Source organism: Pseudomonas sp. ANT_J12, from assembly GCF_008370045.1.
Classification (GTDB): domain Bacteria; phylum Pseudomonadota; class Gammaproteobacteria; order Pseudomonadales; family Pseudomonadaceae; genus Aquipseudomonas.
In genome coordinates this window covers 1-47,926 of sequence record NZ_VOBN01000034.1, presented here as the reverse complement: position 1 = coordinate 47,926, position 47,926 = coordinate 1, and the positions used below count along the sequence as shown (strand labels likewise).

Here is a 47,926-nt window from a genome sequence, read left to right as displayed (position 1 = left end):
CGTCGTGTCATTCAACAACGATGTCGACTGACACGACGCCTTCGCGGGCAAGCCTCGCTCCTACGCAAGTGTGCGGGTCAGGGGTGTTTGATGCCGTTGAGCTTCATGCCGCCGGCCAGCGGCAAGTCGCCTTCCAGCTCCGCCAGGCCGGCGGTTTTCACCGCTTCCGGGTCTTGCACATGACCGTGCTGCAGGTAGCCCAGCAAGTTGCCCACCAACGGGTTATGGCTGACCAGCAACGCGTGATCGACCGACACCAACTGCTCGGCCACCGCTTGCGGGCGGTTGTCCGGGGTCAGCCACTCGACGGTGCGGATCTCGGGGGCGAACCCCAGCGCTTCACGGACCAGTTGCGCGGTCTCCTGCGCACGCAGGTAAGGACTGGCGTAAATGGCCGTAATCGGCCGGCCGATCAACTCGGCAGCCGTGCGCAGCACTTCTTCACGACCGTGGGCGGTCAATGCCCGTTCGGAGTCTGGACGCGTGCCGTGTGGCTCGGCTTCACCATGACGCAATACCCAGAGTTTCATAGCTTAGGCTCCTCATCTCGGGCCGGATGCGGTGCAGGCGCTACAACGTGCGGCGCTTCACCTTCCGGGGTACGCGGCGTCGGCCAATCGGCGAACGGCCAAGGCTTCTGGTCGCTGTGAAACGTGCCGAAACGACCGATCTGCGCCAGGAACTGGCTCAGGCTGTCGCCGAAGTTCATCAGGCTGGCGCTCGGGGCGCCATAGATCAAACGATAGATCAACTGCACCAGCACTACCGCGCCGAGGATAAATTGCGCCACTTGCCAGACCAGCAAGAAGACGATCATCCACAACACTCGCAGCAGAATGGATTCGTACTTGGCTTCTGTTTTCGGATCGTTCATGTGCCGCTCCCTGCCCGTAGATAAAGCAATCAGTTGAAACCGCTGGTGGAGATAAAGTCGACGTCGGTCTTCGGCTCGGCCCGCATTAACAGTTCGATCACCTGCTCAAGCGTGCGCCCTTCAAACAAAATCGCGTGCAGCCCGGCGACCAGCGGCATGTACACGCCCGCTTCCTGGGACTTGGCCTTGAGCACTTTGAGGGTGTTCACGCCTTCGGCGACTTCGCCCAGGCGCGTCACTGCGTCTTCCAGGCTCAGGCCCTGGCCGAGGGCGAACCCGACCTGATAGTTGCGGCTTTTCGGCGACGAGCACGTGACGATCAAGTCACCAACGCCCGCCAGACCGAGGAAGGTCATCGGGTTAGCCCCCTGATTCACCGCGAAGCGGGTCATTTCCGCCAAGGCACGGGTAATCAGCATGCTCTTGGTGTTTTCGCCCATGCCCAGCGCCACGGCCATGCCGGCGATGATGGCGTAGACGTTTTTCAACGCCCCGCCCAGTTCCACGCCGAAGCGGTCGGCGCTGGCGTAGACGCGGAAGGTGCGCCCGTGCAGGGCTTCCTGGACACGCGCGCAGAGTTCTTCGTCTTCGCTGGCGACCACCGTGGCGGTCAAGGCGTGTTCGGCGATTTCACGGGCCAGGTTCGGCCCGGACAGCACACCGATGCGCGCTTGCGGGGCGATCTCTTCGAGAATCTCGCTCATCAGCTTGAACGTGTGGGCTTCGATGCCCTTGGTCAGGCTGACCAGCAATTTGCCGCTCAAGCGTTCGGCATACGGCACCAGCACCGCGCGCAACGCGCTGGACGGCAGCGCGACGAAGCACAGGTCGCAGGCGTCGAGAGTGGCAGGCAGGTCGGTGACTGCCGTAACACCCGGCAGGATCTTGATGCCTTTGAGGTAACGCGGGTTCTCGCGATTGACCCGGATGGCCTCGGCCTGTTCGGGGTCACGCATCCACTGCAGGACCTGATGGCCGTTCTCGGCCAGCAGGTTTGCCACGGCGGTACCAAAACTTCCGCCTCCCAGGACCGCAATTGGGCGCTGTTCAGTCATATGTAATCCGTTAATCCATACCAGTGGCGATGCCGGCATTATACGGAGCGGCCCAGTGGCGGCCAGCCCCCGCGTCAATTACCGACACGTGTAGGAAGAAGACCAACAAATCCGAGGAAAATGCCCATAACGTGACTGGAAAAGTGACCGTGCTCGGTTAACATGCGCGCCACTTAATCGCTACCAAGGCTGTGTCGTGTCTTTTGGCCCCTCCTCACCTCGCTCGTCGCTGCTGCTGGCGCTGTTCTTCAGCCCGGTTTTGCTGGCCGACGACCTGTTCCTCGACAGCGATCCGTTGCCGCAAGTACTGACGGCGACGCGACTCAAGCAGTCGCCGGCCGCCGTGCCGGGGAGCATGACGGTGATCGACAGCGAACTCATCAACGCCAGCGGCGCCCGGGACATCAGCGAATTGCTGCGCCTGGTGCCGGGGATGATGGTCGGCAACATCAATGGCAACCAGGCGGCAGTGAACTACCACGGCACCAATGCCAGCGAAGCCCGGCGCATGCAGGTGTTGATCGATGGCCGTTCGGTGTACCGCGCCGGCCTGGCCACCGTGGACTGGAGCGATATTCCGGTGGCGATGGAAGACATCGAGCGCATCGAAGTCTTTCGCGGCCCCAACACCGTCAGCTACGGCGCCAACGCGCTGATGGCGGTGGTCAACATCATCACCCGCAACCCGGCGGACAGCCACGGCACGCGCCTGAAAGTCACCCGGGGCCAGCGCGGCATCAACGATTTCTACGCCAGCCAGGGCACCGGTTGGGACGGCGGCGATCTGCGCCTGTCGCTCTCCGGCCAGCAAGACGACGGCTTCGACTCGGACCGCACCGGCGCCGATTACCGCGACAGTCGGCGCTTGAACCGCTTCAACCTCGCGGTCAGCCAATCGCTCAATGAAAGCCAAAGCATCGACTGGCAATTGAATGCCAAGGACGGCAGCAACCAGCGACCGTATACCTACCGCCCGGTGTTCTCGGGGATTACCGCCGCCGGGAACAATTCCGACGTAATCGCCAAGGATTACGCCGGCTCCCTGCGCTGGAACCTGGACATCAATCCCGATCACAGCCTGTATATCCAGGGCTCGGCGCAACATTGGGATCGCCAGCAGACCTGGCGCGCCTGTGATGCCGAAGTGTCGTTCAGCCCCGAGCTGACCGACCTGTGGCAACTCAACCCGAACTACGCCGAACGCCTGGCGCGCAACATGGAGCGTTACACCGGCCCCGGCGCCCCGGCAGGTACTGCGGCGGAACAAGCGTTGGGCAATCAGGTGCTGGCGCAATGGAAGAACGGCGCCAAGCGAACCTTGTGTGGCGACATCGACCAGAGCGCCCGGGAATCGCGCTACGACCTCGAACTGCAAGACACCCTGAGCCTGTCCGATAGTCTGCGGCTGGTCAGCGGCATGAACTATCGTTACGACCGGGCAGATTCCGAGACCTACTTCAATGGCACCCTCGACGACACCACCTGGCGCACGTTCGGCCAACTTGAGTGGCGCGCCAGCGAGCACTGGTTGCTACAGGGCGGCGCGATGTTCGAAGACACGCAACTGACCGGCAGCTCCTTGACCCCACGGGTGGCGGTCAATTACCTGATCAATCCGCGCCACGGCTTGCGCGCGGTGTATTCCGAAGCCATCCGCTCGCCGGACATGTTCGAGAACAACGTGAACTGGAGCTATCAGGTGACCAATCTGCGGCCCAGCGCCTATGGCCAGTCCAGCGCCCGCTATTTTGTGAAAACCCGCGGCCCCGGCGACCTCGACAAGGAACGCATGCGTTCCCGGGAACTGGGCTACAACGGTTTCTTCGCCGAGCTGGGCCTGGCGGTGGATGTGAAGCTGTTCTACGACGAAATCACCGGCATGATCAGTGAGCCGTTGCGCAACAACCAGTACATCGCCAGCAACGCCAACAACTCACGCTTCACCGGCACTGAAACCCAGCTCGACTGGCATGTCAGCCGTGCCGATCGCCTGCGCCTGACCTATGCCTACGTCGATGCCAAGGCCAGCAACCCGCTGGACCAACAGCAGACGGCACGCAACAGCGGTTCCGCCGGTTGGCTGCGCAACTGGGGCCAAGGCTGGAACAGCGCGCTCTTCTACTATGGGGACGACGCCCTCAACGGTTACCGCTTCGAACGGCTCGACACGCGCATCGCCAAACGCATCGGCCTGGGCAAGGCCAACCTGGAACTGGCCGGCGTGCTGCAACAGCGCCTCGATAACCAGCCCACCACCTTCATCGACAACAATTACGACGAGCGCCGGGTGCTCTACTTCAGCGCGGAGCTGGCGTTTTAGATGCAACCTCAGTCACGGAAGACGCCAAGCCTTGGCCATTTGTTGGCCGTGGTGTGGCTGGCGTTCGGCGGGCTGCTTTGCAGTCTGTCGGCCAGTGCCATGGAGATTCTGCTGACCGGCGCCGAAGACAGTCCCGGCGTGCAATCTTTCACCCAGGCCCTGAATGAGCTGCGCCCCACCGACAGCGTGCGTTTCCAGCCGCTGGCCAGCCTGCCGGCACCGAGTCAATTGCCCGGCGGTACGCGCTTGATTTTACTTGACCTGCCGAGCCTCGACTGGCGCCTGCAAGACAGCCAGGGCCCGGCAACATTGGTGCTGCGCATCAGCCGCCTGCAAGCGCGGCAACGCCTGAATAATCTGCTGCCCCCCCACCTCAGCCTCTTGTGGAGCGATCCGCCTCTGGACCGGCAATTGCGCCTGACCCGATTGGTGTTGCCCCAGGTGCGCCGGGTCGGCGTGCTCTATGACCGGCACAGCGAATTCCTCTTGAAAGAACTGCGCCAGGCCGCCCTGCCCCTGGGCCTGGAGATCGTCGCCGAACGCTGGGACAACACCAACGACAGTCGCCCGTTGCTGACACTGCTGAAAAACAGCGATGTACTGCTCGGGCTCGATGACCCCGATTTGTACAACCCGAAAACCGCGAAAAACCTGCTGCTCAGCAGCTATGCACGACAGATGGCGCTGATCGGCCCCAATGCCGGTTTCGTCAAGGCTGGCAGCCTGGCCAGCACCTACAGCGACCAAAGCGACTGGCTGGCGATTCTCGACGAGTTGCTCGACCGGCCACCGGCCACCTGGCCGCGTACGCTCTACCCCAGGCACTTCAAAGTCTTAAGCAATCCACAAGTGGCTCGTTCATTAGGTATTGAACAGATGAATGAAGCATCTGTTGCCGCACAGTTGGCTGAAGGAGAAAGCCGCCCATGACCTTCCGACGCCGTTGGGACATCAACACCCGAACCCAGATCATCAGCCTCGGCCCTGCCCTGCTGCTGACTTTGCTGCTGATCAGTTTCTTCACCTTCGTGCGCATCCAGGACTTGCGCCAGGAGCTCAACCACACCGGTCAACTGATCGCCAACCAGTTGGCACCGGCTACCGAATACGGTGTGATCTCCGGCAACAACGACGTGTTGGAAAGCCTGCTCAAGGCCACGCTGGCCACGCCCAATGTGCGCTTTCTGGAAGTGCAGGACAGCGCCAACCGGATTCTGGTGTACGTCGAGCAACCGTCGGAATCCCACAACCGCTCGCAACAGGTCGAAGTGTTCCAGGCGCCGGTGCGGTTGCAACGGATCGCGCTGAACAATGACTTCTTCCAGAACACCAAGACCTCGGTCAGTGCGCCGAGCGAGGACTATCTGGGGCGGGTGATCGTCGGCCTGTCCAACGACGCCTTCAGCCAGCGCCAGCAGGAGATCCTGTTCAAGGCCGGGATCCTCGCGCTGTTCGCCTTGCTGTTCACCTTTCTGTTGGCCCGGCGCCTGGCGGGCAGTCTATCGCAACCGATCCGCGACATCGGTAACGCGGTCAAGGCGATCCAGAAAGGCGACTACAGCACGCCGCTACCGATCGTCGACGACACCGAGCTGGGGGCCTTGTCGCAACACATCAACAACCTCGCCGAAGGTCTGGAAAAGGCCAGCCGCGAACAGCAGCAAGCGATGTCGCAGTTGATCCAGACCCGCGAGGAAGCGGAAAAGGCCAACAACGCCAAATCCGACTTCCTGGCGATGATGAGCCACGAACTGCGCACCCCGATGAATGGCGTGCTGGGCATGCTGCAATTGCTCGAAACCACCGACATGACCGAGGAGCAGGTCGAATACGCGGCGCTGGCGTCGGAGTCCACCGAACACTTGCTCAAGGTGATCAACGACATCCTCGACTTCTCGCGCATCGAGCGTTCGGAACTGGAGCTGGAGCACATTCCCTTCAACCTCGCCGACCTGATCGGCAGTTGCGCCCAGTCGTTCCAGCACAGCGCGGTGCAACGCAAGCTCGACCTTGAGCTGCTGATTCCCGACGACATGCGTGCGTTGCAGGTTCAGGGCGATCCGACGCGGATCCGGCAGATCCTGGTCAACCTGATCGGCAACGCTCTGAAGTTCACCGAACAGGGCCGCGTGACCATCGAGCCGCAGTGGCAATCCCTGGATCACGAATTGCTGTGGTTCACCTGCACCGTGCGCGACAGTGGCATCGGGATTTCCCCCGAAAGCCTGGAATTGATGTTCAACGCGTTCCAGCAGGCCGACAGTTCCATTTCAAGACGTTACGGCGGCACCGGGCTCGGTTTGCCGATTGCCCGCACCCTCGCCGAACGCATGGGCGGTACGTTGCGGGCCCAGAGCGAGGAGGGTCGCGGGTCGGTGTTCACCCTGGAAATCCCCCTCGCGCTTTATAAGCAGGCTTTGCCGGAACTGCCGGCGCCACGGGTGCCGACCGGCAATGGCAACGGTGAAGGACGCAATGTGTTGCTGGTGGAGGACAATCCGGTCAACCAGACGGTTATCGAAGCCATGTTGCGCAGCCTGGGCTTTACGGTCAGCGTCGCCACCGACGGCGCCCAGGCGGTACGCAGTGCCGAGAGTCTGATTTTCGAGGCGATCCTGATGGACTGCCGGTTGCCGATCATCGACGGCTATGAAGCGACCCGCCAGATTCGCCAATTGCCCGGTTGCCTGGACTTGCCGATCATCGCGCTGACGGCCAACGCCTTGCAGGGTGACCGCGAAGCGTGCCTGGCGGCGGGCATGAACGATTACCTGGCCAAGCCCTTCAAACGCACTGATCTGCAGCAAATTCTGCAGCGTTGGGTGCAGTAGTGCTGTCCTTTCGGCTATCTGCGACTGGCGTGAAAGGCGAAAGTGCGGCAGTCTTAGGCACCCGAACAGGCCCGAAAAGGGGCTTGAATAATAATTTCAGTGCACAAGTGTACATTCATGTCCTTGGTGCTGTGACTTTCACCACAACGCAATAGTCTATGAGTAGGCTGTCGACTCGAGGCATGAACGCTTCGATCGGCCGGGAAGATTTGCCCCACCCTGCCGCACGGGACTATTGAGGAGCTCGCATGACCAAACAAAACGCCTTTACTCGGGAAGACCTGCTGCGCTGCAGTCGCGGTGAGCTGTTCGGCCCAGGTAACGCGCAACTGCCCGCCCCGAACATGCTGATGGTGGATCGCATCACCCATATCAGCGAAGAAGGTGGCAAGTACGGCAAAGGTGAATTGGTCGCCGAGCTGGATATCACTCCAGACCTGTGGTTCTTCGCCTGCCACTTCGAAGGTGATCCGGTGATGCCGGGCTGCCTGGGCCTCGACGCCATGTGGCAACTGGTCGGCTTCTTCCTGGGCTGGCAAGGCCTGCCGGGCCGCGGTCGTGCACTGGGTTCGGGCGAAGTGAAGTTCTTTGGTCAGGTCCTGCCGACTGCCAAGAAAGTTACGTATAACATTCAGATCAAGCGCGTCCTCAAAGGCAAGCTGAACCTCGCTATCGCCGATGGTTCGGTCAGTGTCGACGGCCGCGAAATCTACACCGCCGAAGGCCTCCGGGTCGGCGTGTTCACCTCCACTGAAAACTTCTAAGGGTTATCCGCATGCGCCGCGTCGTTATCACTGGTCTGGGCATCGTTTCGTGCCTGGGCAATGACAAAGAGACCGTCTCCGCTAACCTGCGTGCAAGTCGCCCGGGCATCCGGTTCAACCCGGAATATGCCGAAATGGGTCTGCGTAGCCAGGTTTCCGGCTCCATTGACCTGCCGCTTAAAGAGCTGATTGATCGCAAGACCTTTCGCTTCGTCGGTGACGCAGCGGCTTACGCTTATGTAGCGATGAAAAGCGCCATCGAAGACTCGGGCCTGACCGAAGAGCAGGTATCCAACCCGCGTACCGGCCTGATCGCCGGTTCCGGCGGTGCTTCCACGCTGAACCAGATGGAAGCGCTGGACACCCTGCGTGAAAAAGGCATCAAGAAGGTTCTGCCGTACTACGTCACGCGGACCATGAGCAGCACCGTTTCCGCTTGCCTGGCCACACCGTTCAAGATCAAGGGCCTGAACTACTCCATCGCATCTGCCTGCGCCACCAGTGCTCACTGCATCGGTACCGCCATGGAACAGATCCAGATGGGCAAGCAGGACATCGTGTTCGCCGGCGGCGGTGAAGAAGAGCATTGGAGCCAATCGTTCCTGTTCGACGCCATGGGCGCACTGTCCAGCAAGCGCAACGACACGCCGGAAAAAGCCTCCCGCGCCTACGACGCTGACCGTGACGGTTTCGTCATCGCCGGCGGTGGCGGCATGGTCGTGGTCGAAGAGCTGGAACACGCTCTGGCCCGTGGCGCGAAGATCTACGCGGAAGTCGTTGGCTACGGCGCGACCTCCGACGGCTATGACATGGTCGCACCAAGCGGCGAAGGCGCCATCCGCTGCATGCAGATGGCCATGTCCACCGTCGACACCCCGATCGACTACCTGAACACCCACGGCACCTCGACTCCGGTCGGCGACCTCGCGGAAATGAAAGGTGTGCGTGCGGTGTTCGGCGACAAGGCACCGGCCATCAGCTCCACCAAGAGCCTGTCGGGTCACTCCCTGGGCGCCGCCGGCGTTCACGAAGCGATCTACTGCATGCTGATGATGGAAGGCAACTTCATGGCGGGTTCCGCCAACATCGACGAACTGGACCCGGAAGTGGCTGACATGCCGATCCTGACCAAGACGCGCGAAGACGCCACCATCAACACCGTGATGAGCAACAGCTTCGGCTTCGGTGGCACTAACGCTACGCTGGTACTGAAGCGCTGGGCCGGCAAGTAATACCCCGCCGCCTCGCCGCACAGAAAAACGCCCCGACTGGTTCGGGGCGTTTTTTTTGCACTTGGAAAAAGCCATCGCAATGCTTTTGCAGGAGCCAGGCTTGCCGGCCAAGGCGCCCTTGAGTGCCCCTTCGCCGGCAAGCCAGGCTCCTACAGGTACGGCGTTCAAGCAGCGGATTTGTTCATCGCGAACATGAAACTTTTGTCATCTAACTCAGCCACCTGCGACCGAATGTCGCGTGTTTAGCGGGCTGCGGGACTTTTGCAGTTTTCGCAATTATTCGTTGCCGAACGAAAGCGTTTACTTAGGAAGCTAACAAAACATATAACAGAGGCCTGCACACGCCTTGGTGCAGGTAACTGAGATTGGAGCTAGCAGATGACTGTAAAAGTAACTGAACGCGACGATTCACATAAATCCCATGAAGGCATCGCCGCCGGTATCCGTATCTGGGATGTACATCAACAAGACATGCTGGTCGGCATGTTCCATTCCGAGACCGATGCGCATAACTACAAGTCTGAACTGGAAACACTGGAGCAGCAGCGCGAACTGCGATCCGCCCAGGCGTGAAGCAACTACAGCATTGAAAACGACAAACCCCGCCATGAGCGGGGTTTGTCGTTGTAGCGGGCCCTAAAGGCTTACCACATCAGATCATCAGGAATCTGATAGGCCGCGTACGGATCGTCCTCGGCCGCGACTTCTTCTTTCTTGACGTTGAGCTGCACGATCCGCTGCGGATCGCGCTCCTGGATCTTCAGGGCCGCCTCACGGGGGATCACCTCGTAACCGCCGGCGTGATGCACGATCGCCAGGAAGCCGTTGCTGAGCTGGTTGCGCATCAGCGGGTTGACCGAGAGGCGCTTGACCTTCTTGTCATCGACGAAGTTGTAGTAGTCCTCGGTGGTCAGCTTCGGCAGGCGCGAGACTTCGATCAATTGCTTGACCTGGGCGGCGCGGGCCTTGGCCTCGGCCTTCTCCTGCTGCTGGCGATTCAGTTCCTGGTCGCGCTTGACCTTCTCGGCCAGCGCTTCCTTGGCCAGGCGTTGCTGGGTGTCATCCTGTTCGACCTGGCCTTTATGGACCAGGCGTTGCTGCTTCTGCTTCTCTTTGCCGACCTGTTTGGCCTGCTTTTGGTTGACCAGCCCTGCTTTGAGCAACTGGTCGCGAAGGGAAATGCTCATGGTGCTTATTTCTCACTTAGGCAACTGCTCAACCGCAGCTGGGCAAATTCTTTTCCTGACGTTTGGCTTCGCCCCACAGGGCGTCCAACTCTTCGAGGGTGCAATCTTCTATGGGACGGTGGGTGTCGCGCAATGCCTGTTCGATAAATCGGAAGCGTCTTTCGAATTTGCTGTTGGCGCCACGCAGGGCCGTTTCCGGGTCGACCTTCAGATGTCGCGCCAGATTGACCACCGAAAACAGCAGGTCACCGACTTCATCGGCAATCGCGGCCGAGTCGTTATCGGCCATGGCTTCGAGCACTTCATCGAGTTCTTCGCGGACCTTGTCCAGCACCGGCAGCGCATCCGGCCAGTCGAAACCGACCTGCCCGGCACGCTTCTGCAACTTGGCCGAGCGGGACAGCGCGGGCAGTGCCGCAGGCACATCATCGAGCAAGGACAGCTGTTCAGGCGCGCACGATTTCTCGGCGCGTTCCTCGGCCTTGATCTCTTCCCAGCGCAGTTTGACCTGTTCCTCATTCAGACGCGGGACGTCCAGCGGCGCGTACAGATCGCCGGTGGGGAACACGTGGGGATGACGACGAATCAATTTGCGGGTGATGCCGTCGATGACCCCGGCGAATTCGAAACGCCCTTCTTCCCGGGCCAGTTGGCTGTAATAAACCACCTGGAACAGCAGATCGCCCAACTCGCCCTGCAAGTGATCGAAGTCACCGCGCTCGATCGCGTCGGCGACTTCGTAGGCTTCTTCCAGGGTGTGCGGAACGATCGTGGCGTAGGTTTGCTTGATGTCCCACGGACAACCGAACTGCGGGTCGCGCAGGCGGTTCATCAGGTGCAATAAGTCTTCAAGTGAATACATCTTTTTTAATCTCTACATCGTCAACGCGATGTGTCGGCCAACCGGGAACCTGTAGGAGCGAGGCATGCCCGCGAAGGCGTCGTGTCAGTCGACATCTTTATTGGCTGACACGACGCCTTCGCGGGCAAGCCTCGCTCCTACAGGGGGACCGCTTCACGGTGTACGGTTACGCCGGGTTTCGATGATGTTCGGCAATTGGGAAATTCTTCCCAGCAACCGCCCCAATGCATCCAGCCCCGGAATCTCGATGGTCAGGGACATCAACGCGGTGTTGTCCTCTTTGTTCGAGCGGGTGTTGACCGCCAGCACGTTGATCCGCTCGTTGAGCAGTACTTGCGACACGTCACGCAGCAGACCGGAACGGTCGTAGGCACGGATGATGATGTCCACCGGATAGGTGAGCACCGGCACCGGGCCCCAGCTGACCTGGATGATCCGCTCCGGCTCGCGCCCGCCCAGCTGCAGCACCGAGGCGCAGTCCTGGCGGTGAATGCTCACACCGCGGCCCTGGGTGATGTAACCGACGATCGCATCCCCCGGCAGCGGCTGGCAGCAGCCGGCCATTTGGGTCATCAGGTTGCCGACGCCCTGGATCTGGATATCGCCGCGTTTGCCAGGCTTGTAACCGGTGGCTTTGCGCGGGATCAGTTCCAGCTGTTCGTTGCCACATTCCGGCTCGACCAGTTGCTGCGCCAGATTCACCAACTGCGCCAGGCGCAGATCGCCGGCGCCGAGGGCGGCGAACATGTCCTCGGCAGTTTTCATGTTGGCCTTTTCGGCCAACTTGTCGAAATCCACTGCCGGCAAGCCGAGGCGTGTGAGTTCACGTTCGAGCAAGGTTTTACCGGCCGCGACGTTCTGATCACGGGCCTGCAATTTGAACCAGTGGACGATCTTCGCCCGCGCCCGGGAGGTGGTGACGTAACCCAGGTTCGAGTTCAGCCAGTCACGACTTGGAGTGCCGTGTTTGCTGGTGATGATCTCGACCTGCTCACCGGTTTGCAGGCTGTAGTTGAGCGGTACGATGCGCCCGTTGATCTTGGCGCCACGGCAGTTGTGGCCGATCTCGGTGTGCACACGGTAGGCGAAGTCCAGCGGCGTCGAGCCTTTCGGCAAGTCGATGGCGTGACCGTCCGGGGTGAAGATGTAGACCCGGTCCGGCTCGATATCGACCCGCAACTGATCCGCCAGGCCGCCGATGTCGCCGAGTTCTTCGTGCCACTCAAGCACCTGCCGCAGCCAGGAGATTTTCTCTTCGTACTGGTTGGAACCCGCCTTGACGTCGGTGCCCTTGTAGCGCCAGTGCGCGCAAACCCCGAGCTCGGCTTCTTCGTGCATGGCATGAGTGCGGATCTGCACTTCCAGCACCTTGCCTTCGGGGCCGATCACTGCGGTGTGCAGCGAGCGGTAGCCGTTCTCTTTCGGGTTGGCGATGTAGTCGTCGAATTCTTTCGGGATGTGTCGCCACAGGGTGTGGACGATGCCAAGCGCGGTGTAGCAGTCGCGCATTTCCGGCACCAGCACGCGAACGGCGCGCACGTCGTAGATCTGGCTGAACTCCAGACCCTTGCGCTGCATTTTGCGCCAGATCGAATAGATGTGTTTGGCCCGGCCGCTGATGTCGGCATCGACGCCCGTGGCGGTCAGCTCATTCTTCAGCTGGTTCATCACGTCGGCGATGAAACGCTCGCGATCCAGGCGTCGCTCATGCAGCAACTTGGCGATCTGTTTGTATTGGTCGGGCTCAAGGTAACGGAAGGACAAGTCCTCCAGCTCCCACTTGATATGACCGATCCCCAGGCGATGGGCGAGCGGCGCGTAGATGTCGAAGACTTCACGGGCGACGCGATTGCGCTTCTCGTCGTCGGCGGTTTTCACCGCACGGATCGCGCAGGTGCGTTCGGCCAGTTTGATCAGCGCGACGCGCACGTCGTCGACCATGGCCACCAGCATCTTGCGCAGGTTTTCCACCTGGCCCTGAGTGCCCAGCACCAGGGATTGACGGGGGCTCAGGCTGGCGCTGATTGCCGCCATGCGCAACACGCCGTCGATGAGTTTGGCGACCACCGGACCGAAGCGCTGGCTGACCGCCGGCAGTTCAATCTGGCCTTCGCGCACGCCGCGATACAGGATCGCGGCAACCAACGAATCCTGATCAAGTTTGAGGTCGGCGAGAATCTCGGCGATCTCAAGGCCCGTGCGGAAACTCGAGGTCCCTTCGGACCAGAGGTTTTTCGCCGCATTGGCTTGCTGTTCAGACGCACGAGCGAACTCGCACGCTTCTTTCAAGGCTTCGCGATCCAGTGCCTGATCGACAGTGACCGCGTGATCGAGCCAAGCCTCGAGATTGATACTGCCGTCGGTGTTGATCGGCTGGTGTGCTCTCACCTGTACCATCTTGCTTTACCTTCCCTACGACGCAGATTCAATGCGTCAAATCGCTGACCTTCATTGCCCGTTAGCCCGCGCCGGGCGAGTGCGCGGCGGCTGCACGGGCGGCCAGTCGGACCAGACGAGCCATCCTAGCTCGCTTCAAATAACGCCATGGCCTCGACATGTGCCGTCTGAGGAAACATATCGAGAATCCCGGCACGTTTTAACCGGTAGCCCTGCTTGATCAATTCGACCGTATCGCGCGCCAGCGTTGCCGGGTTGCACGACACATACACCAACCGTTCGGCGCCCAGGGACTTGAGCTTGCGCACCACCTCAAAAGCACCGTCACGCGGTGGGTCCAAGAGTACCGCACAAAAGCCTTCCCGCGCCCATTCGGCATCAGCCAAAGGCTGGGATAAATCGGCCTGAAAAAACCTCGCATTATGCAGATTGTTGCTAGCGGCGTTCGCAGCGGCGCGCTCGACCATCGCCTGCACGCCTTCGACCGCCACCACTTCGCGTACGGTCTTGGCCAGCGGCAAGGCAAAGTTGCCCAGGCCGCAGAACAGATCGAGGACGCGTTGATCGGCTTCAGGTTTCAGCCAATCCAACGCCTGGGCCACCATCGCTTCATTAACCCCGGCGTTGACCTGGATGAAATCCCCCGGCCGATACGCCAGGTTCAGGTCCCACTGTTCCAGGCGATAACCCAGCGCTTGATCGGCCTGAACCGGTTGCGGTTCACCGTCGCCATGCAGCCACAACTGGGCTTCATGGAACGCGCAGAAATCCTTGAGGATCGTCAGGTCGGCCTCGGACAACGGCGCCATGTGCCGCAGCAACACCGCCAGCGACGAGCCACTGAACAATTCCACATGCCCCAGCGCCTGAGGTTTGCTCAAGCGTCGGAGCATCTCCGGCAAGCGGGTCATGATCGGCTGCAAGGGCTGTACCAGCACCGTGCATTCGCTGATCGCGATGATGTCCTGGCTGCCAGCAGCCCGGAAACCGACTTCGAGTTTTTTCGCTTTCATGTCCCAGCGCACCGCCACGCGGGCGCGGCGGCGGTAACCGAATTCCGGACCGCTCAACGGCGCTGCCCACTCTTGGGGTTCGACACCGGCGACCTTGGATAATTGCTCGGCGAGCATGCGCTGTTTCAGGGCGAGTTGTTCGCTGTGGGGCAAGTGCTGCACGCTGCAACCACCGCAGCGACCGGCATGCGGGCACGGTGCCGGGCGACGCAGCTCGCTGGCCTGGAATACGCGTTCGGTACGGGCCTCGACCACTTTGCCGTGGGCATTGAGCACCCGCGCCTCGACGTCCTCACCGGCCAACGCGCCGATGACAAACCAGGTGCGACCTTCGAAAAATGCGATACCGCGACCGTCATTGGCCAGGCGCTCGATGCTCAAGCGCTGCTTTTTGCCGGTCGGGATTTGTGGGGCCTTGCTGCCGCCCGTGGGTTGGAAGCGCAGGCCTCTCTCTTGCTTGGCCATCAGTTGGCCGCGTCGAAAATGCCGGTCGACAAGTAACGGTCGCCACGGTCGCAGATGATCGCGACGATCACCGCGTTTTCAACTTCCTGGGACAGGCGCAGCATCGCTGCCACCGCACCACCCGAGGACACGCCACAGAAAATGCCTTCTTCGCGGGCCAGACGACGGGTCACGTCTTCGGCTTCGCTTTGGGCCATGTCGACGATGCGGTCAACGCGGTCGGCCTGGTAAATCTTCGGCAGGTATTCCTGCGGCCAGCGACGGATACCCGGGATCGCCGAGCCTTCCATCGGTTGCAGGCCGATGATCTGCACGTTGTCACTCTGCTCTTTCAAGTAGCGTGACACACCCATGATCGTTCCGGTGGTGCCCATCGAGCTGACGAAATGCGTGATGGTGCCCTCGGTCTGGCGCCAGATTTCCGGGCCGGTGGTGGTGTAGTGCGCCTCGGGGTTATCCCCATTGGCGAACTGGTCCAGCACCTTGCCACGGCCTTCGGCTTCCATCCGTTGGGCGAGATCGCGAGCGCCTTCCATGCCTTCTTCCTGGGTCACCAGGATCAGCTCGGCGCCATAGGCCGTCATCGCGGCTTTGCGTTCGGCGCTGGAGTTGTCCGGCATGATCAGGATCATCTTGTAACCCTTGATTGCGGCGGCCATGGCCAGCGCAATCCCGGTGTTACCCGAGGTCGCTTCGATCAGCGTATCGCCGGCATGGATCTGCCCACGCAACTCGGCACGGGTGATCATCGACAGCGCCGGACGGTCCTTGACCGAACCCGCCGGGTTATTCCCTTCGAGCTTGAGCAAAAGGGTATTGCTGGTGGCGCCAGGCAGGCGCTGCAAACGGACCAGCGGAGTGTTGCCGACGCAATCGGCGATGGTTGGGTACTGCAAGGTCATGGCGTATTCGCAATCCAGACTGCGGGGGCGCCTATCATACCGGCAAACGTTCGCAGGCCATATCACGCAAAGTGTGGTGCTTATGGCTTATGGGAATAAGAGGCTGACGCACAGCTCATCGGCTTCACCCAGGTTGCTTTTGCAATCAGGGTAAATGAGATATTTGTGTCAGCACTGCTGACACTTTTGTCGGTCGGTAAATATTGAGCTGGAACGGTGCGACTTTGAGCTTACGTTCCATGAAGGCTAGGAAAATTGTCGCGCCAGTGGTGCGACTTTTTCTTCAATCGAGTGAGAAAGGTGACTGAGAAGACCTCTTCGCGCGCAAGTCCATTTCCAAAGGGTGAGTGTTGTTCAGACAGTTTGTGGGCCAGAGCAATTGTCTCACCAGTGGTGAGACTTTCTCTTCAGCTTGGGAGACAGTGATGGCTAGTAACGTCTCTTCGCTGGCGACACCGCTATCAGCCAATAACCGCATATTCAACCGCAACCCGGTCTCCGTGTTCTGCGCCCAAAGCGTCCCCCCCTGACGCTGCACCGCATTCCTGGCAATGCTCAACCCCAACCCGAACCCGCCATCCCCCGGCCGCGAACCATCGAGGCGAATAAAGGGCGAGAAGATCCGCTCCAGATCGTCGTCGGCCACCCCGCCACCCTGATCCTCCAGCCACAAATGCCAGAAGTCGCCATCACGCTGTCCACCGAGGCGGACCACGCCGCCGTTGGGGGAATGCCGAATGGCGTTGCGCAGGATGTTTTCCAGGGCTTGGGCCAAGGTATTCAGATGACCGCGCACCCAGCAGGACGAATCCACTGCGCAGTGCAGCCGACTCGCTGGCCAGCCACTTTCATAGCAGGCGTTTTCCGTGAGCATGTCCCACAGCGCCTGGATCTGGATCGATTCGTCGGGCAACCGTGTGCGTTCGGTGTCGAGCCAGGCCAGTTGCAGGGTGTCGTCCACCAGGCGCTGCATGCCATCGACTTCGCGGCCGATACGTTCGCGCAGTTGCACCAAGCCCTGCTCGCTTTCGCTGGCCACTCGCAGACGACTCAGGGGGGTGCGCAGTTCGTGGGACAGGTCGCGCAGCAGTTGTTGTTGCAGGGCGACGGTGCTTTGCAGGCGCTCGGCCATGTGGTCGAAGGCGCGGCCCAGTTCACCCAGCTCATCCGAGCGATTGGTGGTGTGGCTCGACAGGCGCACGTTCAATTGGTCGGCACGCCAGGCGTTGGCCTGCTCGCGCAGGCTGTTCAACGGCACTACCAACAATCGATACAAGCCGACGCACAGCAGCAAAGTGAACAATCCGGGAATGACCCCGTTGGTAATCACCCGCCAGAACACCCGGTACTGTCCGGGCATGAAACGCGGTGGCAGTTCGATTACCAAATTGCCAGCATGGGGGTCGCCTGGAAACGGCAAACGCAGCCACGGCAGGTTTTTCTTGTGGATGGGCCAGTCCAGGCCGCGCAAGAAGGTTACCCGCTCGATTTCCTTGTCCGTCAGCGGATGGCTGCTCAGCGACTGCAAATCACCACCCACGACGCCAACCCAGCCCGCTTCACGCTGTTGCATGCCTTGTAGCCATGCATCGATGCCCGCCCGCTGGCGCTGCTGCCACGCCTGTTCGGCTTCGGCGGCGTAGCGGGTCAGCGCGCCGCGGGCGTCATCGGACAGGAACTGGTTGCGCTCCTCCATGTAGCGACCCCAAGACCAGCTCAACCAGATCATCAACAGACAAAACGCCACCAACAAACACGCCAGTTTCCAGAACAGCGAGTGCCGGCCCGGCAGGTCAGACCATTTCATCGACGGCACTCAGCACGTAACCCTTGCCCCAGACCGTGCGCACTTCCCGCTCGGTATAGCCGATGGCCTTGAGCTTGCGCCGGATCTGGCTGATGTGCATGTCGAGGCTGCGGTCGTGGGCCGCGTAGCCCCGTTGCAGCACTTGCTGATACAGGAAGGCCTTGCTCAGCACTTCGTCATTGTTGCGATTGAGGATTTCCAGCAGCCGATATTCGCTACGGGTCAGGCCGGCGGCGTGTTCACGATAGAAGACTTCGCACTGGTCCTCGTCAAACAACAGGCTATGAACCGGATTGACCACCGCGAAGGGCTCAGGCCGACGGTCGAGTGCCACCCGGCGCAGGATGGCTTCGATGCGCACCCGCAACTCGGCCATGCTGAAGGGTTTGGGCAGGTAGTCGTCGGCGCCCAGGCGAAAACCACTGATGCGATCAGACTCGGCGCCCAGTGCCGACATCAGCACCACCGGGGTGGAGTGGCTCTGGCGCAATTGGGTCAGCACGTTCAACCCGTCCAGCCCCGGCAGCAGAATGTCCATCAGCACCACATCGAACGGTTGCCCCCGGGCGATGGCCAGGCCTTCCTGGCCGTTCTGGCACCAGGTCACCTGAAAACCGCAACGCCCCAGGTGTTCGTGGACATAAGCGCCGAGCACGAGGTCGTCTTCTATAGACAGGATACGAGGATGGCCAGCAGTGATGGGAGTCATGACTATCTGCAAATAATTCTCAGTTGGCGATTATTCAAGATTGCCTCGCCAGGGGCAACCCAAGGTTTGCCCAGGCGGCAAAAGCGCCGCTCCAGCCGACGGATGACGACATCAATTTTACGAAGATTGCCCGCCAGCAAATCGCTACACTGCGCAGGTGGTGCGTGCCGGATGCACGCGCGGGTCCAATAAATAGCGGGATGCAGGAGAAATGCGTGCTTAAGAAACTGGGAATTAAAGGCCGCGTGCTGTTGCTGACCTTGCTGCCCACCAGCCTGATGGCGTTGGTGCTGGGCGGCTATTTCACCTGGATGCAGCAAGCGGACCTGCAAGCCCAACTCATGCAGCGCGGCGAGATGATCGCCGAACAACTTGCACCGCTGGTCGCCCCGGCCATGGGTCACAAGAACACCGACCTGCTGGAACGGATCGCCACCCAATCCCTGGAACAGACCGACGTGCGCGCCGTGACCTTCCTCGCCCCCGACCGCACACCGCTGGCCCACGCCGGCCCGACCATGCTCAACGCGGCCCCGATTGGCAACAGCTCGCAGATGCTGCGCCGCAGCGGCAATGACGCGACCCGCTACTTGCTGCCGGTATTCGGCAAGCACCGCAACCTGGCCGGCGACCTGATCCCCGACGAAGCCGACCGCCTGCTCGGCTGGGTCGAACTCGAACTGTCCCACAACGGCATGCTGCTGCGCGGTTACCGCAGCCTGTTCGCCAGCCTGCTGCTGATTGGTGCCGGTCTGGCCGGCGCGGCGCTGCTGGCGTTGCGCATGGGCCGCACGATCAACCGGCCGATCAGCCAGATCAAACTGGCGGTGGCGCAACTCAAGGACGGTCATCTGGAAACCCGCTTGCCACCGCTTGGCAGCCAGGAACTGGATGAACTGGCGTCGGGCATCAACCGCATGGCCGGCACCCTGCAAAACGCCCAGGAAGAATTGCAGCACAGCGTCGACCAAGCCACCGAAGACGTGCGCCAGAACCTGGAAACCATCGAGATCCAGAACATCGAGCTGGACCTGGCGCGCAAGGAAGCCCTGGAAGCGAGCCGGATCAAATCCGAATTCCTGGCCAACATGAGCCATGAAATCCGCACGCCGCTCAACGGCATTCTCGGCTTCACCCACCTGCTGCAAAAAAGCGAACTGACCCCGCGCCAGCTCGACTACCTGGGCACCATCGAAAAATCCGCCGACAGCCTGCTGGGGATCATCAACGAGATCCTCGACTTCTCGAAAATCGAGGCCGGCAAACTGGTGCTGGACAACATTCCGTTCAACCTGCGCGACCTGCTGCAAGACACCCTGACCATCCTCGCCCCCGCCGCCCACGCCAAACAGCTGGAACTGGTGAGCCTGGTGTACCGCGACACGCCGTTGTCGCTGGTCGGCGATCCGCTGCGCCTGAAACAGATCCTGACCAACCTGGTCAGCAACGCGATCAAGTTCACCCGCGAAGGCACCATCGTCGCCCGGGCCATGCTTGAGGAAGAACACGAAGACAGCGTGCAACTGCGCATCAGCATTCAGGACACCGGCATCGGCCTGTCGAACCAGGACGTGCGCGCCCTGTTCCAGGCGTTCAGCCAGGCGGATAACTCGCTGTCGCGCCAGCCCGGCGGCACCGGTCTGGGGCTGGTGATTTCAAAGCGCCTGATCGAGCAGATGGGCGGCGAGATTGGCGTCGACAGTACGCCGGGGGAAGGCTCGGAATTCTGGATCAGCCTGAGCCTGCCAAAAACCCGCGACGACGCCGAGGACCTGCCCGGCCCGCCGTTGCTCGGGCGTCGGGTGGCAGTGCTGGAAAACCACGAACTGGCCCGTCAGGCGTTGCAACATCAACTGGAAGACTGCGGCCTCGAAGTCACGCCGTTCAATACCCTGGAAAGTTTGACCAATGGCGTCACCGGCGCCCATCAGACCGAGCAGGCGATTGAGCTGGCGGTGCTCGGCATCACCAGTAATGACATGCCGCCAGAGCGTCTTAACCAACACATCTGGGACCTTGAACACCTGGGCTGCAAGGTCCTGGTGTTGTGCCCGACCACCGAGCAGACCCTGTTCCACCTCTCGGTGCCCAATCCCCACAGTCAGCTCCAGTCAAAACCGGCGTGCACGCGCAAGTTGCGCCGGGCCCTGTCGGATCTGGTCAACCCGCGCCAACAACGCAGCGAGCCCGGCGAACCGGTGTCGAGCCGTGCGCCGAAAGTCCTTTGCGTGGACGACAACCCGGCCAACCTGCTGCTGGTACAAACCCTGCTCGAAGACATGGGCGCCAAGGTGCTCGCCGTGGAAAGCGGTTACGCCGCGGTCAAAGCGGTGCAAAACGAAACCTTCGACCTGGTGTTGATGGACGTGCAGATGCCCGGCATGGACGGACGCCAGAGCACCGAAGCGATTCGTCAGTGGGAAAGCGAGCGGCATTGCACGCCGCTGCCGATCGTGGCCCTCACCGCCCACGCCATGGCTAACGAAAAACGCGCCTTGCTGCAAAGCGGCATGGACGATTACCTGACCAAACCGATCAGCGAACGGCAACTGGCCCAAGTGGTGCTGAAGTGGACCGGCCTGGCCCTGCGCAATCTGGTGCCGGAACGTTCCAGCGACAGCCATGGCGGCGGTGAATTGCTGGTGCTCGATCACGAAGAAGGCCTGCGCCTGGCCGCCGGCAAAGCCGATCTGGCGGCGGACATGCTGGCGATGCTGCTGGCCTCGCTGGAAGCCGATCGCGAGGCGATTCGCGTCGCCCGCGAAGCCAACGACCAGAATGCCTTGATCGAACGGGTCCATCGCCTGCACGGGGCCACGCGTTACTGCGGCGTGCCGCAACTGCGCGCCGCCTGCCAACGCAGTGAAACCCTGCTCAAACAGCAAGACCCGAAAGCGACGGCGGCACTCGAAGAACTGGAACGCTCGATCAATCGCCTGGCGACGCAGGCGCGCATCAGCGCCTGATCCAGCGCAAAGGACACGGACGGAGAACGGGTTAAGGTCAGCGACATGACCCAGGAGAGCACGATGCGCACGATTCTGTTCAGCAGCCAGACCTACGACCGCGACAGCTTCCTCGCGGCAGACTTGCCCGCCGGCATCGAGTTGCAGTTTCAAGCGGCGCGCCTGAGCCTCGACACCGTGGCGCTCGCCGAGCAGCACGACGTGGTGTGCGCCTTTATCAACGATGACCTCAGCGCCCCGGTGCTCGAACACCTGGCCGCTGGCGGCACCCGGTTGATCGCCCTGCGTTCGGCCGGTTACAACCATGTCGACCTGGTCGCGGCGAAACGCCTGAACCTGGCCATCGTGCGCGTGCCGTCCTACTCGCCCCACGCCATTGCCGAGCACGCGGTGGCGTTGATCCTCGCGCTCAACCGGCGCCTGCACCGCGCCTACAATCGAACACGCGAAGGCGACTTCAGCCTGCACGGGCTGACCGGTTTCGACCTGGTGGGCAAGACCGTCGGCGTGGTCGGCACTGGGCAGATCGGTGCGACCTTCGCCAAGATCATGCACGGTTTTGGCTGCCAGTTGCTCGCCTACGATCCCTACCCCAATCCCCAGGTCAAAGCCCTCGGCGCGCGCTACTTGAGTTTGCCGCAGCTGTTGGCCGAGTCGCAGATCATCAGCCTGCACTGCCCGCTCAATGAGCAGAGCAAATACTTGATCAACCGCAAGTCACTGGCGCACATGCAACCGGGGGCGATGCTGATCAACACCGGGCGCGGCGGCCTGGTGGACACGCCGGCGCTGATCGACGCCTTGAAGGACGGGCAATTGGGTTATCTGGGGCTGGACGTGTATGAAGAAGAGGCTCAGCTGTTCTTCGAGGACCGCTCGGACTTGCCGCTGCAAGACGATGTGCTGGCGCGGCTGCTGACCTTCCCGAACGTCATCATCACCGCGCACCAGGCCTTCCTGACCCGCGAAGCCCTCGGCGCGATTGCCGCGACCACCTTGCACAACATCGCGGCCTGGGCCGCCGGCGTGCCGCAGAATCAGGTCGAAGGCTGATCGGGATCAGGGCTTGGTGATCGAAGACGCCAGGATCATCAGCCCCAGCCAACCGAAGCCGATCAAGCGCTGTTGCAGGGAATGCCCGGGACGCAGCAAAAACCAGACAAAAAACGGTGGTAACAAAAACACCATGACTTTCAGCCAACCTTCCACCGGACGTGGCCACGTGGCGGCGGCCGGCGTATTGGCTGCAACAACGCCCCGGCGACGGTGCCGCGAAACAGGCGCGGGTGGAATTTCGGGCGTTGGCTCGACCTTCGGTGCCGGTTCAGCAGGGGCAAACGAGACCTCGGGGACGTGCGCATCTCGCGGCAACTGACCGAAGGAGATCGGTGTAGCCCTGGAGGTCGTCGCTGGCTCCGCCGCCAAAGGTGCGCCGCAATGAATGCAGGTGTGTGCCGTAGAGCTGATGCTCTTTTTGCATTCAAAACATTCGATCCAGGCCATTTCCATTCCTTAGGGGTGTAAAAGCGGCAGTGTGCCATGAGTGCAGGGAGGATTTGAACCTGATCGAAGGTCACATGCCCGCGCCATGCTGCGCTGATGCCCGTGCTAGCATACCGCGCATATTTGGAGGACCCATGGTCGAACACGATTTCCGCTACACCCTGATGAACCCGCAGCACACCCTGACCGAATGCCGCGCCCTGGTGCCGGGGCGTTATCAAGTCACCGGCAATGGCGGCTCGATTCGCAATAATGACGTGCTGGTGGTCACCCTCAAAGGTGCCAAGGACTTGTCCATGCGCCTGACCGTCGAAACCGTTCGCCACCTGATCAACCCGCCCGGCCAATGGGTCGCGGTGGCCAGTGGTCCGGTGTTCGGTGAACTGGCGATCCATACCTGGAAGGTCAACTGCGACAGCTGCGCCAAAGAACTGAGCTTCGAGTTCGCGGTCGACGCCAAGCTGGGCAACAAGGCCGAAAAGCCTGCCGCCACCGCGCGGATTGCCGAGTTGGGTTGGACCACCGCCGGCGAGAAACACCTGTGCCCGACATGCCAGGAGCCTGCGTGATGAAACACCTTGCCCTGGCGGCCGTGGTGGGCGCCAGTCTGATGGGCTGCGCCGCCGAACCGGTTCAACTGCAACAGAACCGCAGCTACATTCTGGAATGGATCGGCGAACGTCCGCTGATGGATTACAGCCACCTGACCATCACCCTGGGTGACGACGGTCGGGCCTACGGCAACGGCGGCTGCAACCATTGGTTCGCGCCGTACACCCTGGACGGCGACAAGCTGAGCTTTGGCAAAGTCGGCAGCACCCGCAAACTCTGCGCACCGGCGTTGATGGAGCAGGAACAGCGTTTCCTGCAGGCGCTGGAAAATGTGCAACGCTGGGACATTTCCCCCATCGACCAGATGCGTTTCTGGCCGGCCGAGGGCAAGCCGTTGCGTTGGTGGCTTGAAGAGGGTTGATCTCCTCCGCGATCGCTGATGATCGTTCCCACGCTCTGCGTGGGAATGCCGCCCGGGACGCTCCGCGTCCCTGTGACGCAGAGCGTCACTTGATGCATTCCCACGCAGAGCGTGGGAACGATCTGACACTGACTCAGTTCTGCGCCTTCAACGCCTCCAGCTTCGCCATCACCCCCGCCGCCGTCTGTTCACCCATCAACTGCTCCCGCACCTTGCCCTTGTTATCGATGATGTACGTCACCGGCAACGCTTCACTGCGTGGCAAATCGAAAAGCTCCGCCGGGTCCTGGGCCAGCACGGTGAACTTGATCCCCAGTTTTTCACTGGCGCTTTTCAGCTCTTCGCCCTGCACATTGTCGAAGTTGACCCCGAACACACCGATCTTCTTGCCCTTGAGTTCCTCGGCCAAGGCATTCAACTGTGGAATCTCGGTTCGGCACGGGCCGCACCACTCCGCCCAGTAATTGAGCACCAGCCATTGTTTATCGAGGCGCCCCGCCGCGACTTTGTGACCGTCCTGGTCAATGCCATAGTCGTTACCGCAGCCCCCCAGCATCAGCGCCCCGATGATCGCCAATGCCGCTGCCAATCGCCTAGTCATGTCGTGATCCTTGTTCAAAATTGAATGCGCCTGCGACCCATCGCCTCTCGAGGTTCTGGATTGCGCGCTGCACAGTTAGAATAGCCGCCACCTTACGCAAGATGCGACCCGCACATGACCGATCTGACGCTTTATCACAACCCGCGCTGCTCGAAATCCCGCGGTGCGCTCGAACTCCTTGAGGCCCGTGGCCTGGCCCCGACCGTGGTGCGCTACCTCGAAACCCCGCTGGACGCCGCGCAACTCACGGGCCTGCTGAAAAAACTCGGCATCACCGCCCGGCAACTGCTGCGCACCGGCGAGGACGAGTACAAGACCCTCAACCTGGCCGACGCCAGCCTGAGCGAGGCGCAATTGATCGCCGCCATCGCCGCGCACCCGAAACTCATGGAACGACCGATCCTGGAGGTCGGCGACAAAGCGGTCATCGGCCGTCCGCCGGAGCAAATCCTGGAGCTGTTGCCGTGAGCGCGCCGTACATTCTGGTCCTGTATTACAGCCGCAGCGGCTCAACCAATGAAATGGCCCGGCAGATTGCCCGTGGCGTCGAGCAGTCGGGCATGGAAGCGCGCTTGCGCACCGTGCCGCCGATTTCCACCGAGTGCGAAGCGGTGTCGCCGGACATTCCGGACGAAGGCGCGTTGTACGCCAGCCTCGACGACCTGAAGAACTGCGCCGGCCTGGCCCTTGGCAGCCCGACTCGCTTCGGCAACATGGCGGCGCCGCTCAAGTACTTCCTCGACGGCACCAGTAACCTGTGGCTGACCGGCGCCCTCGTCGGCAAACCGGCGGGTGTGTTCACGTCCACCGCAAGCCTGCATGGCGGCCAGGAAACCACACTGTTGTCGATGATGTTGCCGTTGCTGCACCACGGCATGCTGATTACCGGCCTGCCCTACAGCGAATCGGCGCTGCTGGAAACCCGTGGCGGCGGCACGCCCTACGGCGCCAGCCATCACGCCGGGGCCGACGGTAAACAGGGTTTGAATGAGCATGAAGTCGCGCTGTGCCGAGCCCTGGGCCTGCGCCTGGGCAAGACCGCGCAGAAACTGGAGGGCTGACATGGCCAAGAAGCCGAAGATACTGCCCTCGATCGCATGGCTCGAACCGCGGGTGCGGGCGATGCGCGCGGTCAGCCTGTTGTGCTATTTCGGCCTGGTGGGGTTGCTCTGCGCTTACTACCTGCTGATCGCCGATCTGCATGGCGCGCGGCCGTGGGTGATTTTGCTGATCGAACTGGTGCCGCTGCTGTTGCTGGCGCCGGGGATGATTGTCGGCAGCGCCCGCGGGCATTCGTGGATGTGTTTTGTGGTGAATTTGTATTTCATCAAGGGCGCCCTGGCCGCGTATGACCCGAACCGGCAGCTGTTCGGGTTGCTGGAAATGGGCGCGAGCCTGGCGGTGTTTTGCTCGGCGTTGTTGTATGTGCGGTGGCGGTTTCAGTTGAATCGCAAGTTGGCGGGGGAAGGCGAGATTTCGGTTGCCTGACTGCCTACAGTGATCGTTCCCACGCTCTGCGTGGGAATGCATCAAATGACGCTCCGCGTCACAGGGACGCAGAGCGTCCCGGGCGGCATTCCCACGCGGAGCGTGGGAACGATCAACGCAGCGCGTGGGAACGATCGTTAGCGTCAATGATTCACGGTGTACGCCAACATCATCGAAATCTGGCTCATCGCCCGCCCGCCACTTTGTTCATGCCACTGGTTGAACACGTCCTGCACCAACGCCAGGTCCCGCTGGCTGGTCGGCACCTTGTCGACGATCTTCTGCGCATTCAACCCCGCGACCACGTCATAGCTGGGCACAAACGTATCCTTGCCGACCATGCGCAGGAAGCGCGGCGCCGACAGCCCGCCCAGTTGATGACCGCGCTTTTTCAGGAAGGTCCACAAGCCGACGATATCGGTCACCGGCCACTCGGCGATCAGCTCACCGAAGCTGCCCTTTTCATGGGCCACGTCGAGGATGAATTGCGCATTGCGCGGCACGCTCTTGAGTTTGCCCAGGTGGCGGATGATCCGCGCGTCCTGCATCAGGCGCTCCAGGTGTTCGGCGCTCATCAGCACGACTTTTTCCGGGTCGAACTTGAAGAACACTTCCTCGAAGGCCGGCCACTTGGCGTCCACCAGGCTGTGCTTGAGCCCGGCGCGAAAGACCCGCAGGGCCATGGTCGAGAGATAACGGTCGTCGCTGATCTTGCGCAATTGCGCCGGGGTCTTGGGAACCGGCAGATGGGCTTCCAGTTCAGCCGCCGAACCGAAACGGTTCAGACAGTACTCGTGCAGCCACTTGTAATCGCGCATGCCCTCTCCTGAGGATTGAAACGAAAAACCTGGGGGGGCGCGCGAGCTGTGGCGAGGGGGCTTGCCCCCGTTTGAGTGCGTAGCACTCACAAAATCTCCAGCATGCCGACGATTTTGGGGCCGCTTCGCAGCCCAACGGGGGCAAGCCCCCTCGCCACAGGGCCCGCTCCCGAACAATGTTGTTTAGAGGTTGACTACGTTGACGAACCGCGAGGCGGCGGTTTCGTCGATGCGCAGGTTGGTGAAGTCGAACAGGTTGCGGTCCGCCAGTTGCGACGGCTGCACATTTTGCAGGCTGCGGAAAATGCTTTCGGTGCGGCCCGGGGTCTTGCGCTCCCACTCTTGCAACATGTCCTTGACTACCTGGCGTTGCAGGTTTTCCTGGGAGCCGCAGAGGTTGCACGGGATGATCGGGAATTGCTTGAAATCCGCATAGGCCTGGATGTCTTTTTCGTTGCAGTAGGCCAGCGGACGGATCACCACGTTGCGCCCGTCGTCAGACCGCAGCTTCGGCGGCATGGCCTTGAGCGAGCCGTTAAAGAACATGTTGAGGAAGAACGTTTCGACGATGTCATCGCGGTGGTGACCGAGGGCCATCTTCGTGGCGCCGATTTCGTCGGCGAAGGTGTACAGCGTGCCGCGACGCAGGCGCGAGCACAGCGAGCACGTGGTCTTGCCTTCCGGGACCAGTTCCTTGACCACTGAATAGGTGTCTTTCTCGACGATGTGGTACTCGACGCCCAACGCTTTCAAATACGCCGGCAGTACGTGCTCGGGGAAACCGGGCTGCTTCTGGTCCATGTTCACGGCCACGATCTCGAACCGGATCGGGGCGACCTTCTGAAAGTGCATCAGCACGTCGAGCAGGGTGTAACTGTCCTTGCCACCGGACAGGCAGACCATGACCTTGTCGCCGTCTTCAATCATGTTGAAATCGGCAACAGCCTCACCGGCCTGGCGGCGAAGGCGCTTTTGCAGTTTGTTCTGGTTGACCGTAAGAGTGCCCATGACGCGAAATCCGTGAGGTGTGACGAAAGGCCGGCATTTTACGCAAATCGCCGATAGATCAAAAGATCGCCCCTGTAGGCGTTGCCGAAGGCTGCGATCTTTTGATCTTTGGCCATTTCAGTGTTGACCGAAGAACAAGATCAAAAGATCGCAGCCTGCGGCAGTTCCTACAAGTCGTAACCGCGATTAACCCCGGGGTTTACAGCGCGATTTGCTCTAACGCCCTGCAACCTGCGCCGGTAACTCCTTTCTATACTGCGACATAAGGTCGCACACATATTCAGACCTTTACTTACTTGGCCACTTTGGCCCGTAGGCGCTCCGCTGGGGGGCGATGGCAATAACAAGAGGAGTGACTGGCATGATCCATCACGTAGTGGGGCTCTTCACCCACCCCGACCAGGAATGGAAAGAAATTCGTGGCGACCAAGAGGAAAGCATCAGCCACATGTACCTCACCCACACGCTGATTCTCGCGGCGATCCCCGCCGTGTCGGCTTTTATCGGCACTACACAAGTTGGCTGGGTCATCGGTAGCCGGGCACCGGTGATGCTCACGACAGAAAGTGCGCTATGGATGACGATCATGTCGTACGTGGCGATGCTCGGCGGCGTGGCGGTCATGGGCGCGTTCGTGCACTGGATGGCCCGGACCTACGACGCCAACCCGAGCCTGGCCCGTTGCGTTGCGTTTGCCACTTACACCGCGACACCGCTGTTCGTGGGCGGGTTGGCGGCGCTGTATCCACACATGTGGCTGGGGATGGTCGTGGGCACGGCCGCCATCTGCTACACGGTGTATCTGCTGTACGTGGGTTTGCCGACCTTTATGAACATTCCATCGGACGAGGGATTCCTGTTTTCAAGCTCGGTGCTGGCTGTCGGCCTGGTGGTGCTAGTGGCCATCATGGCGTTTACCGTTATTGTCTGGGGACTCGGCGTGGGGCCGGTCTATACGAACTAGCTTTTGCCTATAAAACGATCTGCCAATACAGGCCGCCGCAAGGCGGCCTTCTAATGAGCGGGGCACGACCATTCGGCGCCTCACTGATTCGCAAGTCCCGAGGGTTGCGGCATACTCGACGTCTCTGGAGATCCATCAAGCATGCCCGAGCAACTCAATACCCGCGTCGAAGACTGTTTCCAACAAGCCGAATCCTTTTTCAAACGACCTTTCAAACGCCCCGTGGTGAGCCTCAAGCTGCGCGGGCAAAAAGCCGGTGTCGCGCACCTGCACGAGAACCTGCTGCGCTTCAACCCGCAGCTGTACCGGGAAAACACCGAAGACTTCCTCAAGCAGACCGTCGCCCACGAAGTCGCGCACCTGATCGCCCATCAACTGTTCGGCGACCGCATCCAGCCCCACGGCGAAGAATGGCAACTGATCATGCGCGGCGTGTACGAACTGCCGCCCAACCGCTGCCACACCTACGACGTCAAACGCCGCAGCGTGACCCGCTACATCTACAAATGCCCATGCCCCGACAGCGATTTCCCGTTTTCGGCGCAGCGCCATGGTTTGGTGCGGCAGGGGCGACGGTATTTGTGCCGGCGATGCCGCAGTACGTTGGTGTTCAGTGGGGAGATGCGGGTCGAGTAACCGCATGATCGTTCCCACGCTCCCGCGTGGGAATGCCGCCATGGACGCTCTGCGTCCACTGCGACGCGGAGCGTCACGGGATGCATCCCCACGCGGAGCGTGGGAGCGATCAATCAGCTCACAACTTTCGCCGCTCGCAATTGCTCAATCCGCTGCGCGCTAAGCCCCAATTCCCCCAACACCTGATCCGTATGCGCCCCCACCGCCGCACCGATATGCCGTGGTTCAGGCAACCCCTCGGAAAACTTCAACGGACAGGCCATCTGTGCCTGAGTCGATCCATCCCCCCGAGGCACCTCAGTCACCACACCCCGCGCCTGCAACTGCGGATGCCGCACCGCCTCGGCCACGCTCAATACCGGTTCGACACACGCATCGACCCCGGCGAACAGCGCGCACAACTCGGCAAAGTCATGCTTCTCGAATTCCATCTTCAACTCGTTTTTGAGCGCCTGTTGCTGCTCGGGCTGGGGCGACAAACCCTGAGCCGCCAGTTCCGGCCGGCCCAGTGCCGCGCACAGTTGCTGCATGAAGGGCGGCTCCAGGCTGCCCACCGATAACCAGCGGCCGTCGCGGGAGCGGTAATAGTCGTAGAAACTGCCACCATTGAGCATCTGCTCTTCGCGCCCCGGCTCCACGCCGCAAGCCAGATAGCCAGCGCCGGCCATGGCGTGCAGGCTGAAGGCGCAGTCGGTCATGCTCACGTCCAGATGCTGGCCCAGCCCCGTCGTCTGCCGGGCGATCACCGCCGCCAGCAAGCCGATCACCCCATGCAGCGAGCCACCGGCAATGTCTGCCGCCTGAATCCCCAACGGTAGCGGGCCGCTGTCGGCGCGGCCGGTGTAGCTCGCCAGCCCCGCCAGCGCCAGGTAGTTGATGTCGTGCCCGGCGCGATCCTTGTAGGGGCCGGTCTGGCCGTAGCCGGTGATCGAGACGTAAATCAGCTTCGGATTGATCGACTTCAAGGCTTCATAGCCCAGACCCAGGCGCTCCATCACGCCGGGACGAAACTGTTCCAGCACGATGTCGTAAACCGCCAGCAACTGCTTGATCACCTCCAGCGCCTCGGGCTGCTTGAGGTCCAGGGCCAGGCTGCGCTTGTTGCGGTTCAAATAAGCGTGGCTGGCGGAGACGCCCTGATCGTGGGGCGGCAGCACCCGCAGCAGGTCCAGGCGGGTCGGCGATTCGATGCGCAGCACCTCGGCGCCCATGTCCGCCAGCAACAACGAGGCGAACGGCCCCGGCAGCAGTGTCGAGAAATCCAGAACCTTGAGTGATGCCAATGGACCGAGCATGGGTGATCTCCTTGAGCGATGCTTCCAGACTAGGCAGCCAAAGCCATTGCGGCAATCACCCGATGTGCCAGCAACGGTGACGGTTACGCTCAAACCCCAGGCATGAAAAAACCCGCCGAAGCGGGTTTTTCCTTGCAGCGAGGCTTACTTGACGTTGCTTGGGGTTGGGCCTTCGGCCACACCCAGGTCGTCTTCTGCGCGTTCGTCGGAGATGCCGCGACCGCCAGAAGCCAGCTCGGCGTGCATCACGTCGGTGTCCAGCTCCTTGACCCACTTGGCCACAACCAGGGTGGCAACCGCGTTACCCACCAGGTTAGTCAGGGCGCGGGCTTCGGACATGAAGCGGTCGATGCCGAGGATCAGCGCCAGACCGGCAACCGGCAAGTGGCCAACCGCCGACAGGGTGGCGGCCAGGACGATGAAGCCCGAACCGGTCACGCCAGCCGCGCCTTTGGAGGACAGCAGCAACACCACCAGCAGGGTGATCTGGTGCGTGATGTCCATGTGGGTGTCGGTCGCCTGAGCGATGAACACGGCCGCCATGGTCAGGTAGATCGCGGTACCGTCGAGGTTGAACGAGTAACCGGTCGGAATCACCAGGCCCACGACAGATTTCTTCGCGCCCAGACGCTCCATTTTGATCAGCATGCGTGGCAGTACCGATTCCGAAGAAGAAGTACCCAGCACGATCAGCAGTTCTTCACGGATGTAGCGAATCACTTTCAGCACGCTGAAGCCGTGGGCGCGAGCGATACCGCCCAGCACTACCAGCACGAACAGCAGGCACGTGATGTAGAAGCACGCCATCAACTGACCCAGTTGCACCAGCGAACCCACACCGTAGGCACCGATGGTGAAGGCCATGGCACCGAAGGCACCGACTGGCGCGAGCTTCATGATCATGTTGATGATGTTGAACATCACGTGGGCAAAACGATCGATGAAGTCCAGGATCGGCTTGCCGTAGGCACCCAGGCGATGCAGGGCGAAACCGAAGATCACCGAGAACATCAGCACTTGCAGGATATCGCCGGTGGCGAAGGCGCCGAAGATGGTGTTCGGGATCACGTTCAGCAGAAAGCCAACGACGCTTTGATCAGCACCGGCGGCGACGTATTGCGCGACTTTGGAGGCATCCAGGGTGGTCACGTCGATGTGCATGCCGGCACCCGGCTGGATGATGTTGACCACCACCAGACCGACCAGCAATGCGATGGTCGAAACGATTTCGAAGTAGAGCAGCGCGTAGCCGCCGGTCTTGCCCACCGATTTCATGCTCTGCATGCCAGCGATACCGCTGACGACGGTGCAGAAGATGATCGGGGCGATGATCATTTTGATCAGTTTGATGAACCCGTCACCCAGCGGCTTGAGGGCCACACCGGTCTGCGGATAGAAGTGACCGATCAGAATGCCGATGATGATGGCAACGATCACCTGGAAATACAGGGATTTGTACAGTGGCTGACGAGTCGTCATTGCAAAGTTCCTCAAGAGTGCCCCGTGACAACATCCATCTGTTGCCCAAGACACTTCATTTGCGAACCCTCCTGCACTGGAGGGATTTGTTTTGTCGAGCTGCGCAACGGCAAGCATCTGCCGGTTGTATCGCAAAGCCCGTGCCACCTTCGCCAAAATCCCTGCAAGCCTTTTGACATCAAGGGCTGCCGGGTTTTCTTCGTCACCAGTCAGTTACAGCAATGTGGCGGATTCCCGCCATTCCTACAAACCTCGTCCTACAATTTGGCGGATATCCGCCTTGTTCCTCGGCAAGCCCTGCCGCTACCATCGGCCGCTTAATGGACGGACCTGCCCTGCTATGCGCGAACGCACCATCGCCAGTCATTTCGCCCGTGCCGCCCTCGGTGGTGCACGCCGACGCGGCCTGGATTATTCCGGCTTGTTGTTACAACTGGGGATCAGCCCCGAGTTGCTCGACGAGCCGCGGGCACGCCTCGCGCCGGAGCAGTTCACCCGGCTTATCCAGAGCCTGTGGCAGGCGCTGGACGACGAATACCTGGGATTCGGGCCGGCACCGAGCAAACCCGGCAGTTTCGCCATGATGTGCCATGCCCTGATCCACTGCCGCAACCTCGATAAGGCACTGCAGCGCGGCTTATTGTTTTATAGCCTATTCCCGGAGGCTCCGCGCCTGACCCTGAGCCGCGAAGACGACATGATCCGCCTGAGCCTCGACGATTCGCAGGTGTGGGACCCGGACCACTTCCTCACGGAAAGCCTGCTGGTGATCTGGCATCGCCTGGGCAGTTGGCTGATTGGCCAGCGCATTCGCCTGGAGCAAGCGACGTTCAGCTACCCGAAACCCGAACATGGGGCCGAATACGATTTGCTGTTTCCCTGCCATTTGGAGTTCTCAACGCAGCAAAGCAGCCTGGTGTTTCACAGCCGCTACCTGAACATGCCGCTGTTGCAGGACGAACGAACCCTCAAGCATTTCCTCGAACGCTCCCCCGCCGACCTGCTGTCGCGCCCGGACGACGGCGACAGTTTGAGCAGCCAGTTGCGCCGCTTGCTCAGCCGCGACAGTTCACGCTGGCCGGACCTGGAAGCCGTCGCCGCGCACCTGCACATCAGCCCGCAGACCTTGCGCCGGCACTTGCGGGAAGAAGGCAGCAGTTTTCAGGAATTGAAGGATCAACTGCGCCGGGACATCGCGATTTATCACCTGGGGCGGGCGGATCTGTCGTTGCAACAGATTGCCGAGCAATTGGGGTTTTCCGAGCCTTCGGCGTTTCATCGGGCGTTCAAGAAGTGGACCGGGTTAACGCCGGGGGCTTATCGCGCCCAAGAGAATTGAGCACACGCCGATCGTTCCCACGCTCTGCGTGGGAATGCAGCCTGGGACGCTCTGCGTCCCAAAGAGCCGAACGCGGAGCGTCCGTTGAGGCATTCCCACGGGGCGCGTGGGAACGATCATTACATCACCGGAAAATGAATCCGGAACGCCGCCCCGCCCAACGCCGAATCCCCGAGGGTCAACTGGGCGCTGTAGCTCTCGATGATGTCCTTGACCACCGCCAACCCGATCCCCTGCCCCGGATGCTGGCGATCCAGGCGTTCGCCCCGTTGCAGGATCCGCGCGCGCTGGTCCGGCGGTACGCCCGGTCCGTCGTCTTCCACGCACAATTCAATCCCGCTCAACGTCTCGCGCACGCTGATGCGCACTTCGCCGAGGCACAGGCGGTAGGCGTTTTCCAGCAAGTTGCCCATCATTTCCAGCAAGGCACCCTGCTCGATCGGCACGTAACACTGTTCCGGCAAATCGAAAGCCACCCGCACGCGCTTGTCGCGGTAGACCTTGTCCAGCGTATCGCAGAGGCTTTGCAGCACCGGGCGCAGGCGCACTTGATGTCGCACCAGGCCGCTTTTGCGCAGGCTGGCGCGTTGCAATTGGTAGCTGATCTGCTGGCTCATGCGTTCAATCTGCGATTGCAGGACCCAGGCCTGATCACGGTCCGCCGGGCGCTGGGCCATGTCCTCGCTGACGCTTTGCAACACGGTCAACGGGGTTTTCAGGCTGTGGGCCAGGTCGTCGAGGGAATCGCGATAACGGCTGCGCTGCTCGCGCTCGCTGTGCAACAAGCGGTTGAGGGAGCCGGTCAGGCGCAGCAGCTCCCGGGGGTGTTCTTCACTGAGGCTTTGGCGGGTACCGCTTTCGATTTCGTCCAGTTCCTGGCTCAAGCGACGCAACGCCTGCAAGCCCCAGGTCAGTCCGATCCAGAGCAACGCCAGCAGCACCAGCAATGCGGCGCCGAAACCGAGGTAGAGGTTTTCCCGCAAGCCTTCGACGGTGACTTCGTACTCGCGCACCGGTTGCAGGGCGACGATGCTGAACGCCGCGCTTTTACCGCCGAGCAACTTGACCTCGACGTCGTAGACGAAGAATTCCTGGCCGTTGGCTTCACGGATCCGCGCAAATTCGTTGCCGCGCCCGTCATAGCGCGGCTTGTAGTTGATGTTCTCTTCCTGGGTGGCCTTCGAGCGCCAGACCAGACGCCCTTCGCGGTCGTAGATGTAGCCGAGCAAGCGGCTGTCGGTGAGGTTGAAACGCTCATCGGGCAACTGCAACGGCATCTGCAAGCGGTTGTTTTCCACCCGGGCGGCGGAGATCAGCGTAGTGACGTCCGAGGCCAGGCGTTGCTCGATGGAATCCTGCAACGCCAGGCTGAACGCGCCCTGCATCGCCGGCAACAACGCCAGCATGAACAACACCGCCAACAGTGTGGCGGCGAGCATCAGGCGGACGCGAAGGGAACGAATCAAGTGCAGCGCTCATTGAACAGGTAGCCGAGGCCACGCACGGTATCGATCGGCTTGAACCCGGACGGGCCTTCGAGTTTGCGGCGCAAGCGGCCGACCAGCACTTCGATCACATTCGGATCGCGCTCGTCGTCGTCCGGGTAGAGCTGTTCCATCAAGCGGTCCTTGGCCACCACTTGCTGGTGATGGCGCATCAGGTATTCCAGGATCCGGTACTCGTAAGCGGTCAGCGCCAGCGGCTGTTCGTCGAGGGACGCCTGCTTGCGATTGAGGTCCAGCAGCAAGGGCCCGGCAACGATGGTCGACTGGGTGAAACCGCTGGAGCGACGCAACAAGGCATTGAGCCGGGCGTCCAGCTCTTCGAACTGGAACGGCTTGACCACGTAGTCGTCGGCCCCGGCGGCCAGGCCTTCAACCTTGTCCTGCCAGTTGCCACGGGCGGTGAGGATCAGGATCGGAAAGGTCTTGCCCCGGGAACGCAGCTGACGGATCAGGTCCAGTCCGCCCATGCCCGGCAGGCCGAGGTCGATCACCGCCAGGTCATGGTTGAACTGTTCGGTCTGGTACAACGCCTCTTCGGCATTGGCCACGGACTCGACCACGTGGCCGCTATCCGTCAGGCGGGTTTGCAGGTGATGGCGCAACAGCGCTTCATCTTCGACGACCAGCAGTTTCATAACGCTCTCCCGGGCAAAACAACCTCTCCAGAGGCACGCGCACATGCCTCAATGGTCAACATGGCAACGCCGGATCACCCGTTTTGGGTGACCCGGCGCAGGTCTGTCACGAACCGCTTATTAGAAAGCGTAGTTGGCAGACAGGTACGTCTGGGCGCTGCTGTTCAAGGCCAGCGACCCTTGTTTGCTACCACCGCGTTCGCTCATTTCGGTGCTGGCATTGGAGCGCAGGTAACGGTAACCCAGCTCGACCGAGGTGTTCTGGGAAACTTGCTGCAACACACCGACCTGGCCACCGAGGGCGTAGCCGATGTCGCTGTCGCGGCTGAAGCCCGGGGACTCCTGGGTCATCTTGGTGATACCGGCGGTGGCGCCGCCAAACAGTTGGGTGCTGCCGCCTACCGGGTAGAACAGATCGTAGCTGCCCAGCAGGTTTTCCTGGCGCAGTTTAATGCCATTGTGCGAGCCCGACACGTTGTCGTACGTGGCGTAGTAACGGCCCTGGCTGTTTTGCTGGCCCAGACGCACACCCCAGGTCGTGTCCTTGCCGATCACGCCATCGGCGTTCGGGCTGTTGAGGTTGTCGTTCAGGGCGTGGGATTTATTGACCTTGTCGCTGGTCTGGCCGAGGGTCAGGCCGGCGAAGTTGCCGTCGGTGGCGTTGGCCGCCGCACTGGCGCCGAAAACAGTGAAAGCCAGCAGCAGTTTTTTCAATCCAGTCATAGGAAATTTCCTTATGCGTTATCGCTTTTTGGGTACGGGGCAAGGTTACTCACCCGGCCCTGAACTCCCCCTGAACGCACTCTGAACCTGAGCTGAATCAAATCGACTAGGCTGTTTTGATCACTGTCTTAATAGGAGATCCGACCATGCGCATGTTTCTTGCCCTCGTCTTGCTGGCCTTGAGCGGGTTGACCCAGGCGGCGATCAAGACCGAAGAAATCCCGTACCAGAGCACCGACGGCACGAAAATGATTGGCTACTACGCCTATGACGACGCCATCAAAGGCCCGCGCCCAGGCGTGGTGGTGGTGCATGAGTTCTGGGGCCTCAACGATTACGCCAAGCGCCGGGCCCGGGATCTGGCCGGGTTGGGTTACAGCGCGCTGGCCATCGACATGTACGGCGGCGGCAAGAACACTGAGCATCCGAAGGACGCCATGGCCTTCATGCAAGAGGCGTCGAAGGACAGCGCGGTGGCCAGCGCCCGCTTCCAGGCCGGGCTCGATTTGTTGAAGACGCAGCCACAGACCGACCCGAACAAACTCGCAGCCATCGGTTATTGCTTCGGTGGTGGCGTGGTATTGAATGCTGCGCGTCAGGGTCTGCCGTTGAAAGGTGTGGTGAGTTTCCACGGCGCACTGGCGACCAATACGCCGGCAACACCGGGCAGCGTGAAGGCGAAGATTCTGGTTGAGCATGGTGCCAAGGACAGCATGATCACTGCGGACAACGTGGCGGCGTTCAAGGCTGAGATGGACAAGGCTGGGGCTGACTACAAATTCGTCAGTCTGGCGCAGGCCAAGCATGGGTTCACCAATCCGGATGCGGACCGGTTGAGCCATGGCGATCACGGGGGGCCGGATATTGGCTACAACAAAGCGGCGGATGAGAGTTCGTGGGCGGACATGAAAGCCTTCTTCAAGAAAATATTTGGCTAAGTGCAGTGACCTCTGTGGCGAGGGGGCTTGCCCCCGTTCGGCTACGCAGTAGTCGTGAAATCAGCAAACGCGATGTATTAGGTAAAACTCGGTTGCAGGTTTTAGCACTGCTTCGCAGCGCAACGGGGGCAAGCCCCCTCGCCACAAAATGTGTCTCAGCCTTGGTTATTGCGGTGAACACTACCCAGCCTCAACCCAACCCGGCAAAATGCCCGCCATGACCTCGACCCCCGCCCTACCCGCCTGCTGCACCCCACTCGACGCCCATTGGCCGCTGCCGTTCGTGCTGCCCGACGCGGTCTTGCTGAGCACGCACTTCGACACCTCGCAACTGACCAGTGATGATTTCCAGCGCAGTGCCATCGCGCCGCCAGCAAGTATTCAGCGGTCGGTGGCCAAGCGTCAGGCGGAGTTTCTCGCCGGACGCGTCTGTGCCCGGGCGGCGTTGCAACAATTGGAAGGGCTGAGTTTTGTCCCGGAAATCGGCGAAGACCGCGCGCCCGTCTGGCCGGCGCACATCACCGGCTCGATCACCCACAGCACCGGCCGGGCCGCAGCGATTGTCGCGAACAAGGCGCACTGGCGCGGCCTGGGCATGGACCTGGAAAACCTGCTCAACGTCGAACGGGCCGAACGCCTGGCCGGGGAAATCCTCACGCCGCCGGAGTTGCAGCGCATGGCCGCTGGTGCGAAAGATCAACTGGCGATGCTGGTGACCCTGACCTTTTCGGTGAAGGAAAGTCTGTTCAAAGCGCTGTATCCGATCGTGCAGAAGCGTTTTTATTTCGAGCATGCCGAAGTGCTGGAATGGACGGCGGCGGGTCAGGTGCGGTTGCGGTTGCTCACTGATTTGTCCAGTGAGTGGCGTCACGGGACGGAATTGGAGGCGCAGTTTGGGGTGCGGGATGGGCAGTTGTTGAGTTTGGTCAGTATCAAGGCTTGAGGACGCCATCGCGGGCAAGCCTTGCTCCTACGGGGCAGTGTGGCCACCACATGCCTCACCGCTTCTCCTGATTGCGCGGCCAACTCAAACTGAAACACGCCCCACCCAGGCTTTTGCTCTTGCTGATCAGCGCCCGCCCGCCATGCCAATGGACGATGCGCCGCACAATCGACAGGCCGAGGCCATGCCCGCCGGACGCGCGGGTGCGGCTGTCATCGAGGCGCAGGAACGGCGTGAAGATTTTCTCCCAGGCGGTTTCCGGCACGCCCGGCCCGTCATCCTCGACGTCCACCCGACAGCGCAACTGGCCCACTTGATAACTGACGGTCACCCGCGACTGCGCGTGGCGCATGGCGTTGCTGACCAGGTTTTGCAGAGCACGGTGCAAATAGCGCGGTTCGGCTTCGACCCAGGCTGCGTCGCAATCGGCGGCGGACAGGCACAACCCGCGCTGCACCGTAACTTGCGCGCGCAGCGGCGCCAATTCTTCGATCACCTGATTGACCAGTGCGTCCAGATCGACCCGCTGGAAATTCAGCGCCGGCGAGCCCTGCTCCAGCCGCGCGTAAGTCAGCATCTCGTCCACCAGTTTGTCGAGGTCCTCGATGTCGTGGTCCATGCCTTCGCGGTATTTTTCCAGGGCCTGGGGCGTGGTGGCCGAGCCGATCATCTCCAGGCCAAACCGCAGGCGCGCCACCGGGGTGCGCAGTTCGTGGGACACGGCGCGCACCAGTTCACGCTGAATCGCCAGCAACTGCTGCAAGTGTTCGGCCATGCCATTGAACGCCGAGGCCAGGCGCCCGACCGAATCCGCACCGCGCGCCGGGACACGGGTTTCCAGACTGCCCTTGGCGATGCGCGTGGCGGCGGCTTCGAGACCGCGTAGACGGCGCTCCAGTTGCCGCACCAACAGGTAGACGATCAGACCGATCAGCGTCAGGCCCAGCGCGGCGATCAGCACCAGCCACTCCGGCGGATACGGGTTCATCTGGAACAACGGGCCAATCTCCAGCACCCACGGCGTGCCGACCATCCCGGCAAACACCCGGATCGAATCGCCGCCCTTGCCCAGCGCCATCACCGTGTCGCCTTCGGACACCCGACGACTTTGATCCTCGTCCATGTCCGCCTGTTCGACCTTGACCAGTCGCAAGTCAAAACCAAAGCCTTTGTCTTCCTTCAATTGCGCCAGACGCTCGGGTTGCTCGGCGACCGGGTAGCGCACCAGTTCGTCGGCCAACAGGTAAATGGTCGCCCGGGCCAGTTGTTCGCTGATCTGCTGCACTTCGCCGGTGAGCACCAGTTGTTCCTTGTCGCTGACCAAGCGATATACCTTCGCCGCATGCGGGCCGGTCTGTTCGACCAGCGCCTGGCCGCGCAGCACGCGGGTGCGCTGGGTCAGGTCGAGGTCGGTCTGGGAGAAGGTTTGCAACGCCAGCGGGATGCCCAGCAGGCGCTCCCACACCAGTAATGCACGGTGACGTTCGGTCTCGTTCATCGGTTGCAGGTTGTCGGCCATCAGCGAGAACGTGCCATGGGCCAGGCGTTCGCGGTACTGCTCGCTGCGCACCTGGTTGAGCAGGTGCAGCGCCAGCACGCCAAGCACCGCCACCAGGATCAGCGCCGCACACATGCCGCCGTAGATGCGCAGGAAGATCGAGTTCACAGCGTGCAGGCTTCCGGTACGAACAGATAACCTTTGCTACGCACGGTCTTGATCAGACGTGGATGCTCCGGGTCATCGCCGATTTTCGGGCGAATGCGCGAGATGCGCACGTCGATGGAACGGTCCTGGCCGTCATAGCCGATGCCGCGCAGGGCGGTGAAGATTTCTTCCCGGGACAGGATGCGCCCGGCGTTGGCCACCAGCAGCCACAGCAGGTCGAACTCGGCGCTGGTCAGTTCGATGCCGTTGTCGTTGAGCCAGGCTTCGCGTAGCGCGTTGTCCACCACCAGCGGGCCGAATTGCAGACGCCGGAGTTTTTCCGGGGCCACTTCCGGCGCTTCGCTGCGGCGCAGCAACGCCTGGATGCGCGCCAGCAGCAAGCGCGGGCGCACCGGTTTGCACACGTAGTCGTCGGCGCCCAGGTCCAGGCCGAGGATCTGATCGGTGTCGTCGGTGCGGGCGGTGAGCATCAGGATCGGGCCGTCGTACTTGTCGCGCACCTTGCGGCAAATGCTCAGGCCGTCTTCGCCGGGCAGCATCAGGTCGAGGATCACCAGGTCCGGTTGTTCCTTGATGATCCGCGCCGCGGCCAGGGCGCCGTTGCCTTCGATCGATACGCGCAGGCCATTGGCTTCAAGGTAATCGCGGGTCAGTTCGGCCAGACGCTGGTCGTCCTCGACAATCAATACCTGCCAGGCTTCTTGCTCCACGGGTGACCTCTGCTTGCCAACAACACTAATAAGGAAGGATCCGCCCGTCTTTTTGTAATGATTGGGGAGGATAAGAATGCGTGTATACCGGCCGATTGTATAAACGCCACCCGCCGAGAAAACAAGTCGGCAAATGCGTTCGGACAACCGCGGATTTTGTGATAGGGTTCGCGCCCTTAAAAATCCAAATGGCTGTTTTCAATCATTGAAAATCGTTGAAAAACGGCTCGATCCAGCAGCGTCGCGGCTTACACGCTCGTTCCACCTTTCACCCACAATTTACGCACAGGTTTATCCACAGGTAGTACGTTGCAACACTCCCCGAAACGCACTATCTTGTACCCCGGCGCTAAAAAAACCCTACATGTAGGGTTTTTGCTTAAAAGCCCAACCACATTTCAGACCCGGAACTCAAGCGCTTTATTGCCTGTTTACGGTTGAACCAAGCGAGATTTTCAAAGACCAAACCACACAAGTGGATGGCACCGTTTTTTCAGGCCAGTGCGGCCAGAACGGTACGGGTGTTGCAGTCATAACTGGCACCCAGAAAGGAATCCGGTTTCGAGCCCAGGCTCGCAGCCAAGACTTCGGCAAGGAAGCTGCGTCATCAGCCTTTTTCCTACTGCCCTGAAGTCGTTATGCCCGACACCCGTCGGTTGTAGTGCTTCAGGACAGAACGGTGGGCACCGTGATGGTGCCCAAACAAACATAGAGAATGTGGAGACAACCCCCCATGCAAACCGACACAACTCGCGAGAACCCGCAGGGCACCTTGCCGCAGGCTGCTGATTCGTCTTCGGACCTGTCCGCCACCGCGCCTGGCCAACTGCGCGTGATCAAGCGTAACGGCACTGTCGTTCCTTACACCGATGACAAGATCACCGTCGCCATCACCAAAGCGTTTCTCGCAGTTGAGGGCGGCACCGCTGCCGCCTCGTCGCGAATCCACGACACTGTTGCCCGCCTGACCGAACAAGTCACCGCGACCTTCAAGCGTCGCATGCCTTCGGGCGGCACCATCCACATCGAAGAAATCCAGGACCAGGTCGAACTGGCCCTGATGCGTGCCGGCGAGCAGAAAGTGGCTCGCGACTACGTGATCTACCGTGACGGTCGTTCGAAAGAACGCGCCGCCCACGCACCGGTCGAGGAAGCGGTCAACGCTCACCCATCGATCCGCATCACCCGCGCCGATGGCACCTTTGCACCTCTGGACATGGGTCGCCTGAACACCATCGTCACCGAAGCGTGCGAAGGCCTGGAAGAAGTCGACGGCGACCTGATCCAGCGCGAAACCCTGAAGAACCTGTACGACGGCGTGGCCCTGACCGACGTCAACACCGCCCTGGTGATGACCGCCCGTACCCTGGTTGAGCGTGAGCCGAACTACTCGTTCGTGACCGCCCGCCTGCTGATGGACACCCTGCGTGCCGAAGGCCTGAGCTTCCTGGAAGTTGCCGAAAGCGCGACTCACCACGAAATGGTCGACCTGTACGCCAAGGCCCTGCCTTCGTACATCGCCAAGGGTATTGAATTCGAATTGCTGAACCCGATCCTGGCCACCTTTGACCTGGAAAAACTCGGCAAGGCCATCAACCACGAGCGCGATCAGCAGTTCACGTACCTGGGCCTGCAAACCCTGTACGACCGTTACTTCATCCACAAGGACGGTATCCGCTTCGAACTGCCGCAGATCTTCTTCATGCGTGTGGCCATGGGCCTGGCGATCGAAGAGAAGAACAAGGAAGACCGTGCGATCGAGTTCTACAACCTGTTGTCGTCCTTCGACTACATGTCCTCGACCCCGACCCTGTTCAACGCCGGTACTTTGCGTCCACAGCTGTCGAGCTGCTACCTGACCACCGTGCCGGATGACCTGTCGGGCATCTATCACGCGATCCACGACAACGCCATGTTGTCGAAATTTGCGGGCGGCCTGGGCAACGACTGGACGCCGGTTCGTGCCTTGGGTTCGTACATCAAGGGCACCAACGGCAAATCCCAGGGCGTGGTTCCGTTCCTGAAAGTGGTGAACGACACCGCCGTTGCCGTTAACCAGGGTGGCAAGCGCAAAGGCGCTGTGTGTGCCTACCTGGAAACCTGGCACATGGACATCGAAGAGTTCATCGAACTGCGCAAGAACACCGGTGATGATCGTCGTCGTACCCACGACATGAACACTGCCAACTGGATCCCTGACCTGTTCATGAAGCGCGTCTTCGATGACGGTCCGTGGACCCTGTTCTCGCCTTCCGAAGTTCCGGATCTGCACGACCTGACCGGCAAGGCCTTCGAAGAGCGTTACGAGTACTACGAAGCCCTGTCCCAGTACCCGGGCAAGATCAAGCTGTTCAAGACCATCCAGGCCAAAGACCTGTGGCGCAAAATGCTGTCCATGCTGTTTGAAACCGGCCACCCATGGCTGACCTTCAAAGACCCGTGCAACCTGCGCAGCCCGCAGCAGCACGTGGGCGTGGTCCACAGCTCGAACCTGTGCACCGAGATCACCTTGAACACCAACAAGGACGAGATCGCCGTTTGCAACCTGGGCTCGATCAACCTGCCGAACCACATCACCAACGGCAAGCTGGACACCGCCAAGCTGGAACGCACCGTGAACACCGCCGTTCGCATGCTCGATAACGTTATCGACATCAACTACTACTCGGTGCCACAAGCGAAGAACTCCAACTTCAAGCACCGTCCGGTTGGCCTGGGCATCATGGGCTTCCAGGATGCGCTGTACCTGCAGCACATTCCGTACGGTTCCGATGCGGCCGTCGAGTTCGCCGACAAGTCCATGGAAGCGGTCAGCTACTACGCGATCCAGGCTTCCTGCGACCTGGCCGACGAGCGCGGCGCCTATGAGACGTTCCAGGGTTCGCTGTGGTCCAAAGGCATCCTGCCGCTGGATTCGCAACAGATCCTGATCGAGCAACGTGGCCAGAAGTACATCGACGTTGACCTGAACGAATCCCTGGATTGGGCACCGGTTCGTGCCCGCGTTCAGAAAGGCATTCGTAACTCCAACATCATGGCCATCGCGCCGACCGCGACCATCGCCAACATCACTGGCGTGTCGCAGTCGATCGAACCGACCTACCAGAACCTCTACGTGAAATCGAACCTGTCGGGCGAATTCACCGTGATCAACCCGTACCTGGTTCGCGACCTGAAGGCTCGCGGTCTGTGGGACTCGGTCATGATCAACGACCTGAAGTACTACGACGGTTCGGTGCAGCAGATCGAACGCATCCCGCAAGAACTCAAAGAGCTCTACGCCACCGCGTTCGAAGTGGACACCAAGTGGATCGTTGACGCGGCCAGCCGTCGTCAGAAGTGGATCGACCAGGCTCAGTCCCTGAACCTGTACATCGCCGGCGCATCGGGCAAGAAGCTGGACGTGACCTACCGCATGGCCTGGTACCGTGGTCTGAAAACCACTTACTACCTCCGTGCCCTGGCCGCGACCAGCACCGAGAAGTCGACCATCAACACCGGCAAGCTGAACGCTGTTTCCAGCGGCGTCAACCACGGTGAAGATTCGGTCCTGGCCGCTCCGGCCGGTCCTGCTCCAGTGCCGAAGGCTTGCGCCATCGACGAGCCGGATTGCGAAGCTTGCCAATAAGCTGAGCCGGTAGGCGCTGCAAGGCGCCTTACCTGAAACCCCCGATCAGTCCTCTGGATTGTCGGGGGTTTTCTTTTGTCTGGCGCAAAGGGTTGTCTGGTCTGACGCCTTCGCGGGCAAGCCTCGCTCCTACAGGGTTTCACGACACCTGTAGGAGCGAGGCTTGCCCGCGAAGAGGCCTGCCCGATCACCACAGAATCCGCGCCCGGACAAAAACCCCGGGCATAAAAAAACCCCTCTTGCGAGGGGTTCTTTATGCCGCGCGTTCCAGCATCAGGTCATCTGAATGATGGTCTGCATGATGGTGCTCTGGGTGGAGATGGTCTTGGCGTTCGCCTGGTAGTTGCTTTGCGCCTTGATCAGGTTGACCAGCTCGTTGGTCAGGTTGACGTTGGACTCTTCCAGGGAGTTGGACTGGATCGAGCCCAGGGTGCCGGTTTCCGGAGCGTCGTAGCCCGGGATACCCGAGGCGAAGGTCTCTTTCCAGCTGGTACCGCCGACCGCCTGCAAGCCTTGTTCGTTGGTGAAGCTGGCCAGCGCAACCTGGCCGATGGCCTTGTTCTGGTTGTTGCTGAAGTTGGCGAACAAGGTGCCGGTGCCGTCGATGGTCAGGTTGGTGATCTGGCCGGTAGCGTAACCATCCTGGGTCGGAATCGTGCGCGAGGTGTCCGCGTTGTACTGGGTGGTCTTGCCCATGGAAATGGTAATGCCAGCCGGGTTGGCACCGGCGCCGTTGGCCTTCCAGGTGCCGTTGGTCACGGTGCCTGGCACCCAGCCCGTCATTTTCAGGTCACTGCTGATAGTCGGGAGCGTAGCCGGCGGGACCGGCGGCGTGCTCACCTGCAGCAAATTGCCATTGGTGTCGAATGTCAGCGTCGAGGCGATCGGCGGGGTAGCAGGGTCGGTTGGATCACTGCCCGTCGCATCCGGGTTACGACCGTCCACCAGGGTGTAGACCTTCCAGGTATTGGCACCGGTTTTCACCACGTACTGATCCATCGGGTGCATGTTGCCCTGACTGTCATAGATCGGGGTGGTGAACTGCTTGGTGAAAGACGCCGATTTGGTCGGGTCGAATGGAACACCCGTGGCCGCTGTGTTATCGACCGGCAAGGACGTCGAGTTCAAGTTGATCGACGAAGTCACCACCGTAGTGGTCTTCGGTGCCAGGTTCGAGGTGTCGAGTTTCAGGTCAGTCAACACGCCGTTAATGATCTTGCCGTTGGCATCCACGCCATAGCCTTGCAGGCGGGACGTCTGGTCGCTGTTGGTGATGAAACCGTCCTTGTCGACCTTGAACGTACCGTTACGGGTGTACGACAACGAACCGCTGTTGCTCAGGGTGAAGAAACCCGAGCCGTTGATGCCCATGTCCAGCACGTTGCCCGTGTTGTTGACGTCACCCTGGGTGAACTGCTGGGAAACGTTGGACAGGCGCACGCCGCTGCCAACCACCTTGCTGCCGCTGCCGAGTTTGGTCGCCGAGTAGACGTCTTCAAACTCTGCGCGAGAGGATTTGAAACCGGTGGTCGCCACGTTGGCGATGTTGTTACCGGTCACATCCAGTTGTTTGTTGGCTGCATAGAGACCGCTAAGGCCGATATTGAAAGACATATTCCACTCCTTTGTGCCGTATTAGTCGGCTCTATATACCAATGGTTTGAACTTTGGACAGGGCAACCGGGCCCAGGCCTGCGAGGTTGAGCATCAGCTCGCCGCCCGTCTGGCTGAGGGTCACACTGTTGACGGTCGCCGGCAGGTAAACCGCCAGGTCCGTCGCCTTGCCGTCGATCGGCGTACTGGCCTTGATGGTGTAGGCGCCGACCGGAACGGCGGTGCCGCTCGAATCCTTGCCATCCCATGTGAAGCTGGAGTTGCCGACGGCTCGGGAGCCCAGGTCGATGGTTCTGACGGTCTTGCCGTCTTTGTCGGCAATGGTCACGGTGCCGCTGGCGATCGACGAGGTCAGGTTCACCGAGCCGGTCACAGGCTTGGTCGGATCATCGATCTGGATATTGTTGGTCTGCACGATCACGGAACGGCCCACCAGGGACGAAGCCTGCAATGCCTGCGAAGAGTTGTAGTTGCCGGCAATCGAGCTGACCGTGTCGTTCAGCGTGGTGATGCCTTCCAGGCTGCTGAACTGCGCCAACTGCGCCACGAACGCACTGTTGTCCTGCGGATCCAGTGGGTTCTGGTTTTTGAGTTGGGTCACCAGCAATTGCAGGAACGCATCTTTGCCCAGCGTCTGGCTGCCGGTGGCGCTGTTGGTCGCCGAAGCAATGCCGCCCGCCGTGGAGTTGCTGGTCTTCACCGACGAGTTCGCCAGAATGTCGTTAATGCTCAGGCCGCTGGTGGAATCGGTAACACTCATCTGAGTCGCCCCTTATCACTGACCGAGGGTCAGGACCTTCTGCATCATGGTTTTGGCGGTGTTCATCATTTCGGCATTGGTCTGGAACGAACGGCTCGCGGAAATCATGTCGGCCATTTCTTCGACGACGTTGACGTTCGGGTAGTAGACGTAGCCCTTGGCGTCGGCCGCCGGATGGTTTGGCTCGTAGCGCGCGTCAAGGTTGCTCTGGTCTTCGACCACGCCCAGCACTTGCACGCCTTGACCGGCGGCGTCCTGGTTCTGGAACAGCGAATCGCTGCCGCCGCTCTGGCCGCCCTGGAACATGGTGGCGAACACCGGGTGACGGGCGCGGTAGGTCTGGTCGATGCTCGACGAGACGGTTTCGGCGTTGGCGATGTTCGAAGCGACGGTGTTCAGACGAGTCGTCTGGGCACTCATGCCGCTACCGGCGATGTTGAAAACACTGGCGAGGGACATGACTTACTCTCCACGCAGGGCTGAAACCAGCCCTTTGAATTTGCTGTTGAGCAGGGTGAAGCTGGCCTGGAAGCCGACCGCGTTTTCCGCGTAGTTCGACTGTTCCAGTTGCGCGTCCACGGTGTTCTGGTCGATCGACGGTTGCATCGGCGTGCGATACAACAGCGACTCGTCGCCATTGCCCAGGCCTTGCGCTTCGATATGACGGCTGTTGGTCATGTTCAAGGCGAAAGAACCGCTCTTGGTTTTCTCGTTCTGTGCGGCAAGCACTTTGGAGAAGTCCAGATCCCGAGCCTTGTAGTTCGGGGTGTCGGCGTTAGCGATGTTGTTGGCCAGGACTTCAGCACGCTGGGCGCGGAAGCCCAGGGCTTGTTCGTGGATACCGAGCGCTTTATCGAAGCTGATGCTCATGTCGGGAAACCTTCGGGTGACCTGATTTTTCGTAACTTGAACATAGCAAGCGGCGTGCCAATTCAAAAAACCCCGTAAACCGGGGCTTTGCGGGCATCGGCAAAGCGGCAATGCCAGAAAAGCGGCAACGGGTTTCCGCCGCCTGCCGCTTTTCTGCCGCTTTCCCACGGCCAACACCGATTCAATTGCAGGAGCGAGGCTTGCCCGCGAAAGCGTTGGGTCAGTCAATGATGATGCTGTCTGGCACACCGCCTTCGCGGGCAAGCCTCGCTCCTACGTCATGCAAAAGCAGCACGCATAAAAAAGGAGCCCCTGAGGACTAATGCCAGTCAGTTAAGCTGACTGGCATTTTTCTTTCTGATCGGATACTTCGGTGATTTAAGCCGGATGGCCCGAGGATAAATACGCTCCTCTCGCCGATGCGGCAGGACATAGTGCGGGGCTGA

The 47,926-nt window shown here is 61.0% G+C and carries 44 protein-coding genes; 19 read left to right on the top strand and 25 right to left on the bottom strand.

What is annotated here, in order from left to right:
- Positions 1-77 precede the first annotated feature (77 nt).
- Genes sixA through FQ192_RS32740 form a run of 3 tightly spaced genes read right to left on the bottom strand, consistent with a single transcriptional unit; the run spans position 78 to position 1,929 of the window.
- On the bottom strand, positions 78-530 hold the full coding sequence (gene sixA / locus FQ192_RS32750) for a phosphohistidine phosphatase SixA (RefSeq protein ID WP_133840463.1): 453 nt from the start codon (positions 528-530) through the stop codon (positions 78-80).
- A complete protein-coding gene (locus FQ192_RS32745; protein ID WP_123510001.1) occupies positions 527-874 on the bottom strand; it encodes a DUF4389 domain-containing protein in 348 nt (115 codons plus the stop codon). The genes sixA and FQ192_RS32745 overlap by 4 nt, the downstream gene beginning before the upstream one ends.
- A 29-nt stretch (positions 875-903) precedes the next feature.
- Positions 904-1,929, bottom strand: a complete 1,026-nt coding sequence (locus FQ192_RS32740; RefSeq protein ID WP_149662114.1) for an NAD(P)H-dependent glycerol-3-phosphate dehydrogenase — start codon at positions 1,927-1,929, stop codon at positions 904-906.
- A 196-nt stretch (positions 1,930-2,125) separates the two neighbouring features.
- Between FQ192_RS32740 and FQ192_RS32735 the strand changes: the two genes are divergently transcribed.
- The 6 genes from FQ192_RS32735 (at position 2,126) to FQ192_RS32710 (ending at position 9,649) form a co-directional block, all read left to right on the top strand.
- Entirely contained in the window at positions 2,126-4,249 is a 2,124-nt protein-coding gene (locus FQ192_RS32735) for a TonB-dependent siderophore receptor (protein WP_149662113.1), read from the top strand.
- Positions 4,250-5,179 (top strand): ABC transporter substrate-binding protein, encoded by a 930-nt coding sequence (locus tag FQ192_RS32730; protein WP_149662112.1) that lies wholly within the window; start codon positions 4,250-4,252, stop codon positions 5,177-5,179. It begins immediately after the preceding gene.
- Positions 5,176-7,080 (top strand): ATP-binding protein, encoded by a 1,905-nt coding sequence (locus FQ192_RS32725; RefSeq protein ID WP_149662111.1) that lies wholly within the window; start codon positions 5,176-5,178, stop codon positions 7,078-7,080. Before FQ192_RS32730 ends, FQ192_RS32725 begins: the two co-directional genes overlap by 4 nt.
- A 248-nt stretch (positions 7,081-7,328) precedes the next feature.
- Positions 7,329-7,844, top strand: coding sequence for a 3-hydroxyacyl-[acyl-carrier-protein] dehydratase FabA (gene fabA / locus FQ192_RS32720; protein WP_042560484.1), 516 nt, complete (start codon positions 7,329-7,331; stop codon positions 7,842-7,844).
- Positions 7,845-7,855: 11 nt separating this feature from the next.
- Positions 7,856-9,076 carry a beta-ketoacyl-ACP synthase I gene (gene fabB, locus FQ192_RS32715; RefSeq protein ID WP_149662110.1) on the top strand — a complete coding sequence of 407 codons (1,221 nt, stop codon included), beginning with the start codon at positions 7,856-7,858 and terminating at the stop codon, positions 9,074-9,076.
- Positions 9,077-9,454: 378 nt separating this feature from the next.
- Positions 9,455-9,649: a hypothetical protein gene (locus tag FQ192_RS32710; protein WP_133840456.1), complete on the top strand. Its 195-nt coding sequence runs from the start codon at positions 9,455-9,457 to the stop codon at positions 9,647-9,649.
- Between the two features lie 71 nt (positions 9,650-9,720).
- Here the strand turns inward: FQ192_RS32710 and FQ192_RS32705 are convergent, their stop codons facing one another.
- The 7 genes from FQ192_RS32705 to FQ192_RS32675 all read right to left on the bottom strand — a co-directional run bounded on the left by FQ192_RS32705 (position 9,721) and on the right by FQ192_RS32675 (position 18,418).
- Positions 9,721-10,263, bottom strand: a complete 543-nt coding sequence (locus FQ192_RS32705; protein ID WP_149662109.1) for a DUF2058 domain-containing protein — start codon at positions 10,261-10,263, stop codon at positions 9,721-9,723.
- 28 nt (positions 10,264-10,291) lie between these two features.
- On the bottom strand, positions 10,292-11,125 hold the full coding sequence (gene mazG / locus FQ192_RS32700) for a nucleoside triphosphate pyrophosphohydrolase (RefSeq protein WP_149662108.1): 834 nt from the start codon (positions 11,123-11,125) through the stop codon (positions 10,292-10,294).
- Between the two features lie 153 nt (positions 11,126-11,278).
- Positions 11,279-13,522, bottom strand: a complete 2,244-nt coding sequence (relA, locus tag FQ192_RS32695; protein WP_149662107.1) for a GTP diphosphokinase — start codon at positions 13,520-13,522, stop codon at positions 11,279-11,281.
- Between the two features lie 125 nt (positions 13,523-13,647).
- Positions 13,648-15,000: a 23S rRNA (uracil(1939)-C(5))-methyltransferase RlmD gene (gene rlmD, locus FQ192_RS32690; RefSeq protein ID WP_149662106.1), complete on the bottom strand. Its 1,353-nt coding sequence runs from the start codon at positions 14,998-15,000 to the stop codon at positions 13,648-13,650.
- Complete coding sequence (gene cysM, locus FQ192_RS32685; RefSeq protein ID WP_149662105.1) at positions 15,000-15,902, bottom strand: cysteine synthase CysM; 903 nt, start codon at positions 15,900-15,902, stop codon at positions 15,000-15,002. The genes rlmD and cysM overlap by 1 nt, the downstream gene beginning before the upstream one ends.
- 283 nt (positions 15,903-16,185) lie before the next feature.
- Positions 16,186-17,709 (bottom strand): sensor histidine kinase, encoded by a 1,524-nt coding sequence (locus FQ192_RS32680; protein ID WP_149662104.1) that lies wholly within the window; start codon positions 17,707-17,709, stop codon positions 16,186-16,188.
- Positions 17,696-18,418 carry a response regulator transcription factor gene (locus FQ192_RS32675; protein WP_149662103.1) on the bottom strand — a complete coding sequence of 241 codons (723 nt, stop codon included), beginning with the start codon at positions 18,416-18,418 and terminating at the stop codon, positions 17,696-17,698. The genes FQ192_RS32680 and FQ192_RS32675 overlap by 14 nt, the downstream gene beginning before the upstream one ends.
- A gap of 215 nt (positions 18,419-18,633) precedes the next feature.
- Here FQ192_RS32675 and FQ192_RS32670 point away from each other — a divergent pair, with 215 nt between their 5' ends.
- Positions 18,634-21,384: a response regulator gene (locus tag FQ192_RS32670; protein ID WP_149662102.1), complete on the top strand. Its 2,751-nt coding sequence runs from the start codon at positions 18,634-18,636 to the stop codon at positions 21,382-21,384.
- A 63-nt stretch (positions 21,385-21,447) separates the two neighbouring features.
- Positions 21,448-22,437 carry a 2-hydroxyacid dehydrogenase gene (locus FQ192_RS32665; RefSeq protein WP_149662101.1) on the top strand — a complete coding sequence of 330 codons (990 nt, stop codon included), beginning with the start codon at positions 21,448-21,450 and terminating at the stop codon, positions 22,435-22,437.
- Between the two features lie 6 nt (positions 22,438-22,443).
- Here FQ192_RS32665 and FQ192_RS32660 read toward each other — a convergent pair whose 3' ends face one another.
- Positions 22,444-22,887, bottom strand: a complete 444-nt coding sequence (locus FQ192_RS32660) for a hypothetical protein (RefSeq protein WP_149662100.1) — start codon at positions 22,885-22,887, stop codon at positions 22,444-22,446.
- Positions 22,888-23,021: 134 nt separating this feature from the next.
- Here FQ192_RS32660 and FQ192_RS32655 point away from each other — a divergent pair, with 134 nt between their 5' ends.
- Positions 23,022-23,456 carry a hypothetical protein gene (locus tag FQ192_RS32655; protein ID WP_149662099.1) on the top strand — a complete coding sequence of 145 codons (435 nt, stop codon included), beginning with the start codon at positions 23,022-23,024 and terminating at the stop codon, positions 23,454-23,456.
- Entirely contained in the window at positions 23,456-23,860 is a 405-nt protein-coding gene (locus FQ192_RS32650; protein ID WP_149662098.1) for an META domain-containing protein, read from the top strand. Before FQ192_RS32655 ends, FQ192_RS32650 begins: the two co-directional genes overlap by 1 nt.
- Before the next feature lie 133 nt (positions 23,861-23,993).
- On the opposite strand, the gene FQ192_RS32645 is transcribed toward FQ192_RS32650, so the two are convergent.
- Positions 23,994-24,461: a TlpA disulfide reductase family protein gene (locus tag FQ192_RS32645; RefSeq protein WP_149662097.1), complete on the bottom strand. Its 468-nt coding sequence runs from the start codon at positions 24,459-24,461 to the stop codon at positions 23,994-23,996.
- A 114-nt stretch (positions 24,462-24,575) separates the two neighbouring features.
- Here FQ192_RS32645 and arsC point away from each other — a divergent pair, with 114 nt between their 5' ends.
- The 3 genes from arsC to FQ192_RS32630 are packed head-to-tail and all read left to right on the top strand — an operon-like array spanning position 24,576 to position 25,949.
- Positions 24,576-24,929, top strand: a complete 354-nt coding sequence (gene arsC / locus FQ192_RS32640) for an arsenate reductase (glutaredoxin) (protein WP_149662096.1) — start codon at positions 24,576-24,578, stop codon at positions 24,927-24,929.
- Positions 24,926-25,522: an NAD(P)H:quinone oxidoreductase gene (gene wrbA / locus FQ192_RS32635; protein WP_133840441.1), complete on the top strand. Its 597-nt coding sequence runs from the start codon at positions 24,926-24,928 to the stop codon at positions 25,520-25,522. The genes arsC and wrbA overlap by 4 nt, the downstream gene beginning before the upstream one ends.
- A 1-nt stretch (position 25,523) precedes the next feature.
- A complete protein-coding gene (locus FQ192_RS32630; RefSeq protein WP_149662095.1) occupies positions 25,524-25,949 on the top strand; it encodes a DUF2069 domain-containing protein in 426 nt (141 codons plus the stop codon).
- A gap of 143 nt (positions 25,950-26,092) precedes the next feature.
- Here FQ192_RS32630 and FQ192_RS32625 read toward each other — a convergent pair whose 3' ends face one another.
- Both FQ192_RS32625 and ttcA read right to left on the bottom strand, forming a co-directional pair.
- Positions 26,093-26,767, bottom strand: coding sequence for a DNA-3-methyladenine glycosylase I (locus FQ192_RS32625; protein ID WP_123407098.1), 675 nt, complete (start codon positions 26,765-26,767; stop codon positions 26,093-26,095).
- 183 nt (positions 26,768-26,950) lie between these two features.
- A complete protein-coding gene (gene ttcA, locus FQ192_RS32620; RefSeq protein ID WP_149662094.1) occupies positions 26,951-27,775 on the bottom strand; it encodes a tRNA 2-thiocytidine(32) synthetase TtcA in 825 nt (274 codons plus the stop codon).
- 361 nt (positions 27,776-28,136) lie between these two features.
- Here ttcA and FQ192_RS32615 point away from each other — a divergent pair, with 361 nt between their 5' ends.
- Positions 28,137-28,739, top strand: coding sequence for a Yip1 family protein (locus FQ192_RS32615; RefSeq protein ID WP_133840438.1), 603 nt, complete (start codon positions 28,137-28,139; stop codon positions 28,737-28,739).
- Between the two features lie 141 nt (positions 28,740-28,880).
- Positions 28,881-29,375, top strand: a complete 495-nt coding sequence (locus FQ192_RS32610; RefSeq protein ID WP_008074985.1) for a SprT family zinc-dependent metalloprotease — start codon at positions 28,881-28,883, stop codon at positions 29,373-29,375.
- Between the two features lie 113 nt (positions 29,376-29,488).
- On the opposite strand, the gene FQ192_RS32605 is transcribed toward FQ192_RS32610, so the two are convergent.
- Complete coding sequence (locus FQ192_RS32605; protein WP_149662093.1) at positions 29,489-30,670, bottom strand: CaiB/BaiF CoA-transferase family protein; 1,182 nt, start codon at positions 30,668-30,670, stop codon at positions 29,489-29,491.
- A gap of 144 nt (positions 30,671-30,814) precedes the next feature.
- Positions 30,815-32,149 (bottom strand): dicarboxylate/amino acid:cation symporter, encoded by a 1,335-nt coding sequence (locus FQ192_RS32600; RefSeq protein WP_149662092.1) that lies wholly within the window; start codon positions 32,147-32,149, stop codon positions 30,815-30,817.
- A 340-nt stretch (positions 32,150-32,489) separates the two neighbouring features.
- Here FQ192_RS32600 and FQ192_RS32595 point away from each other — a divergent pair, with 340 nt between their 5' ends.
- Positions 32,490-33,488, top strand: a complete 999-nt coding sequence (locus FQ192_RS32595; protein WP_149662091.1) for an AraC family transcriptional regulator — start codon at positions 32,490-32,492, stop codon at positions 33,486-33,488.
- A gap of 119 nt (positions 33,489-33,607) precedes the next feature.
- On the opposite strand, the gene FQ192_RS32590 is transcribed toward FQ192_RS32595, so the two are convergent.
- The 3 genes from FQ192_RS32590 to FQ192_RS32580 all read right to left on the bottom strand — a co-directional run bounded on the left by FQ192_RS32590 (position 33,608) and on the right by FQ192_RS32580 (position 36,351).
- Positions 33,608-34,954: an ATP-binding protein gene (locus tag FQ192_RS32590; protein WP_149662090.1), complete on the bottom strand. Its 1,347-nt coding sequence runs from the start codon at positions 34,952-34,954 to the stop codon at positions 33,608-33,610.
- Positions 34,951-35,628 (bottom strand): response regulator, encoded by a 678-nt coding sequence (locus FQ192_RS32585; RefSeq protein ID WP_033055248.1) that lies wholly within the window; start codon positions 35,626-35,628, stop codon positions 34,951-34,953. Before FQ192_RS32585 ends, FQ192_RS32590 begins: the two co-directional genes overlap by 4 nt.
- 120 nt (positions 35,629-35,748) lie before the next feature.
- Positions 35,749-36,351, bottom strand: a complete 603-nt coding sequence (locus tag FQ192_RS32580) for an outer membrane beta-barrel protein (protein WP_149662089.1) — start codon at positions 36,349-36,351, stop codon at positions 35,749-35,751.
- A 146-nt stretch (positions 36,352-36,497) separates the two neighbouring features.
- Between FQ192_RS32580 and FQ192_RS32575 the strand changes: the two genes are divergently transcribed.
- Both FQ192_RS32575 and FQ192_RS32570 read left to right on the top strand, forming a co-directional pair.
- Entirely contained in the window at positions 36,498-37,289 is a 792-nt protein-coding gene (locus FQ192_RS32575; protein WP_149662088.1) for a dienelactone hydrolase family protein, read from the top strand.
- 217 nt (positions 37,290-37,506) lie between these two features.
- A complete protein-coding gene (locus FQ192_RS32570) occupies positions 37,507-38,232 on the top strand; it encodes a 4'-phosphopantetheinyl transferase (RefSeq protein WP_218585817.1) in 726 nt (241 codons plus the stop codon).
- Between the two features lie 55 nt (positions 38,233-38,287).
- Here the strand turns inward: FQ192_RS32570 and FQ192_RS32565 are convergent, their stop codons facing one another.
- Together FQ192_RS32565 and FQ192_RS32560 are read right to left on the bottom strand one after the other, a co-directional pair.
- Positions 38,288-39,898, bottom strand: coding sequence for an ATP-binding protein (locus FQ192_RS32565; RefSeq protein WP_149662086.1), 1,611 nt, complete (start codon positions 39,896-39,898; stop codon positions 38,288-38,290).
- The gene (locus tag FQ192_RS32560; protein ID WP_149662085.1) at positions 39,895-40,608 is read right to left on the bottom strand and encodes a response regulator; all 714 of its coding nucleotides are present in this window, start codon (positions 40,606-40,608) and stop codon (positions 39,895-39,897) included. Before FQ192_RS32560 ends, FQ192_RS32565 begins: the two co-directional genes overlap by 4 nt.
- Before the next feature lie 733 nt (positions 40,609-41,341).
- On the opposite strand from FQ192_RS32560, the gene FQ192_RS32555 reads away from it, so the two are divergent.
- On the top strand, positions 41,342-44,236 hold the full coding sequence (locus FQ192_RS32555; protein WP_149662084.1) for a ribonucleoside-diphosphate reductase subunit alpha: 2,895 nt from the start codon (positions 41,342-41,344) through the stop codon (positions 44,234-44,236).
- A 273-nt stretch (positions 44,237-44,509) separates the two neighbouring features.
- Here the strand turns inward: FQ192_RS32555 and flgE are convergent, their stop codons facing one another.
- From flgE to flgB, 4 genes are read right to left on the bottom strand one after another with little or no spacing between them, the layout of a single operon-like run.
- Positions 44,510-45,850: a flagellar hook protein FlgE gene (gene flgE, locus FQ192_RS32550; protein ID WP_149662083.1), complete on the bottom strand. Its 1,341-nt coding sequence runs from the start codon at positions 45,848-45,850 to the stop codon at positions 44,510-44,512.
- 31 nt (positions 45,851-45,881) lie between these two features.
- Positions 45,882-46,610, bottom strand: a complete 729-nt coding sequence (gene flgD, locus FQ192_RS32545) for a flagellar hook assembly protein FlgD (protein ID WP_149662082.1) — start codon at positions 46,608-46,610, stop codon at positions 45,882-45,884.
- A 15-nt stretch (positions 46,611-46,625) separates the two neighbouring features.
- Positions 46,626-47,069 (bottom strand): flagellar basal body rod protein FlgC, encoded by a 444-nt coding sequence (gene flgC, locus FQ192_RS32540; protein ID WP_074879168.1) that lies wholly within the window; start codon positions 47,067-47,069, stop codon positions 46,626-46,628.
- A 3-nt stretch (positions 47,070-47,072) separates the two neighbouring features.
- Entirely contained in the window at positions 47,073-47,480 is a 408-nt protein-coding gene (flgB, locus tag FQ192_RS32535; RefSeq protein ID WP_133840424.1) for a flagellar basal body rod protein FlgB, read from the bottom strand.
- Positions 47,481-47,926: the final 446 nt, after the last annotated feature.

Bases quoted from the DNA above. Each gene is read 5' to 3' on its own strand.
- flgD (WP_149662082.1), bottom strand. From the start codon at position 46,610: ATGAGTGTTACCGATTCCACCAGCGGCCTGAGCATTAACGACATTCTG.
- flgB (WP_133840424.1), bottom strand. From the start codon at position 47,480: ATGAGCATCAGCTTCGATAAAGCGCTCGGTATCCACGAACAAGCCCTG.
- flgC (WP_074879168.1), bottom strand. From the start codon at position 47,069: ATGTCCCTCGCCAGTGTTTTCAACATCGCCGGTAGCGGCATGAGTGCC.
- FQ192_RS32730 (WP_149662112.1), top strand. From the start codon at position 4,250: ATGCAACCTCAGTCACGGAAGACGCCAAGCCTTGGCCATTTGTTGGCC.
- FQ192_RS32630 (WP_149662095.1), top strand. From the start codon at position 25,524: ATGGCCAAGAAGCCGAAGATACTGCCCTCGATCGCATGGCTCGAACCG.
- FQ192_RS32745 (WP_123510001.1), bottom strand. From the start codon at position 874: ATGAACGATCCGAAAACAGAAGCCAAGTACGAATCCATTCTGCTGCGA.
- mazG (WP_149662108.1), bottom strand. From the start codon at position 11,125: ATGTATTCACTTGAAGACTTATTGCACCTGATGAACCGCCTGCGCGAC.
- FQ192_RS32740 (WP_149662114.1), bottom strand. From the start codon at position 1,929: ATGACTGAACAGCGCCCAATTGCGGTCCTGGGAGGCGGAAGTTTTGGT.
- FQ192_RS32710 (WP_133840456.1), top strand. From the start codon at position 9,455: ATGACTGTAAAAGTAACTGAACGCGACGATTCACATAAATCCCATGAA.
- fabB (WP_149662110.1), top strand. From the start codon at position 7,856: ATGCGCCGCGTCGTTATCACTGGTCTGGGCATCGTTTCGTGCCTGGGC.
- FQ192_RS32610 (WP_008074985.1), top strand. From the start codon at position 28,881: ATGCCCGAGCAACTCAATACCCGCGTCGAAGACTGTTTCCAACAAGCC.
- FQ192_RS32625 (WP_123407098.1), bottom strand. From the start codon at position 26,767: ATGCGCGATTACAAGTGGCTGCACGAGTACTGTCTGAACCGTTTCGGT.
- FQ192_RS32555 (WP_149662084.1), top strand. From the start codon at position 41,342: ATGCAAACCGACACAACTCGCGAGAACCCGCAGGGCACCTTGCCGCAG.
- arsC (WP_149662096.1), top strand. From the start codon at position 24,576: ATGACCGATCTGACGCTTTATCACAACCCGCGCTGCTCGAAATCCCGC.
- FQ192_RS32605 (WP_149662093.1), bottom strand. From the start codon at position 30,670: ATGCTCGGTCCATTGGCATCACTCAAGGTTCTGGATTTCTCGACACTG.
- FQ192_RS32665 (WP_149662101.1), top strand. From the start codon at position 21,448: ATGCGCACGATTCTGTTCAGCAGCCAGACCTACGACCGCGACAGCTTC.
- flgE (WP_149662083.1), bottom strand. From the start codon at position 45,850: ATGTCTTTCAATATCGGCCTTAGCGGTCTCTATGCAGCCAACAAACAA.
- FQ192_RS32585 (WP_033055248.1), bottom strand. From the start codon at position 35,628: ATGAAACTGCTGGTCGTCGAAGATGAAGCGCTGTTGCGCCATCACCTG.
- sixA (WP_133840463.1), bottom strand. From the start codon at position 530: ATGAAACTCTGGGTATTGCGTCATGGTGAAGCCGAGCCACACGGCACG.
- FQ192_RS32575 (WP_149662088.1), top strand. From the start codon at position 36,498: ATGCGCATGTTTCTTGCCCTCGTCTTGCTGGCCTTGAGCGGGTTGACC.
- relA (WP_149662107.1), bottom strand. From the start codon at position 13,522: ATGGTACAGGTGAGAGCACACCAGCCGATCAACACCGACGGCAGTATC.
- FQ192_RS32675 (WP_149662103.1), bottom strand. From the start codon at position 18,418: ATGACTCCCATCACTGCTGGCCATCCTCGTATCCTGTCTATAGAAGAC.
- FQ192_RS32600 (WP_149662092.1), bottom strand. From the start codon at position 32,149: ATGACGACTCGTCAGCCACTGTACAAATCCCTGTATTTCCAGGTGATC.
- cysM (WP_149662105.1), bottom strand. From the start codon at position 15,902: ATGACCTTGCAGTACCCAACCATCGCCGATTGCGTCGGCAACACTCCG.
- FQ192_RS32680 (WP_149662104.1), bottom strand. From the start codon at position 17,709: ATGAAATGGTCTGACCTGCCGGGCCGGCACTCGCTGTTCTGGAAACTG.
- FQ192_RS32655 (WP_149662099.1), top strand. From the start codon at position 23,022: ATGGTCGAACACGATTTCCGCTACACCCTGATGAACCCGCAGCACACC.
- FQ192_RS32650 (WP_149662098.1), top strand. From the start codon at position 23,456: ATGAAACACCTTGCCCTGGCGGCCGTGGTGGGCGCCAGTCTGATGGGC.
- FQ192_RS32595 (WP_149662091.1), top strand. From the start codon at position 32,490: ATGCGCGAACGCACCATCGCCAGTCATTTCGCCCGTGCCGCCCTCGGT.
- ttcA (WP_149662094.1), bottom strand. From the start codon at position 27,775: ATGGGCACTCTTACGGTCAACCAGAACAAACTGCAAAAGCGCCTTCGC.
- FQ192_RS32725 (WP_149662111.1), top strand. From the start codon at position 5,176: ATGACCTTCCGACGCCGTTGGGACATCAACACCCGAACCCAGATCATC.
- FQ192_RS32645 (WP_149662097.1), bottom strand. From the start codon at position 24,461: ATGACTAGGCGATTGGCAGCGGCATTGGCGATCATCGGGGCGCTGATG.
- fabA (WP_042560484.1), top strand. From the start codon at position 7,329: ATGACCAAACAAAACGCCTTTACTCGGGAAGACCTGCTGCGCTGCAGT.
- FQ192_RS32615 (WP_133840438.1), top strand. From the start codon at position 28,137: ATGATCCATCACGTAGTGGGGCTCTTCACCCACCCCGACCAGGAATGG.
- FQ192_RS32660 (WP_149662100.1), bottom strand. From the start codon at position 22,887: ATGGCCTGGATCGAATGTTTTGAATGCAAAAAGAGCATCAGCTCTACG.
- FQ192_RS32705 (WP_149662109.1), bottom strand. From the start codon at position 10,263: ATGAGCATTTCCCTTCGCGACCAGTTGCTCAAAGCAGGGCTGGTCAAC.
- rlmD (WP_149662106.1), bottom strand. From the start codon at position 15,000: ATGGCCAAGCAAGAGAGAGGCCTGCGCTTCCAACCCACGGGCGGCAGC.
- FQ192_RS32570 (WP_218585817.1), top strand. From the start codon at position 37,507: ATGACCTCGACCCCCGCCCTACCCGCCTGCTGCACCCCACTCGACGCC.
- FQ192_RS32580 (WP_149662089.1), bottom strand. From the start codon at position 36,351: ATGACTGGATTGAAAAAACTGCTGCTGGCTTTCACTGTTTTCGGCGCC.